At 67.0% G+C, this 57671-nt stretch carries 50 protein-coding genes (2 of these 50 cut by a window edge); 26 read left to right on the forward strand and 24 right to left on the reverse strand.

Features of this window, described 5'->3' with window-relative positions; all coding sequences use genetic code 11:
* The 15 genes from ASE96_RS02160 to ASE96_RS02230 form a co-directional block, all read right to left on the reverse strand.
* Window positions 1-1146 carry the 5' portion of a CpaF family protein gene (locus ASE96_RS02160; RefSeq protein WP_056425287.1) on the reverse strand. It extends 351 nt beyond the left edge of the window, so the window shows 1146 of its 1497 coding nt (coding positions 1-1146); it begins with the start codon at window positions 1144-1146; its stop codon lies off the left edge, out of view.
* Window positions 1147-2337, reverse strand: coding sequence for an AAA family ATPase (locus ASE96_RS02165; RefSeq protein ID WP_056425290.1), 1191 nt, complete (start codon window positions 2335-2337; stop codon window positions 1147-1149).
* A complete protein-coding gene (gene cpaB / locus ASE96_RS02170; protein ID WP_056425294.1) occupies window positions 2334-3101 on the reverse strand; it encodes a Flp pilus assembly protein CpaB in 768 nt (255 codons plus the stop codon). The genes ASE96_RS02165 and cpaB (ASE96_RS02170) overlap by 4 nt, the downstream gene beginning before the upstream one ends.
* A 44-nt stretch (window positions 3102-3145) precedes the next feature.
* Window positions 3146-4156, reverse strand: a complete 1011-nt coding sequence (locus ASE96_RS02175; protein WP_235500072.1) for a Tad domain-containing protein — start codon at window positions 4154-4156, stop codon at window positions 3146-3148.
* A 2-nt stretch (window positions 4157-4158) separates the two neighbouring features.
* Window positions 4159-4533, reverse strand: a complete 375-nt coding sequence (locus ASE96_RS02180; RefSeq protein WP_056425300.1) for a TadE/TadG family type IV pilus assembly protein — start codon at window positions 4531-4533, stop codon at window positions 4159-4161.
* 110 nt (window positions 4534-4643) lie between these two features.
* Window positions 4644-4871, reverse strand: a complete 228-nt coding sequence (locus tag ASE96_RS02185) for a Flp family type IVb pilin (RefSeq protein WP_056425303.1) — start codon at window positions 4869-4871, stop codon at window positions 4644-4646.
* 254 nt (window positions 4872-5125) lie between these two features.
* A complete protein-coding gene (locus ASE96_RS02190; protein WP_056425306.1) occupies window positions 5126-6007 on the reverse strand; it encodes a type II secretion system F family protein in 882 nt (293 codons plus the stop codon).
* Window positions 6008-6021: 14 nt separating this feature from the next.
* Window positions 6022-6951, reverse strand: coding sequence for a type II secretion system F family protein (locus ASE96_RS02195; protein ID WP_235500074.1), 930 nt, complete (start codon window positions 6949-6951; stop codon window positions 6022-6024).
* A 23-nt stretch (window positions 6952-6974) separates the two neighbouring features.
* Window positions 6975-8306 carry a CpaF family protein gene (locus ASE96_RS02200; protein WP_235500110.1) on the reverse strand — a complete coding sequence of 444 codons (1332 nt, stop codon included), beginning with the start codon at window positions 8304-8306 and terminating at the stop codon, window positions 6975-6977.
* A gap of 146 nt (window positions 8307-8452) precedes the next feature.
* Window positions 8453-9658: an AAA family ATPase gene (locus ASE96_RS02205; protein WP_056425316.1), complete on the reverse strand. Its 1206-nt coding sequence runs from the start codon at window positions 9656-9658 to the stop codon at window positions 8453-8455.
* Complete coding sequence (cpaB, locus tag ASE96_RS02210; protein ID WP_056425319.1) at window positions 9655-10437, reverse strand: Flp pilus assembly protein CpaB; 783 nt, start codon at window positions 10435-10437, stop codon at window positions 9655-9657. Before cpaB (ASE96_RS02210) ends, ASE96_RS02205 begins: the two co-directional genes overlap by 4 nt.
* Before the next feature lie 22 nt (window positions 10438-10459).
* Window positions 10460-11479: a pilus assembly protein TadG-related protein gene (locus ASE96_RS02215; RefSeq protein ID WP_056425322.1), complete on the reverse strand. Its 1020-nt coding sequence runs from the start codon at window positions 11477-11479 to the stop codon at window positions 10460-10462.
* Entirely contained in the window at window positions 11467-11871 is a 405-nt protein-coding gene (locus ASE96_RS02220; protein ID WP_056425325.1) for a TadE/TadG family type IV pilus assembly protein, read from the reverse strand. Before ASE96_RS02220 ends, ASE96_RS02215 begins: the two co-directional genes overlap by 13 nt.
* Before the next feature lie 137 nt (window positions 11872-12008).
* A complete protein-coding gene (locus ASE96_RS02225; RefSeq protein WP_056425330.1) occupies window positions 12009-12227 on the reverse strand; it encodes a Flp family type IVb pilin in 219 nt (72 codons plus the stop codon).
* 270 nt (window positions 12228-12497) lie between these two features.
* Window positions 12498-13163, reverse strand: a complete 666-nt coding sequence (locus ASE96_RS02230) for a prepilin peptidase (RefSeq protein ID WP_235500075.1) — start codon at window positions 13161-13163, stop codon at window positions 12498-12500.
* 293 nt (window positions 13164-13456) lie between these two features.
* Here ASE96_RS02230 and rplM point away from each other — a divergent pair, with 293 nt between their 5' ends.
* The 3 genes from rplM to glmM all read left to right on the forward strand — a co-directional run bounded on the left by rplM (window position 13457) and on the right by glmM (window position 15977).
* Entirely contained in the window at window positions 13457-13900 is a 444-nt protein-coding gene (gene rplM, locus ASE96_RS02235) for a 50S ribosomal protein L13 (protein ID WP_056425332.1), read from the forward strand.
* A gap of 36 nt (window positions 13901-13936) precedes the next feature.
* Window positions 13937-14446 (forward strand): 30S ribosomal protein S9, encoded by a 510-nt coding sequence (gene rpsI / locus ASE96_RS02240; RefSeq protein WP_056425334.1) that lies wholly within the window; start codon window positions 13937-13939, stop codon window positions 14444-14446.
* Between the two features lie 169 nt (window positions 14447-14615).
* Window positions 14616-15977: a phosphoglucosamine mutase gene (gene glmM / locus ASE96_RS02245; RefSeq protein ID WP_056425339.1), complete on the forward strand. Its 1362-nt coding sequence runs from the start codon at window positions 14616-14618 to the stop codon at window positions 15975-15977.
* A 76-nt stretch (window positions 15978-16053) separates the two neighbouring features.
* On the opposite strand, the gene ASE96_RS02250 is transcribed toward glmM, so the two are convergent.
* Together ASE96_RS02250 and coaA are read right to left on the reverse strand one after the other, a co-directional pair.
* Window positions 16054-16968: a M15 family metallopeptidase gene (locus ASE96_RS02250; RefSeq protein ID WP_056425340.1), complete on the reverse strand. Its 915-nt coding sequence runs from the start codon at window positions 16966-16968 to the stop codon at window positions 16054-16056.
* A gap of 5 nt (window positions 16969-16973) precedes the next feature.
* The gene (coaA, locus tag ASE96_RS02255; protein WP_082492526.1) at window positions 16974-17939 is read right to left on the reverse strand and encodes a type I pantothenate kinase; all 966 of its coding nucleotides are present in this window, start codon (window positions 17937-17939) and stop codon (window positions 16974-16976) included.
* 134 nt (window positions 17940-18073) lie between these two features.
* Here coaA and glmS point away from each other — a divergent pair, with 134 nt between their 5' ends.
* The 8 genes from glmS to ASE96_RS02295 all read left to right on the forward strand — a co-directional run bounded on the left by glmS (window position 18074) and on the right by ASE96_RS02295 (window position 30709).
* Entirely contained in the window at window positions 18074-19966 is a 1893-nt protein-coding gene (gene glmS / locus ASE96_RS02260; RefSeq protein WP_056425343.1) for a glutamine--fructose-6-phosphate transaminase (isomerizing), read from the forward strand.
* 4 nt (window positions 19967-19970) lie between these two features.
* Window positions 19971-20318, forward strand: coding sequence for a holo-ACP synthase (locus tag ASE96_RS02265; RefSeq protein ID WP_056425346.1), 348 nt, complete (start codon window positions 19971-19973; stop codon window positions 20316-20318).
* A gap of 61 nt (window positions 20319-20379) precedes the next feature.
* Window positions 20380-21894 (forward strand): NAD(P)H-hydrate epimerase, encoded by a 1515-nt coding sequence (locus ASE96_RS02270; protein WP_082492527.1) that lies wholly within the window; start codon window positions 20380-20382, stop codon window positions 21892-21894.
* A 91-nt stretch (window positions 21895-21985) separates the two neighbouring features.
* Window positions 21986-24223: a glycogen debranching protein GlgX gene (glgX, locus tag ASE96_RS02275; protein WP_056425351.1), complete on the forward strand. Its 2238-nt coding sequence runs from the start codon at window positions 21986-21988 to the stop codon at window positions 24221-24223.
* A complete protein-coding gene (treY, locus tag ASE96_RS02280) occupies window positions 24220-26559 on the forward strand; it encodes a malto-oligosyltrehalose synthase (RefSeq protein ID WP_056425354.1) in 2340 nt (779 codons plus the stop codon). The genes glgX and treY overlap by 4 nt, the downstream gene beginning before the upstream one ends.
* A gap of 44 nt (window positions 26560-26603) precedes the next feature.
* Window positions 26604-28400, forward strand: coding sequence for a malto-oligosyltrehalose trehalohydrolase (gene treZ, locus ASE96_RS02285; RefSeq protein WP_056425357.1), 1797 nt, complete (start codon window positions 26604-26606; stop codon window positions 28398-28400).
* A gap of 15 nt (window positions 28401-28415) precedes the next feature.
* A complete protein-coding gene (mgrA, locus tag ASE96_RS02290; protein ID WP_056425360.1) occupies window positions 28416-29453 on the forward strand; it encodes an L-glyceraldehyde 3-phosphate reductase in 1038 nt (345 codons plus the stop codon).
* 170 nt (window positions 29454-29623) lie between these two features.
* On the forward strand, window positions 29624-30709 hold the full coding sequence (locus ASE96_RS02295; protein WP_056425363.1) for an inositol-3-phosphate synthase: 1086 nt from the start codon (window positions 29624-29626) through the stop codon (window positions 30707-30709).
* 170 nt (window positions 30710-30879) lie between these two features.
* On the opposite strand, the gene ASE96_RS02300 is transcribed toward ASE96_RS02295, so the two are convergent.
* The 3 genes from ASE96_RS02300 to mshA all read right to left on the reverse strand — a co-directional run bounded on the left by ASE96_RS02300 (window position 30880) and on the right by mshA (window position 35146).
* The gene (locus tag ASE96_RS02300) at window positions 30880-31839 is read right to left on the reverse strand and encodes a DUF559 domain-containing protein (RefSeq protein ID WP_056425366.1); all 960 of its coding nucleotides are present in this window, start codon (window positions 31837-31839) and stop codon (window positions 30880-30882) included.
* Window positions 31840-32061: 222 nt separating this feature from the next.
* A complete protein-coding gene (locus ASE96_RS02305; RefSeq protein ID WP_056425369.1) occupies window positions 32062-33801 on the reverse strand; it encodes a formate--tetrahydrofolate ligase in 1740 nt (579 codons plus the stop codon).
* A 58-nt stretch (window positions 33802-33859) separates the two neighbouring features.
* Window positions 33860-35146, reverse strand: a complete 1287-nt coding sequence (mshA, locus tag ASE96_RS02310; RefSeq protein WP_056425371.1) for a D-inositol-3-phosphate glycosyltransferase — start codon at window positions 35144-35146, stop codon at window positions 33860-33862.
* 158 nt (window positions 35147-35304) lie between these two features.
* Here mshA and ASE96_RS02315 point away from each other — a divergent pair, with 158 nt between their 5' ends.
* Window positions 35305-35841: a GNAT family N-acetyltransferase gene (locus tag ASE96_RS02315; protein WP_056425376.1), complete on the forward strand. Its 537-nt coding sequence runs from the start codon at window positions 35305-35307 to the stop codon at window positions 35839-35841.
* Window positions 35842-35972: 131 nt separating this feature from the next.
* A complete protein-coding gene (locus ASE96_RS02320; RefSeq protein ID WP_162238809.1) occupies window positions 35973-37739 on the forward strand; it encodes a glycoside hydrolase family 5 protein in 1767 nt (588 codons plus the stop codon).
* Window positions 37740-37753: 14 nt separating this feature from the next.
* On the opposite strand, the gene ASE96_RS02325 is transcribed toward ASE96_RS02320, so the two are convergent.
* The gene (locus ASE96_RS02325) at window positions 37754-39187 is read right to left on the reverse strand and encodes a family 4 glycosyl hydrolase (RefSeq protein WP_056425380.1); all 1434 of its coding nucleotides are present in this window, start codon (window positions 39185-39187) and stop codon (window positions 37754-37756) included.
* Between the two features lie 81 nt (window positions 39188-39268).
* On the opposite strand from ASE96_RS02325, the gene ASE96_RS02330 reads away from it, so the two are divergent.
* From ASE96_RS02330 to tsaD, 6 genes are all read left to right on the forward strand, one after another.
* On the forward strand, window positions 39269-40360 hold the full coding sequence (locus ASE96_RS02330) for a carbohydrate kinase family protein (RefSeq protein ID WP_056425383.1): 1092 nt from the start codon (window positions 39269-39271) through the stop codon (window positions 40358-40360).
* Window positions 40361-40843: 483 nt separating this feature from the next.
* Window positions 40844-42064 (forward strand): alanine racemase, encoded by a 1221-nt coding sequence (alr, locus tag ASE96_RS02335; protein ID WP_056425386.1) that lies wholly within the window; start codon window positions 40844-40846, stop codon window positions 42062-42064.
* Window positions 42061-42738, forward strand: coding sequence for a tRNA (adenosine(37)-N6)-threonylcarbamoyltransferase complex ATPase subunit type 1 TsaE (gene tsaE / locus ASE96_RS02340; RefSeq protein ID WP_056425389.1), 678 nt, complete (start codon window positions 42061-42063; stop codon window positions 42736-42738). Before alr ends, tsaE begins: the two co-directional genes overlap by 4 nt.
* Window positions 42738-43409, forward strand: coding sequence for a tRNA (adenosine(37)-N6)-threonylcarbamoyltransferase complex dimerization subunit type 1 TsaB (gene tsaB, locus ASE96_RS02345; protein WP_056425391.1), 672 nt, complete (start codon window positions 42738-42740; stop codon window positions 43407-43409). The genes tsaE and tsaB overlap by 1 nt, the downstream gene beginning before the upstream one ends.
* A 125-nt stretch (window positions 43410-43534) precedes the next feature.
* Window positions 43535-44002: a ribosomal protein S18-alanine N-acetyltransferase gene (gene rimI / locus ASE96_RS02350; RefSeq protein WP_056426591.1), complete on the forward strand. Its 468-nt coding sequence runs from the start codon at window positions 43535-43537 to the stop codon at window positions 44000-44002.
* Window positions 43999-45120, forward strand: a complete 1122-nt coding sequence (tsaD, locus tag ASE96_RS02355) for a tRNA (adenosine(37)-N6)-threonylcarbamoyltransferase complex transferase subunit TsaD (protein ID WP_056425395.1) — start codon at window positions 43999-44001, stop codon at window positions 45118-45120. The genes rimI and tsaD overlap by 4 nt, the downstream gene beginning before the upstream one ends.
* A gap of 24 nt (window positions 45121-45144) precedes the next feature.
* Here tsaD and ASE96_RS02360 read toward each other — a convergent pair whose 3' ends face one another.
* A complete protein-coding gene (locus ASE96_RS02360; protein ID WP_056425398.1) occupies window positions 45145-46296 on the reverse strand; it encodes a glutamate--cysteine ligase in 1152 nt (383 codons plus the stop codon).
* A gap of 193 nt (window positions 46297-46489) precedes the next feature.
* Between ASE96_RS02360 and ASE96_RS02365 the strand changes: the two genes are divergently transcribed.
* Window positions 46490-48166: a glycoside hydrolase family 3 protein gene (locus ASE96_RS02365; RefSeq protein WP_326951827.1), complete on the forward strand. Its 1677-nt coding sequence runs from the start codon at window positions 46490-46492 to the stop codon at window positions 48164-48166.
* A gap of 64 nt (window positions 48167-48230) precedes the next feature.
* The gene (locus tag ASE96_RS02370; RefSeq protein WP_268753733.1) at window positions 48231-49052 is read left to right on the forward strand and encodes a shikimate 5-dehydrogenase; all 822 of its coding nucleotides are present in this window, start codon (window positions 48231-48233) and stop codon (window positions 49050-49052) included.
* Between the two features lie 48 nt (window positions 49053-49100).
* On the opposite strand, the gene ASE96_RS02375 is transcribed toward ASE96_RS02370, so the two are convergent.
* A complete protein-coding gene (locus ASE96_RS02375; RefSeq protein WP_056425409.1) occupies window positions 49101-50318 on the reverse strand; it encodes a class I SAM-dependent methyltransferase in 1218 nt (405 codons plus the stop codon).
* 57 nt (window positions 50319-50375) lie between these two features.
* Here ASE96_RS02375 and ASE96_RS02380 point away from each other — a divergent pair, with 57 nt between their 5' ends.
* The 4 genes from ASE96_RS02380 (at window position 50376) to ASE96_RS02395 (ending at window position 55417) form a co-directional block, all read left to right on the forward strand.
* Window positions 50376-50807 carry a hypothetical protein gene (locus tag ASE96_RS02380; protein WP_235500076.1) on the forward strand — a complete coding sequence of 144 codons (432 nt, stop codon included), beginning with the start codon at window positions 50376-50378 and terminating at the stop codon, window positions 50805-50807.
* Window positions 50808-51192: 385 nt separating this feature from the next.
* Entirely contained in the window at window positions 51193-51489 is a 297-nt protein-coding gene (gene groES, locus ASE96_RS02385) for a co-chaperone GroES (RefSeq protein ID WP_024367421.1), read from the forward strand.
* Window positions 51490-51565: 76 nt separating this feature from the next.
* On the forward strand, window positions 51566-53176 hold the full coding sequence (groL, locus tag ASE96_RS02390) for a chaperonin GroEL (protein WP_056425412.1): 1611 nt from the start codon (window positions 51566-51568) through the stop codon (window positions 53174-53176).
* Between the two features lie 177 nt (window positions 53177-53353).
* Window positions 53354-55417 (forward strand): acyltransferase family protein, encoded by a 2064-nt coding sequence (locus ASE96_RS02395; RefSeq protein ID WP_056425416.1) that lies wholly within the window; start codon window positions 53354-53356, stop codon window positions 55415-55417.
* 9 nt (window positions 55418-55426) lie between these two features.
* On the opposite strand, the gene ASE96_RS02400 is transcribed toward ASE96_RS02395, so the two are convergent.
* Window positions 55427-56395 carry a DUF389 domain-containing protein gene (locus tag ASE96_RS02400; protein ID WP_235500077.1) on the reverse strand — a complete coding sequence of 323 codons (969 nt, stop codon included), beginning with the start codon at window positions 56393-56395 and terminating at the stop codon, window positions 55427-55429.
* Window positions 56396-56551: 156 nt separating this feature from the next.
* Here ASE96_RS02400 and ASE96_RS02405 point away from each other — a divergent pair, with 156 nt between their 5' ends.
* Window positions 56552-57671, forward strand: the 5' portion of a protein-coding gene (locus ASE96_RS02405) for an acyltransferase family protein (protein ID WP_442853882.1). It continues 953 nt past the right edge of the window; 1120 of the gene's 2073 nt are visible here — the first part of the coding sequence; its start codon is at window positions 56552-56554; its stop codon lies off the right edge, out of view.

Consider the following 57671-nt stretch of genomic DNA (forward strand, 5'->3'; position numbering starts at 1 on the left):
GACGGCGTCCCGGGGGGAGTTCGAGTGGACCGTCGAGAGGGACCCGTCGTGGCCGGTGTTCATGGCCTGGAGCATGTCCAGGGACTCGCCGCCGCGGACCTCGCCCACCACGATCCGGTCGGGGCGCATACGCAGGGAGTTGCGGAGCAGTTCACGGATGGTCACTTCGCCCTTGCCCTCGGTGTTGGGCGGGCGGCTTTCGAGCCGGACCACGTGGCGCTGCTGGATCTGCAGTTCGACTGCGTCCTCGATGGTGACGATCCTCTCGTCGTCGGGCAGGAAGGAGGAAAGCACGTTGAGCAGGGTGGTCTTGCCGGTGCCGGTGCCGCCGGAGACGATGATGTTCAGCTTCGCCTTCACACAAGCGTTCAGCAGTTCGGCCATCTCCGGTGTCAGGGTGCCAAACTCGATGAGGTTCCGCACAGTCAGCGGCACCTTGCTGAACTTCCTGATGGTCAGCGAGGACCCGCCCACGGCGAGCGGGGGGATCACGGCGTTGACGCGGGAACCGTCCTCGAGCCGTGCGTCCACCAGCGGGGAGGACTCGTCGATCCGGCGGCCCACCTTGGAAACAATCCGCTCAATCACCTTGCGCAGGTGGTCTTCGGAGCTGAAACGCGATTCGGTCAGCGTCAGCTTGCCGTGCCGCTCGACGTAGATCTGGTCCATGCAGTTGACCATGATTTCCGTGACGGCGGGATCGTCCAGGAGGCGCTGCAGGGGGCCGTAGCCCAGCACGTCGTCGGCGACGTCCTGGACGAGGCGGGAGCGTTCGTCGGCGGAGAGCGGTACCTGCTCGGCGTCGATGATCCGGATCAGTTCCTCCCGCGCGGAGGTGCGCAGTTCGTCCTCCTTGACGGCGGAATCGTTGAACCGGGTGCCCATTCGCTCGAACAGCGCGGTCGCGGCGCGCTCCTTGAGCGCTGCGAACACGTCCACCGGCTGCTGGGCCCTGGCCCGGTACCCCTCGGCCGGTTCTGTCGCCGCTGCGGCAACTGCGGAGGGCTTCCGGAGTTCGACGACGGCGGCGAGCGGCGCCGTCGGCTCCGCCCGGGAGGGTGGTTGGGTGCGCTCGGGCTTCGGCGCCGGCGCGGCGGCCGGGGGCGGGGTGCCCTCGGCCGTGCGGAGCCGTTCGGAGAGCTTCACTCAGACCACCACCCGGCGGTGCAGCTTCTTTTGCGCCGTGGCGCGCCACGCAGGATCGAACCGGGACACCAGTTGCTTGAGTCCCTTGACGGCCGGGTCTTTGCGGCCGTCCTGCAGGACCGGGATGCCGCGGTTGGTGGAGAACGCGACGGCTTTGGAGCGGGGGATGCTGACATCCACGGGTGCGCCGATGGTGGCTTCGACGTCCTGGACGCTGAGCCCGGACTTGGCATCGGCCATGTTCAGGACCACATGCCGGGTCTCCGGGAGCAGGTCCAGCCGGCGGAGGATGCCGAGCCCGGAGCGCAGCCCGCGGATGCTCGGGACGTCCATGGCGGTGACCCAGACGACGTCGGTGCACTGTTCCATGGCGGCCAGCCCCACCTCGGGGAGGCCGGGGGCGGTGTCCACCACGACGTACTGGAACTGTTCCGCGAGTTGTTCCAGGAGCCGGGAGACCTGCTGCGGGGTGATGTCGTCGGCCTCCTCCGGGCTCCGCGGCGCGCAGAGGGCGTAAATGTTTCCGGGGTGCACAGTCAGGAACGCCTTGAGGACCAGCGAGTCGTTGCTGGCGGCGGCCGAGACCGCGTCCGTCACGGTGTGCTCGGGATTGAGGTACAGACCCGACGCCACATCCCCGAACTGCAGATCCAGGTCGACGATAACGACGCCCATCGGCGCGACCTTGCCCAGGCCGATGGCGATGTTGGTGGCGATGGTGGTTTTGCCGACCCCGCCCTTGGGGGAGAAGACCCCCACGACCAGTCCTTTGGGGCCCTCGGCCTGGTGGACGGCGGCCGTCCGGTTCCGGCTCGCATACGACTGGCAGGCCCGCTCCAGCAGCATCCGGATCTGGGCCGGATCCGACTCCGGGCTGAGGATGTCCCGGATGCCCGCGCGCATGGCGAGCAGGACAAAGGCGGGGTCCGGGTCGCCCACCAGGACCACACTGAGCTCCGGCAGCTGCACATCAAAGACCGTGGCGAGCCGCAGGGCGTCCTCCACCGGGATGTCCGGCCCCAGGATCAGCACCTCGGGGCGCTCCTGGTTGAGGTTCGCGAACAGTTCGCCGGGGTCCGCCGGGTTGACGAACGCGAAGGTCTGCAGCCCGCCCGGAAGCCCGCCGGCCAGGGCCTGCCGGACGCGGGAGTCGAAGTCGGTGTTCGGGGTGATCAGCACAAAGCGGCTCACTTGTAGACCTCCGGTTTCGTCATGATTCCTGGTCGGCCGCTGTCCGTCGCGTTGAGCGGTTCCTTGCTCAGCCAGAGGGTTGCGAATTCCGCGGCATAGATGATCTTTGTGGCATTCACGTCGTTCACGGCAACGGTCAACATGAGGGACCCGGTGGGGAGGGACATGTCCTCGGCCGGGGGTGCCGAGCCGTCCGCTGTCGGCTGCGGTGACGGAGTGGGAACGGGAGCCCGCTGCACGGCGGTCACGAGGACTTTGTGGATGGTCAGCTGCGTCGTTTCCTTCTCCGGCTTGGCTTCGAGGCCGCCGGTCTTCAAGTTAATGAAAATGCCGACGTGGTCGCCCGGAGCGATCCGGCCGCCGACCACGCGCTGGGGTTCAAGCTGGAAGGAAACCTCCTGCAGCCCCTTGGGGACTTCCACCGATCCGCTGGCTTTGAGCTCTTCCGGTGCGATCAGCCGCTCGGCTACGAGCTGCTCGCCCGGGAGCAGCTCGACGGCGGTGACCTTTCCGGCGAGGCCATCGAGGTTCTTCAGCGCCGACTCGGTGACAGCCTTGCCGGGAAGTTCCTCGCTGGACACAAAGGTCTTCAGCGCTTCCACCGGGGTCCCCGCAGGCACAGCCTTCTTCACCACGAGGACGGCGACCGGGTCCAGTCCCTGCACGGCCCTGGTGTCGGCACCCTGCGCGTAGCTGACCACGAGGAGGGCACCGACGATCGCCAAGACTAGGGCGGCGACTCCGGCCAACAAGCGTGACTTCAAAGACTGCTCCTGAATTTAGGGTTCGGGTGTGGCGACGGTGGGTGCTATTGCGTGAGCTTGACGACGCCGACGCCGAAGTCCTCCGGCGTTCCCAAAGTGAAGGCGTTGTCTAGGGAGACGTAACGGATGAAGCTCCCGATGACGCCGGTGCAGCTGCCGTCGCAGGCCAGTGCGGGAGGAACGTAAGGAGGCTTGTTGTGAAACGTCCGGGGGAAAGTATTGCCGTTGAAGCTCCAACCTTTGACTTTGAAGGCCGCAAAGGAAGTGAGTTTGTATTTGGTGCTGGAACCGGTTCCATCTACCAGATCAAAGATCGGGAGTAGGACAGTGACGTCCTTTCCTGCTGTGATGTCTGCTGCCCAGGCCCGCAATTGGTCGTCGCAGACGTCGGGATAGCTGTTACCGGGATCGCTGGGGGCCCAAGCCGAGGCATTGACGATTCCTGCGCACGTTCCCGATGTGCGCGTCAGCCACCCGAAGCCACCCGGGACAGCAGCTCCAGACGGCCCGTAGTTGCAAGACGTCTCGGTCTTGCTGCCGTGGCTCACTAGCAATTGCATGCCGCCGTCGACGTGAAACTTCACTTGGCAAACAGAGAAGGCGATGGGGAACGCCGTCGGGCCCGCCACCGGCCGGCCCCACTGCACCGTGGCGCCGGCCGTTACGGCGGCGTCGTTGAAACCCATTGCCCGGGCGAAGAAGAGGGAAACGTGGTTGGGCTCCTTCCCGGCCTCCTGCGCTCCGGCTGTCACTTTCACCGTGCCTGACGCTTTGTCCAGTGCGAGGTCCGCAATATTGCTCGCGCCGTCGCCGGCGTTGCTGTTCGCGAGGCCGCGGGCCAGAGCGGACGTCGTGGAGCAGTCGGCGTCGTCGATGTTCCGGGCACATTTTTGCGCAATGGCCAGGGCCGCGGAGTCGGCGCCATTGCGCAGTTGGGTCCTTTCGGCGTACAGCATCCCGGCATCGACCGCCAGAGCGGTGAAGCCGAGCAAGGTCACCATGAGGATTGCGACCATGACGCTGATGGCGCCGCGTTCGCCGTCGGCGGGTGTCATTCCTAGCCTCCGCACAGCATGACTCCTCTGCCCTCCATGGTGAATGGGCCTGCAATGCCGGTCATCGTGGCGAGCGAATACGTGATCCTGAACGTAACTTGAGCCCCGGTGGTGCACGTGGCGGGGGTGATTGTGATGTTGGTGTCGGATAGCACCGGTTTCAGTGCCGGGGCTGAGTTCTTCGCCGCCGTTCGGGCCGCGGTGGCATTGTTGCTGATTGCCATGACCCGGACTCCTTCGCGGGCTGCGCTGGAGAGGGTGACTTGCGTGTTGTAAGCCCGGCCGAACTCCGTGATGCCGAGCAGCAGCATCACCAGGACCGGTGCCAGAAGGGCGAACTCTACCGCAACGGCGCCCCGTTCCGTTGTTTTGGACATGGGGGACCGCCTTCCTGTTTGGAGTCGGGTTCAGAGTGAACTGTGTGGTGGCGGCTCGATGTCGCCACCACACAGTCATTGACCGAAGCGCAGTGCCTGGGCTGCGGTGCTTACGGGGCGCAAGTTCCCCCGCCGGCGTCTGCACCGGCCGTGTAGGTGCCGCCGCTAACGGAGCACTGGACCTGGGTGAAGGTGTCGGTCAATGTTCCGCCCAAAAGGGTCACGGCGATGATGATCACGACGGCGATGAGCGAGACCATGATGCCGTATTCGACGGCGGTGGCGCCGCGCTGGTCGCGGCGAAGGCGGGTTGCGAGGTTGGAGAAAAAGGAACGCATGGGTGACTCCTGAGCGAGTTGGGAGGCTGGCCCTGCACCAGCACTGAGAGGAACTTAGCAACGGGCGACACGCCGAGGAATCGACCTTGACGCATCCTGTGCCAAGGCTTCCCGAACTGCACGTTTCCTGTACATTCCCTGCGCAGATTCTGCGCTGGTCCACAGCGAACTGCTGGACACGCAGGAGGACCCCCTTGGCTCTGGGGTCCAAGGGGGTCCGGTCTGTGGGGCAGTCCCAAAGCAGGGACTGCCAATTATTGGTTGGCGAAGACTTCGATGATGCTGAGCACAGTGGGTCCAAGCACCACGATGAAGAGCGTGGGAAGGATGAAGAAGATGAGCGGAAACAACATCTTCACGGGCATTTTCATGGCGTGTTCTTCGGCCCGCTGGCGGCGCTTGACGCGCATATCCTTCGCTTGCGACTCGAGCACCTTGGCGATGGCGATGCCGTAGGTGTCTGCCTGGACTACGGCCCGGACGAAGGACCTCAGATCCGGGACGTCAACGCGCTGTGCCATCGCCAAGTAGGCTTCTTTGCGGGAGCGGCCCACCTGGATGTCCTGCAGGGTTCTGATCAGCTCGTCGGCCAGCGGCCCCTGGCCGTTCTGCCCGGCTCGAGCCATCGCGGACTCAAAGCCGAGGCCGGCCTGGACAGAGATCAGCATTTGGTCCAAGACGTTGGGAAGCTCAAGCTTGATGGCCTGGCGGCGCTTTTGTGCGTAGTTCCGGATCAGTATGTCGGGCAGGAAGTAGGCCAACGCCGTGATCCCCACCATCAGCAGCACTTTCGGGGGTGTGGGCCCGGAAGCAACAACGAAGATGCCCATCATGGCTCCGGCCAACGCAAGCATAGGTTTCACCATAACCACCCGGGCCAGCGGCCAGTCCTTGGGACGGCCGGCACCAGCGAGCTGCTTGTCCAGCCAGGCGGCATAGCCCTGAGGCATCGCCTTCTTGGTCAGTGCTGCGAGCTGTTCATTGGCCGTGAGGGTGGATCCACCGGCGTTGGGACTCCGCCCCAGATTGGACTGGATATTCCTCAGTCCCGCTCGATCTCCCGTGAACGCGAGCCACGTCATGACGGAGATTGGGAGGACGACCGCCAGGATGGCGGCATAGGCAATAGTTTGCACGGCTCTCTCCTTTCTCAGAACTTCGGCTTGATAATTCGACTGAGCCAGAAGCCGCCCCCGGTGAGGAACACCAAGGCAGCCGCGATCATCAGATAGCCCGGGAGCGTGGCGAGGAAGACCTGCTGGTAGAGGGAGTTGAAGAGGGTCAGCATCGTGAACATCACGATGGGAAGGGCCATCAGCACGACCGCAGACATCTTGCCCTCCGCACTGAGCGCCCGGATCTGACCTCGGATCTGGTTTCGATCCCTAATGGTCTCGCCCACATTGTCTAGCACCTGGGCCAGGTCTCCGCCGACTTCCCGGTGAATATCAATGGCCCTGGCAATGGCGCCGAAATCCTCGTTGGCAGTCCGGCGAGCGACATCGTTCAGTGAATCACCGAGGTCCCGCCCGATCCTGGTCTCATTCACGACCCGGTTCAGTTCCTCCGTCATCGGCGCTTCGTTCTCCTGGGCGGCAGCGTCAACAGAACGCAGCAAGCTGTGCCCGGCCCGCAGCCCTCCTGCGAACATCTGCAGGGTATCGGGTACCTGTTCATCGAACTTCTTGCGCCGCCTGGCGACCAACAGATTAAGGAAAACGATGAGGCCAAGGGGAGTGAGGACCAGCGTGACGACGGCCAAGCCCGGGCCACCCAGGAGGAAGCCCAAGACGACGGCGACGAAGGTCACGGCACCGGCCATTAGCAGATAGTCACCCGGCTGTTTCTTGAGGCCTGCCTCTTCCAGCTTGTCCCGGCTGAGGGGCCCGGAGCCATTGCGACGGACCCCCTTGTTCAGGGTCTGCACGGCCTGGTCCGTGAGCTTAGTCAGGTTCGAAGAATGGATCTCTGCGAAGTCGGGACGGCGGCGGGAGAGCTCCACTTGCCGGGACCTGAAAACGATGGCGACAGTGATGGCCAATGCTGCATAGACCAACAACAGGCCGGCAACGAAGGACATGGGTGAAAGTTCGGGAAGCATCGCTACCGCCCCCTGACGGGCTGGGCGGCGCCGAACACAGCCGGGGAAATGGCGATCCCGAGTTCTGCAAAACGATCCGTGAACCGCGGGCGGACGCCGGTGGGTACAGGTTTGCCGAGAAAGCGTCCGTTCTCGTCGACTCCTGCTGAATAGTCGAAGACGAAGGCGTCCTGCAGCGTGACGATGTCGCCTTCCATGCCCTGGACTTCGGTGATGTGGGTTACGCGTCGAGTGCCGTCACGGAGCCTGGAAATGTGGACAATGACGTTCACCGCCGAGGCGACCTGCTCGCGGACCGCCCGGAGCGGAAGGTCCATTCCTGCCATGAGCACGAGCGTTTCGAGCCGGGCAATGGCATCGCGGGGCGAATTAGCATGCACAGTGGAGATGGATCCGTCGTGGCCCGTATTCATGGCCTGCAACATGTCCAGGCACTCGCCGCCGCGGACCTCGCCGACAACGATCCGATCCGGCCGCATACGCAACGAGTTGCGCACCAGGTCACGGATAGAGACTTCGCCCTTGCCCTCTATGTTCTGTGGCCGGCTCTCCAGCCGGACCACGTGGTCCTGCTGGAGCTGGAGCTCCACGGCATCCTCGATGGTGACAATCCGGTCCGTGGCGGGGATGAAGGAGGAGAGCACGTTCAAGAGGGTCGTCTTGCCCGTGCCGGTACCACCGGAAACAATGATGTTCATCCTTGCCAGTACGCAGGCCTGAAGCAGTTCGGCCATCTCGGGGGAGAGGCTGCCCATGCTGATCAGGTTTTGTGCTGTCAGGGGATCCCGGCCGAATTTTCGGATCGTCAACGCCGGGCCATTCACCGCGAGGGGCGGAATGATGGCGTTGACGCGTGAACCGTCGGCCAGCCGGGCATCCACGAGGGGCGAAGATTCATCGATGCGACGTCCTATGCGCGACACAATCCGTTCGATGACTCGGCGCAACGCTTCATCAGAGGTGAATTTCGTGTCCGTCAGGTGGAGCTGCCCTGCGCGTTCAACATAGATCTGGTCGAAACGGTTGACCATGACCTCTGTGACGGCCGGGTCATCCAGGAACCGCTGAATCGGTCCGTGCCCCAGGACGTCGTCCGTGATTTCGCGGATCAGGCGTTGCCTCTCCAGCGCCGTGAGCGGAATTTGTTCCTCCTCAAGGACCGCCTTGAGCTCGTCCTTGACCGACTGATGGAGTTCTGCCTCCTCGATCGAGGAGTCAGTGATCCGGCCGCCAAGCCGTTCGAAGAGTGCTTGGCTGGCGCGTTCCTTGAGGGCGTTGAGTGCTTCGCTGGCGACGGACGCTGTCTGCTGGACTTCGACGGGGTCGGTCTGCAGTTCGGCTGCTTCCTTGGCCTCCAGGATCCGGCCAAGGGTTGCCGGTGCTGCCTGGAACCGGGACGCGTCTGGCTGCGCCGGTGCTTTGTCCAGGGATGGGGCGGGCTCGGCTCCTCCGCGCAATTGCTGGAGTCGGTCTGTGAGGCTCACTGGAATACCGCCCTTCTGTGCAGTTGCTTGTGCGGTCTGGCTTCCCAATCGGGCTTGAACCGGTCGACCAACCGCCGAAGACCCTTGGACGCGGGATCCCGGTTGCCCTCCTGGAGAACGGGAACGCCTTTGTTCGTGGAGAACGGGAGGCTTTTGGAGCGTGGCAACACCACGTCAACGGGCGCCCCGATGGTGGCTTCCACGTCCTGCAAGCTCAGACCGGCGCGGCGGTCGGCCATGTTCAGGACGATGTGGCGTTGTTCCGGAACCAGCGCGAGCTCCTCGAGGATCTGGAAGCCGGTCCGCAGGCCCCTGATGCTCGGGACGTCCATTCCGCAAATCCACACCGCGTCCGTGGCCTGTTCGAGCGTGGCCAGGACGTGCTCGCCCAGACCGGGTGCCGTGTCCACCACGATGTACCGGAACTCCTGCCGGAGCTGTTCCAAAAGGTGCGAAACGTGAGCGGCCGTGATCCGGTCCATCTCTACGGGGGAGCGTGGGGCGCACAAGGCGTAGATGCCGGCCGGGTGGACCGTCAAATAGGTCTTAAGGACCATGGAATCCTGGCTGGCGGCACCAAGTACTGCGTCGGTGAGGGTGAACTCCGGCTCCAGCAGCAGACCGCTGGCGACGTCCCCGAACTGGAGATCGAGGTCGACAATGACGACGCTCATCGGTGCTGTCTTGCCGAGCCCGACTGCAAGGTTGGTGGCTACCGTCGTCTTGCCGACGCCGCCCTTGGGCGACATCACGGCGATGATCCGGCCGCCCCCGCCGTTGTCCACATGCTCCGAGGCCTGGGGTGCCAGCCCTCTCCTGCGGCCCGCTGCCGCGAGGCTTGCCCGTTCCAGCATGACGCGGATCGTGTCCGGGTCGGCGCCCGGGTCCAAGAGGTCGCGGACGCCGACGCGCATCGCCTGCAGTACGGTCTCCGGGGTGGAAGGAGCCGCTAGGATGACGCTGATCTCGGGATACTGAAGGTCCACGACTGACGCGAGTTTCAGCGAGCCGTCGACCGAGATGCCTGGACCCAGGATCAGGACCTCGGGAGGCTCTCCCACCATTTGGCGGAGAACGTCCCCGGGGCCGTCAGGAAGGTGGTCGCTCTGGAACACCTGGAGCGAGCCGTGCATGCCGGCTGTAGCAAGCCGGACCAGCCGTTCAAAGTCACCGTTGGGCGTGATGAGTACGTAGCGGCTCATCGGAACAACCTTGTGGTGTCAACGTAGGATGCCCCGGCTTCAGTTGCATCGCTGGGCTCCTTGGAAAGGTATACCTTGCCGAACTCCGCGGCGAAGACAATCCGTTCGGCGTCTGCCGAGTTCCTGGCGATGGTGATGAGGTAGGTTTCGTCGGTTTGTGCCTTGGAAGCCGTCGTGGACGATACTTGGCTGGTTCCCGACGCGGTGGCGGATTCGCCGGTCTGCGCTGCAGTACCGTTGCTGAACTGTGCTGCTGTCACCAGTACCTTGTGGAAACTTAGCTGCGTCTTGCTCGACTTGGTACCAGTCTTTCCGTCGGTGGCTTCTTCCAGCGAAAGGAAGACGCCCACTGTGTCGCCGGCGGTGACTTTACCTCCGGCCACGCGTTCAATGGGCAACTTCAGGGTGAGTTCCTGAAGCCCGGTGGGAACCTGGATCCTTGACGGACCGAGGAAGGACTTCTCTTCGACCATCCGGGTGGACAGCAGTTGTTCACCCGGAACCAGCGCTACCGCCGCAACCTTGGACCCCAGCGTTGCCAGATCAGTGACGTTGTGTTCAGCCAACGCGACCTTCGGAACGGACTTCTTTGTGACCGAGGACGCGATCTCCTCAGCGGCAGCTCCGGCCGGAATTGCCTTCTGCACCACGTAGATGGTTTCTGTTTCCGTGCCGGCCAATGCGCGCTTATCCGCGTTTTGAACGTATGAGACGAGTAGCACGGTTCCGATAATTGCCACAAGTAATGCGGCGATGCCTCCCAGCAGGCGTGTTTTCATTTTCTTACCCCTTTGAAATTACCTATTTGATGAGTCGAATATCAACGGATCCGAGGTCCGATCCGGTCCCCCCGGATCCACCGGCGGAATCAATGGATTCGAATTTCACAAACTGTCCGATAATGCCCCTGCAACTTCCGGTGCATGCGTTGGCGGGAACTCCCACCCAGGGCATCGTTGCCCGAAAGACCTCCGGCGATCCGCCGCCCGAAAATGCCCAGCCGATGAGCCGGAAGGTGGCGTACCCCCGGATGTGGAACCAGCCGCCATGACCCGTTCCCCCGGCGTCGTCGTAGACGGGGAACGTGGCTTCTACGGTTCCGCCGGATGCAATCGTGTTTTTCCACGCAGTGACGGTTGCATCGCAAGCGCCGGGGTAGTTCGCACCGGTGTCCGTCGGAACAGTGTCATCAGCATCGGTCGCGGCCAGGCAAGGACCACCGGTGTGGTCAAGCCAGCCGAAGCCGCCGGGGATGACGTGGCCCGAGGTGGACGTGCAGGTTCCGCTGCCGGGCTTGTACTTGATCAACTGGATGTCGCCGGTGTCCTCAGCTCCGGAGAGGTCGTATTGGCAGTCGGAAATGGCCAGAGGGAAGGCGGTTGCGCCGCCAAGCGGCTCGATCACCGCGGTGGCACGTGCGCCCACCGTCACCGGCGGGGCGTTCAGAGCGCTGGCGAACATCTTGGTAAGGAAACCGGCGCCGCTGGTCCCATTGAGGGTGGACGTCACCACGGTCACCTGGTTCGGAACGGAGAGATCCACCGAGTCAACTGTCGTGGCGCCGTCGTTGGAATTTCCGCCGGTCATGTCCTGGGCCCAGACGAGGGCCTTTGCCGAGCACTCGGTCGGTGTGCTGTGGCACTGCTGTGCGGCTGCCATCGCTCCGGCATCGGCTGCGTTCTGCAACTGCGCGCGTTCGGCGTAGATCTGGCCCACGTCCACGGCCATCGCCCCGGCACCGATCAGGACCAACATCATCACCGCGACCAGGACGCCCGTGGCACCCCGCTCCTTGTCCGCAACGCGACTCAGCCGCCGCATCGCATTGACCCTTCGCCCTCAAGGGTGAGGCTCGCGCCGAGCAGCCCGGTCAGGGCGCCGGCGGTGTACGTGACGGTAACGGCCGCGTTGCCAGGTGTCCCCGAACATACGCCGGTGAAATTGAAGCCGAAAGAACCGGGATCGAGTCCCGGCGCGCCGGCAATGCCGGCGGCTATCGCCGCGGTGTCGTCTTGCTCTACTGCCATAGTCCGGGCAGCCTCCCGGGCGGCCTGTGTGACCGAAATCTGAAGATTGTACAGGTGCGAGAATTCGACGATCCCGCCCACGAGGAGCAGCAGGATGGGAGCCACGAGACCAAATTCGACGGCGGCGGCACCCCGCTCGCGCCCTTCGACGCCCTTGCCGGGTGCCTTTGACTTGCTGCGCTTCATTGGATCCCCCCAGGGATATTTGCAGCTAAGGATGGAAAGAAATGTGCCGCGTCCGCGGTGCACGGACGCGGCACATCTGATGTTGCTGAGACCAGCGGTCGGGAGGCTTATCCGACCGAAACCGAAGCCTTGTCCGATTAGCCCCCCGCCGGGACCGTCCAGCCGGTGACAGTGCCGCCGAGGTTGGTGAACCAAGCGCTGAGCGAGTTGCCGAAGAAGGTGGCGCCGCCGATGACCAGGAAAGCGATGAAAGCGACCAGCAGCGAGTATTCCGTCGCGGTGGCGCCCTTTTCCGATGCGAGCTTGTCCTTGACGCCGGCTACAAATGCGAGCATTGAGACCATGAGACCAGTCATTTGAATTTGTCCTTTTCCAGAGTTGTGAATGTGAAACGAAATTCCAGCAAATCCCCTTTTGCTAACCCCTGGAGTTCCGTTGGCACAACAGTGGCACGGCGATTAACGGCACAGCAATGCATCGGGTTACTCGAGTTTTTCGGCACGAATCAAGGGCATTACCTAGGCCCATTTGAATGTGTACTCAGTTCGATGCGGCGACTAAGCGGCGACTACCTGTTTTGATACGCACGCTTACTAATGCGGTCAGAGGTGCGGCAGTGGCAGGAGTTACGGAAGTAACAGGATGACCGCGAGTCCTGCTGCCAGCATCGAGGGGCCGTAGGCCACCTCTTGGGGCTTGTTTCCGCGGTTTTTCGCTATCAGGACGGCGGACGCGAGGCCCCCCGCGACGAACGCCAGGGCTCCGCCATAGAACAGTTGCGTCCAGCCTAGGTAGCCCAAGTACAGCCCAAGTGGTGCCGCGAGCTTCACGTCACCCATTCCGAGGCCGTTTCTGCTGGTCATGGCCAAAACCAGGTAAAAAAAGAACAAGATTACGGACCCGGCGGCTCCGCGAATCAGGTCGCCGGCAGCTCCCGCGGCCAGTGCGGCGGACCCCAAGAGGGCAAAGCCCGCGCCGAGCAGGGGTCCAACAAGCCGGTTCGGCAATAAATGGTGCACTATGTCGATGCGCGCCAAGGGAACGGCGAATATGCCAAGTAATACGTAGGCGGGAAGTTCGGCGGTGGCACCGAAGCGCCACGCCAGCAGGGCCGAGAGGATAAAGGTGGCCGCCGCCGTCGTGATCCCCGCGCGCCACGAGGCGTCGCCGGCCAGCCGGGGGAGCCCCCGCCGGACGAGGGCGTCGGCGATGAGCCCCAGGCACATGCCGGCCAGCCCGATCCCGACAATAGACAACGCGGATGCGGAGCCTGCGGCGGCAGTGTCGAACACGTTTCCTCCAAGGATGCGGCGGGCCGGGGCGGGCTAGATGCATCCGGACACCCCATTTTGACCCAGCGACACGTCTTCCGCTATTCTTGGTAGTCGTTGTGCGTGTCCTTCTCGATGATGCGTGCCCGCTTGGGAATCCGGTTGCAGGATGACTACCCAACGTGCACATTCGAGACTTCAGGACGACTGGTTACATAGAGCCCTCACCTCTGTTCCGGTAGCGCATAGATAGTAGGTGCACCTTCGTGTGACGCCTAAAACAAGAACGCCAGAACAAGAACGAGGCAAACACCGTGCGTACGTACACCCCGAAGCCCGGCGATATCAACCGCCAGTGGCACGTCATTGACGCCACCGACGTTGTCCTTGGTCGTCTTGCCAGCCAGACCGCAATCCTGCTGCGCGGCAAGCACAAGGCCACCTTTGCGTCCCACATGGACATGGGCGACTTCGTCATCATCATCAACGCTGAGAAGGTTGCCCTCACCGGCGCCAAGCTGGAGCAGAAGCGCGCATACCGCCACTCCGGCTACCCGGGCGGCCTGACCTCCGTCAACTACGCGGAACTGCTGGAATCCAACCCGGTCCGCGCCGTGGAGAAGGCCATCAAGGGCATGCTCCCGAAGAACTCCCTCGCTGCACAGCAGCTGGGCAAGCTCAAGGTTTACAAGGGTGCCGAGCACCCCCACGCCGCCCAGCAGCCCAAGACTTTCGAAATCACCCAGGTCGCCCAGTAGTCCTGGCCACCAACCAACTTTTAATCAAGGAGAATCGTGGCTCAGAACGAAGAACTGACCACCGAAGCCGTTGAGGCTGAGGAAAACCTGACCAGCTACACCTCGGAAAGCGGTGCTGCAGAAGCAGCAGCGCCGAAGAAGGAACGCCCGGCACTGACCGTCGCCGGCGCTGCAGTTGGCCGTCGCAAGGAAGCTGTTGCACGCGTTCGCGTTGTACCGGGCTCCGGCAAGTGGACCATCAATGGCCGCGAACTGGCGAACTACTTCCCGAACAAGCTGCACCAGCAGGACGTCAACGAGCCCTTCAAGATCCTTGATCTCGAAGGCGCCTACGACGTTATCGCCCGCATCCACGGTGGCGGCATCTCCGGCCAGGCCGGCGCGCTGCGCCTCGGCATCGCCCGTTCTTTGAACGAGATCGACGTCGACAACAACCGCGCCACCCTGAAGAAGGCCGGTTACCTGCGCCGCGACGCACGCGTCATCGAGCGCAAGAAGGCTGGTCTCAAGAAGGCCCGTAAGGCTCAGCAGTACTCCAAGCGCTAAACCCGCTTGCGGGCGCCAAAAACGCCTCTACGGAAGCCCGTTCCGCCCTTTGTGGCGGGGCGGGCTTTCGCCGTTTAAACAGCGGCAACACAGGCATACGGGCGGCGCCGCGAGGCGGTCCGGCGGCTCGGCACAGGATCCGCCCGCTTGATCGTCTAAACTTGGTCCGATGTCTAGATTATTTGGAACAGATGGTGTCCGGGGCCTGGCGAACGGCCTGTTGACGGCCGAGCTGGCGTTGCAGTTGGCTCAGGCCGCCGCCGTCGTGCTTGGCCATGAGCGCAATACCAACGGAACGCGGCCCCGTGCCGTTGTTGCGCGGGACCCGCGCGCCAGCGGTGAGTTCATCGCGGCAGCCGTGGAGGCGGGGCTCTCGAGCTCCGGGATCGACGTTTACGACGCCGGCGTGCTCCCGACTCCGGCAGCGGCCTACCTGGTGGCAGACTTGGATGCCGACTTCGGCGTGATGATCTCCGCGTCGCACAACCCCGCCCCGGATAACGGCATCAAGTTCTTTGCCCGCGGCGGCCAGAAACTCCCGGACGCTGTGGAAGACGCCATCGAGGAACAGCTCGGCAAGGAGCCTTTCCGCCCGGTCGGGGGAGAGGTGGGCCGGATCCAGCGCTTCTCCGACGCCGAGGACCGCTACATCGTCCATCTGCTCGGCTCCCTCCCGCACCGCCTGGACGGTCTCAAGGTGGTGCTGGACTGCGCCCACGGCGCGGCGAGCGGCTGTTCGCCCCGGGTCTTCAAGGACGCCGGCGCTGAAGTCATCCTCATTGGGGCGGAACCCGACGGCCTGAACATCAACGACGGCGTGGGCTCCACCCATTTGGGACCGCTGAAGCAGGCAGTGCTGGAGCACGGGGCCGATCTGGGGATTGCGCACGACGGCGACGCGGACCGCTGCCTGGCAGTGGACCACGAGGGCGGCGAAGTGGACGGCGACGAGATCATGGCCATCCTTGCCGTGGCACTCAAGGCGTCCGGCAAGCTCAACGACGACGTCCTCGTCGCTACCGTCATGAGCAACCTTGGACTCAAGATCGCGCTCCGCGAGGCCGGCATCAGCCTGCGCGAAACCGGCGTCGGCGACCGCTACGTCTTGGAGGGGATGCGCGAAGGCGGCTACAACCTCGGCGGCGAGCAGTCCGGACACGTGATCTTTGCGGACCACGCTACTACGGGCGACGGCGTCCTCACCGGCCTGCAGATTGCCGCTCAAGTGGCACTCACCGGCCGTCCGCTGAAGGACCTGGCCACGGTGATGACCAAGCTCCCGCAGGTCCTGATCAACGTCAAGGGCGTGGACCGCACCCGGGTCAAGGGCGACGAAGCCGTTGCAGCGGCCGTAGTCGCCGCCGAAGCCGAACTCGGCGACACAGGCCGTGTGCTGCTGCGCCCCTCCGGCACGGAGCCGGTGGTTCGCGTCATGGTGGAGGCCGCGTCGCAGGAGACAGCCCAGGCCGTAGCCGAACGCCTGGCGCAGGTGGTCCGGACCGAGCTGGCACTGGAGCTCGTGGCCGACTGAATCGACTTTTAGCTGAAAACAACAATGGCGCGCCCCGACGGGGCGCGCCATTGCTGTTGCTCCTGGTTCAGTGCCGCTACCGGTACGCCGGCGCCGCCTCAAGACCGAAGTATTGCTCGAGCGTCGTGATTCCCCGCGCCTTCATCTCACCCGCCGCTTCCACGCCGACATAGCGCAGGTGCCAGGGCTCGTAGTAGTACCCCGTGATGTCGTGAAGCATCCACGGGTAGCGCACCACGAAGCCGAACCGGTGGCCGTTGGCCTTGGCCCAGGCCGCCGCGGGCTGATCGGCGAAGCAGGGCTGGAAGCTGCAGGCCCCTCCGCCGTCGCCGATGTCGAAGGACCAGCCGGTCTGGTGCTCGGAGTGGCCAGGCCGGGCTGACGCCGTATCGGCTGCAGCCTGTCCCCGGGAGTTCACATAGCCGTTGTACGTCGAGGTCTGGGTCGCGAAGGACCGGTAGCCGCTGGCCAGCGTCATGGTGACGCCGGCCCCGGCTGCGGCCGCGAACATCTTCTCTGCCGCGGCCGCCGTCGTGCTGTTGAGCAGGGCGGCTTCACCGGACGTGGCCAGGCGCACGCGTGGCTGGACGAGGGCGGCCGGCACGTAGGCGGCAGGGGTCAGCGGACGGTGTTTGTTCACCACCACCCAGGGACTCGCCGGGTCGGTAAGCGAGTGCCGGGGTTTGACGGTGGAGCGTGCGGGCGGTGCGGTCTCCGGCGCCGTTGCCGCGGGACTGGCCGGCACGGACGCAGCTGGCGGTGCGGTGGTGGTGGCCGTGGCGGACGGCGTCGCGGTGACGGGCGCCGACGTCGCGGCCGCTGACGCAGCTGCGGCCGCGGACGGGGTCGGCCGGGCGGCTTCGGGGGCGCAGGCGCTCAGGGCTGCGAGGCCCGTGCCTGCCAGCAGCAGGCGGCTGAAGGCCCGCCGGCTGGCGGTGGGATTGGCTGGTTCCGGTGCCTCCGGATGCTCACCTGACCCGTCGTGGCACACGTGTGCTAGACCTTGCGCAGCAGCATGCGGCGGATGGAATGGTCGGCGTCCTTGGTGAGGACCAGCTGCGCCCGGCCGCGGGTGGGAAGCACGTTCTCCTCAAGGTTGGGTTCGTTGATGCGCTTCCAGATCTCACGGGCCGTCTCTTCCGCCTCGGCGTCCGAGAGCGTGGCGTAACGGTGGAAGTAGGACTCCGGCTGGGCGAACGCCGTGGTGCGGAGTTTGCGGAAGCGGTCCACGTACCACTCCTCGATGTAGGACGTTTTGGCATCAACATAGATGGAAAAATCGAAGAAGTCACTCAACGCCAGGCCCTGCCGGCCGTCATGCCGCGGGCGGGCCGGTGCCAGGACGTTCAGCCCCTCGACGATCAGCACGTCGGGGCGGCGCACCACCACTTCCTTCCCCGGGACGATGTCATAGGTCACGTGGGAGTACCACGGCGCCCGGACTTCCTCGGCGCCGCCTTTGATTTCGCTCACAAAACGGAGCAGCGAGCGGCGGTCATAGGATTCGGGGAACCCCTTGCGCTCCAGCAGTTGCCGCCGCTTGAGTTCCGCCAGCGGGTACAGGAAGCCGTCCGTGGTGATGAGCTCAACATTGGGCGTCCCGGGCCACCGGCGGAGCATCTCGCGCAGCACACGGGCGATGGTCGACTTGCCCACGGCCACCGAGCCGGCGACGCCGATCACGAACGGCGTCCTCTGGGTCTGCTCGCCCAGGAAGGTGGTGGTTGCTGCATGGAGCTGGCCTGCCGCCTCGACATACAGGTGCAACAACCGGGACAGGGGCAGGTAAACCTCGCGGATTTCCTTCATATCAAGGGGATCGCCGAGGCCGCGGAGACGGAGTACGTCCTCCTGGTTGAGGGGCTGCTCCATCTGGGCAGCGAGCCGGGACCAGGTCTGCCGGTCCAGCTCCACGAACGGGGAGACGCCGTCGCCGTTCGCTTCATTGCGTTGCAAAGTCACCCTAGAGATTCTGCCCTCCGCCGGGCCGAGAGCGAAATGGGGCCGCCCCGTACTGCCCCCGCGGGGCGGCGGACGGCGTGTTACTAACGCGGATTCGACGTCGGCTGCCGGGGAAACCCGCTAGGCTTGAGTCCATGTGTGGAATCGTTGGATATGTGGGCCACTCCGCTGGCCGGGTAAATACTGGACACAATGCCTTGGACGTTGTCCTTGAAGGACTGCGGCGACTGGAGTACCGGGGGTACGACTCTGCGGGCATCGCAGTGGTAGCCGACGGAACCATTTCGTCCCGCAAGAAGTCGGGCAAACTGAGCAACCTCATTGCCGAACTCGACGCCAACCCCCTCCCGGAATCGCTGACCGGCATCGGCCACACCCGCTGGGCCACCCACGGCGGACCGACGGACCAGAACGCCCACCCGCATCTCGCCGATGACGGCAAGCTGGCCGTGATCCACAACGGCATCATCGAAAACTTCGCCGAACTCAAGCTGGAACTCACCCGCAAGGGCGTGACGTTCCTGTCCGAAACCGACACCGAGGTCGCGGCCGCGCTGCTGGCCGACATCTACCGCAACCAGCTCGGGGGCGACTCCGCCAACGGCGGCCTCACCAAGGCCATGCAGCTCGCCTGCCAGCGACTCGAAGGCGCCTTCACCCTCCTCGCCGTGCACGCGGACCAGCCCGACGTCGTCGTGGCGGCCCGCCGCAACTCCCCGCTCGTCGTCGGGCTCGGTGACGGCGAGAACTTCCTCGGCTCCGACGTCTCCGGCTTCATCGACTACACACGCCGCGCCGTCGAACTCGGCCAGGACCAGATCGTGACGATCACCGCCGACACCGTGGAAATCACGGACTTCTACGGCGCCCCGGCCGAAGGCAAGGAATACCACGTCAACTGGGACCCGGCCTCCGCGGAAAAGGGCGGCTTCCCGTCCTTCATGGAAAAGGAAATCCACGACCAGCCGGACGCCGTCCTGCAGACCCTTCTGGGCCGCTCGGACATCAACGGCCGCCTGACCCTCGACGAACTCCGGATTGACCCGGAACTGCTCAAGAGCGTCAGCAAGATCATCGTCCTCGCCTGCGGAACCTCCGCCTATGCCGGGCAGGTCGCCAAGTACGCGATCGAACGCTGGTGCCGGATTCCCACAGAGGTGGAGCTCTCCCACGAATTCCGCTACCGCGACCCGATCGTGGACGAGAACACCCTGATCGTCTCGATCTCCCAGTCCGGCGAGACCATGGACACCCTGATGGCCGTCCGTTACGCCAAGGAACAGGGCGCTAAGACGGTTTCCATCTGCAACACCAACGGCTCCACGATCCCGCGCGAATCCGATGCGGTGCTCTACACCCACGCCGGCCCGGAAATCGCCGTCGCCTCCACCAAGGCCTTCCTGGCGCAGATCACCGCCGCCTACCTCCTGGGCCTCTACCTTGCCCAGCTGCGCGGCAACAAGTTCCAGGGCGAGATCAAGGACATCCTGGCGGACCTCAACAAGATCCCCGCCAAGATCCAGCAGGTCCTCGACAACGAAGACCAGATCAAGGAACTCGGCCGGTCCATGGCGGACGCCAAGTCCGTGCTGTTCCTGGGCCGCCACGTCGGCTTCCCGGTGGCCATGGAGGGCGCGCTCAAGCTCAAGGAGCTCGCCTACATCCACGCCGAGGGCTTCGCCGCCGGTGAACTCAAGCACGGTCCGATTGCGCTGATCGAGGAGGGCCAGCCCGTCTTCGTGGTGGTTCCCTCACCCCGCGGCCGCGACTCGCTGCACGCCAAGGTTGTCTCCAACATCCAGGAAGTCCGGGCCCGCGGCGCCCGGACGATCGTGATCGCGGAGGAGGGGGACGAAGCCGTCAAGGCCTACGCCGAGCACGTCTTCTACATCCCCGAAACCCCGACGCTGCTGGCCCCGCTGCTCAGCACGGTCCCGCTGCAGATCTTTGCCCTCGCCCTGGCATCCGCCAAAGGCTACGACGTGGACCAGCCTCGCAACCTGGCCAAGAGCGTGACCGTAGAATAACGCCATGATCGTTGGCATTGGCGTAGACGTCGTAGACATTGACCGGTTCGGCCGGCAGCTGGAGCGCACCCCCGGGCTGCGCGACCGGCTGTTCGTCCCCGCGGAACGCGAACTGAACACGCGGTCCCTGGCTGCCCGGTTCGCCGCCAAGGAAGCCGTGGCGAAGGTCCTCGGCGCTCCGGCAGGCATGAACTGGCAGGACTGCTGGATCGGTCTTGACGAAAACGGGCCCACCGTCCAGGTCAAAGGCACGGTGCTGGCCGTGGCGGAGTCAAAGGGCGTCAAGCGCTGGCACCTCTCGATGAGCCACGACGGCGGCATTGCCACCGCAACGGTCATCGCCGAGGGCTGAACTCCACCTGCCTGACCAGACCCGGACATCCCGCAGACTGCACCGCGAATGGACTGAAACCATGATCAGCGCCTACACCGGAACCCAGATACGAGAGGCTGAGAAGCCTTTCCTGGATAAAGGTGTGGGCGCTGTTCTTATGCAAAGGGCAGCCCACGGGCTGGCCAACGCCGTGGTCCGCGAACTGCGGTCCCGCGGCCAGCGCCTCTACGGCGCCAGCGTCACGGTCCTCGCCGGCAAGGGCAACAACGGCGGGGACGGGCTGTTCGCGGCCGCCATGCTGGCCCGCCGCGGCATGCGGACGACGGCGGTCCTCGCCGCGGGGGAGGCCCACCCGCAAGGACTCGCGGCCCTGGCAAAAGCCGGCGGCCGGGTGATCCGCCTGACGCCGGACACCATCGCCGGCGCAGCGGCGGCCGCCGCACAGTCCGGCGTCGTCATTGACGCGGTGCTGGGAACTGGCGCGCAGGGCGGACTCCGGGGCCCTGCGGCGGAGCTGATCGAGGCGCTGGGACGCTCCCGGCCCGGACTCGTGGTGGCCTGCGACATTCCCAGCGGTGTGGACGCCGACACCGGAGAAGCCCATACCCCTGTTCTCCGCGCGGACCTGACCGTGACGTTCGGGGCGGCCAAGGCGGGCCTGCTGGCCGACCCGGGCGCGGACTTCGCCGGCCGCGTCCAGGTGATTCCGATCGGCATCGAGGCCGCCCTCCCGGAGCCGGCCCTGCGCCGCTTCGAGGCGGCGGATCTGCAATTGCTGCTCCCGCATCCCGGACGGCGCTCCCACAAATACTCCCGCGGCGTCCTGGGCGTGGTGGCCGGCTCGCAGCGGTACCCCGGCGCGGCGGTTCTCGCCTGCCACGGCGCGCTGGCCGCCGGCGTGGGCATGGTGCGCTACCTTGGACCCCCGGACGTCGCCGACCTGGTCCGCCGCTCCTGCCCCGAAGTCGTCTGCGGCACCGGCAGTCCCGCGGATGCCCACGTCCAGGCCTGGCTCCTGGGCCCGGGGCTTGACGAGGAAGCCCACGAGCAGCTGGAGCGCGTCCGCGACGCCGCAGCCACCGGGCTGCCGGTGGTGGCCGATGCCGGCGCTCTGCCGGCCCTGCCCCGCGCGCTCGCCCCGCGGTTCGTGCTGACACCGCATGCCGGCGAACTGGCCGCGTTGCTGGCGCGGTACGGCACGGACCCCGGCCGCGACGGCGTGGAGAACGCCACGCTCGCGGCCGTCCGGCAGGCCAGTGAACTGACCGGGGCCACCGTCCTCCTCAAGGGCGCCACCACGCTCGTCGCCGCCCCCTCGGGTACCGTCTTCAGCCAGGCCGAAGCCACTCCCTGGCTGGCCGCGGCCGGCAGCGGGGACGTCCTGGCCGGGATCCTGGGAGCCCTGCTCGCGCAGCTGGCCGGCAGCCCCGAAACCCAAGCGTCCTTCGGCATCCGCGGCGATGACCGCTGGGCGGGCATCGCAGCGCTGGCCGCCAGCGTCCATGGCCGGGCCGGAACCCTCGCCTCGGGCGGCGGGCCGGTGGCGGCGTCGGACGTGGCGACATCCGTGCGGGAGGTCATGACGACGGTGTAACAAATCCGGGCGTTCAGTGCGCCGAGTCAATTAGTAACCCTGCTTACAAGTAGTCTGTCTAGAGAAATTTCGCCACGCACGAGGAGTACACATGGAAGTCTGGCCCGGAACGGCTTACCCGCTGGGAGCCACTTTTGACGGCACCGGCACCAATTTTGCCCTGTTCAGCGAGCGTGCCGAACGCGTAGAGCTGTGCCTCCTCGCGGATGACCTGAGCGAGACGCGGATCGAGCTGACCGAAGTGGACGGCTACGTGTGGCACTGCTACCTGCCGCAGGTCCAGCCCGGCCAGAAGTACGGGTACCGGGTCCACGGGCCGTACGAGCCGGAGCACGGCAACCGCTTCAACCCCAACAAGCTGCTGATGGATCCCTACGCCAAGGCCGTCCAGGGCCAGATCGACTGGGACCCGGCGCTGTTCACCTATGAATTCGGCGACCCTGACTCCCGGAACGACGCCGACTCGGCGCCCCACACCATGCACGGCGTGGTGATCAACCCCTTCTTCGAATGGGACGGCGACCGCCAACTGCGGATCCCCTACCACCAGTCGGTCATCTACGAGGCCCACGTCAAGGGCCTGACGGAACTGCACCCGGAGGTCCCGGACGAGCAGCGCGGCACCTATGCCGGCGTCGCGCACCCGGCCGTGATCGAGCACCTGAAGAAGCTCGGCGTCACCGCGATCGAACTTATGCCCGTCCACCAGTTCGTCAACGACGGCACGCTCCAGGAGAAGGGCCTCAACAACTACTGGGGCTACAACACCATCGGCTTCTTCGCCCCGCAGAACACCTACAGCTCCTCCGGCGATGTGGGGCACCAGGTCCAGGAGTTCAAGGCCATGGTCCGCGACCTGCACCGGGCCGGCATCGAAGTGATCCTGGATGTGGTCTACAACCACACCGCCGAAGGCAACCACCTCGGGCCCACACTTTCCTTCAAGGGCATCGACAACCAGGCCTACTACCGGCTGGTCGACGACGACATGAAGCACTACATGGACTACACGGGCACCGGAAATTCCCTGAACGTCCGGCACCCGCACTCGCTCCAGCTGCTGATGGATTCCCTGCGGTACTGGGTGACGGAGATGCACGTCGACGGCTTCCGCTTCGACCTTGCCTCCACGCTGGCCCGCGAGTTCTACGACGTGGACAAGCTCTCCACCTTCTTCGAACTCATCCAGCAGGACCCGATCGTCTCCCAGGTCAAACTGATCGCCGAGCCCTGGGACATCGGCCCGGGCGGATACCAGGTGGGCAACTTCCCGCCGCAGTGGACCGAATGGAACGGCAAGTACCGCGACACGGTCCGCGACTTCTGGCGCGGAGAGCCCTCCACCCTGGGCGAATTCGCCTCCCGCCTGACCGGCTCCGCGGACCTGTACGAAAGCTCTGCGCGGCGCCCCGTGGCGTCGATCAACTTCGTCACGGCCCACGACGGCTTCACCATGCGCGACCTGGTCTCCTACAACGAGAAGCACAACGACGCCAACGGCGAGGGCAACAACGACGGCGAATCCCACAACCGGTCCTGGAACTGCGGCGAGGAGGGGGACACGGACAACGACGAGGTCCTGACCCTCCGCGCCCGCCAGCAGCGCAACTTCATCGCCACCCTGTTGCTCTCGCAGGGTGTCCCCATGCTGCTGCACGGTGACGAGCTGGGCCGCACCCAGCAGGGCAACAACAACACCTATTGCCAGGACTCCGAGCTGAGCTGGATCCACTGGGACGCAATGGACCAGCCGCTGGTGGAGTTCACCGCGTTCGTCAACAAGATCCGCCACGACCACCCGACGTTCCGCCGCAGCCGCTTCTTCGACGGCCGGCCGGTGGTCCGCGGTGAGGGCGAGAAACTGCCGGACATCGTCTGGCTGAAGACCGACGGCACCGGAATGCTGCCCGAGGACTGGGGCAGCGGCTTCGGCCGGACGATCGGCGTGTTCCTCAACGGCCACGGCATCCAGGAGCAGGACTCCCGCGGCCGCCGGATCACCGACGACAGCTTCCTGCTGGCCTTCAACGCCCATGACGACAGCGTGGACTTCTGCCTGCCGGCCGAGGAGTACTCGCCCTTCTGGGATGTACTGGTGGACACCGCGGACCAGGCCGACACCGAGAAGCCGATCAAGGCGGGCTCGGTGCTGAAACTGGCAGCCAAGTCCATGGTGGTGCTCCGGGCTCACTCCGGCCCCGAGGTGGAGGTGGACTACTCCGCGGCCGCATCACTGGCCTCGATGGCCGAGCACGAGGACGCACTAGAGGAAATGGTGGAGGCCCAGGACGAGGCCGCCGAAGCCGTCTCGAAGGCTGCCGCCAAATGAGGACTCCGGTCTCCACTTACCGGCTGCAGATCCGGCCCGGCTTCACCCTCCAGGATGCCGCCGAGACCGTGCCCTACCTGAAGTCGCTCGGCGTGGACTGGATCTACCTCTCGCCGATCCTCACCGCGGAGAAGGGCTCGGACCACGGCTATGACGTGACCGACCCCTCCGCGATCGACCCGGACCGCGGCGGCCCCGAGGGTCTGGCCGCCGCGGCGCGGGCGGCCCGTGAGGCCGGCATGGGCGTGCTCGTCGACATCGTGCCCAACCATGTCGGCGTTGCCACCCCCATCCAGAACCCGTGGTGGTGGTCGCTGCTCAAGGAAGGACAGCAGTCCCGCTACGCCCAGGCGTTCGACGTCGACTGGGACTTCGGCGGCGGCCGGATCCGGATCCCCGTGCTGGGATCCGACTCCGACGTCGACGCGCTGGAAATCCGGGACGGGGAGCTGCGGTACTACGACCACCGCTTCCCGCTGGCCGAGGGAAGCTATACCGCAGGTGACCCCACTGCGGACGACCCGCGCGCGGTCCACGACCGGCAGCACTACGAGCTGGTCGGCTGGCGCCGGGCCGACAACGAGCTGAACTACCGCCGGTTCTTCGCCGTCAACAGCCTGGCCGGCATCCGGGTGGAGCTCCCCGAGGTCTTCGACGAAGCCCACGCCGAGATTGTCCGCTGGTTCCGCGAAGGCCTGGTGGACGGACTCCGGATCGACCACCCGGACGGCCTGGCCGATCCGGAGGGGTACCTGCGCCTGCTCCGCGAGGTCACGGGCGGCAGCTACCTGCTGATCGAAAAGATCCTCGAACCCGGTGAGGTCCTTCCGGAGAGTTTCGACTGCGAGGGCACCACCGGCTACGACGCCCTCGCAGACGTGGACCGGCTCTTCGTCGATCCCGCCGGGCAGGAAGCCCTGGACGCCCTCGACGCCGAGCTGCGTGGCGGCCAGGCGGCGGACTACGAGGACATGATCCGGGGCACCAAGCGCCGGATCACGGACGGGATCCTCCACTCCGAGATGCTCCGGCTGGCGCGGCTGGTGCCGTCCGGCACGGGACTCACGGTGGAAGCGGCCGCCGATGCCCTCTCCGAGATCATCGCCGCCTTCCCGGTGTACCGCAGCTACCTTCCCGAAGGCGCCGACGTGCTGAAGGAAGCGTGCGAACTTGCCGTCCGGCGCCGTCCGGAGCTGGCGGACGCCGTCGGACTGCTGCTGCCGCTGCTCCTCGACGCCGGCCCGGAACCGGGCGCCGAACTGGGACGCCGCTTCCAGCAGACCTCCGGCATGGTCATGGCCAAGGGCGTGGAGGACACCGCGTTCTTCCGCTACACCCGGCTCGGCACCCTGACGGAGGTCGGGGCCGATCCCACCGAGTTCTCGGTCGCGCCGGAGGAGTTCCATCACCGGATGGCGCGCCGCCAGGCCGAGATCCCGCTGTCCATGACCACACTGAGCACCCACGACACCAAACGCAGCGAGGACACCCGTGCGCGGATTTCCGTGCTCGCTGAGGTGGCGGGGGACTGGAAGGCCGCCCTGGCCCGGCTGCAGGAACTGGCGCCGCTGCCCGACGGGCCGCTCGCCAACCTGCTGTGGCAGGCGATCGCCGGTGCCTGGCCCGCGGACCGTGACCGGCTCCAGTCGTATGCGCAGAAGGCCGCCCGGGAGGCCGGCAACTCCACCGACTGGCTGGACCCGGACGCCGCCTTCGAGGAGAAGCTGGCCGCCGCCGTCGACGCGGCCTTCGACAACCCTGCCGTCCGGGCGGAACTGGAGTCTCTCGTGGAGCTCCTGGCGACGTATGGCGCCATCAATTCGCTCGGCGCCAAGCTCGTACAGCTGACCATGCCGGGCGTCCCGGACGTCTACCAGGGCACCGAGTTCTGGGACCGCTCGCTGACCGATCCGGACAACCGGCGGCCGTTCGACTACGGTGCGCGGCGCGCGGCCCTGGCCGCGCTCGACGCCGGCGACCGCCCGGCGTCGTACACCGACGACGCCGCGAAGCTCCTGGTGACCTCGCGAGCCCTGCGCCTGCGCCGCGACCGTCCGGAGCTGTTCACGGGCTACCGGCCCGTTGCCGCAACCGGGGCGGCCGCCGGGCACCTCATCGGCTTTGACCGCGGCAGTGCCGCCGGCGCAGGCGCCGTCACGCTCGCCACCCGGCTGCCCCGCGGACTGGAGCAGCAGGGCGGCTGGCAGGACACCGCCGTCGAACTGTCCGTGGACATGACGGACGAACTGACGGGAACCACGTTCGACGCCGGCCCCGTCCGGCTTGCCGACATCCTGCGTGACTACCCGGTGGCGCTGCTGGTGCCCACCTCCTGACCGCACCGACTGACCCACCGACCCCCGGGGAACGGAAGAATGCCATGACCTTGCCTGCACACGGAACCGAACGCTTCAACGTCTGGGCGCCGGACGCCCAGGCCGTCACCCTGCTCGCCGGCGGCCGGGAGTACCCGATGCGCCGGACCGACAGCCCTGCAAGTCCGGACGGCACAGCAAGTCCGGACGGCACAGGTGGCTGGTGGACCGCCCCGGACGCCCCCGCCGCCGGGGACGTTGACTACGGCTACCTGATCGACGGGGACACCACACCGCTGCCGGACCCCCGGTCCCGGCGGCAGCCTGCCGGTGTCCACGCCCTGTCGCGGACCTTCGACGCCGGCAACCACGAGTGGTCGGACGGGCAGTGGCAGGGGCGCGGGCTGCAGGGAGCGGTGATCTACGAACTGCACGTGGGGACGTTCACCCCCGAGGGAACGCTGGACGCGGCCGCCGGGAAGCTCGACTACTTGGTGGACCTCGGCGTCGATTTCGTGGAGCTGCTGCCGGTGAACGGCTTCAACGGCACCCACAACTGGGGTTACGACGGTGTCCTCTGGTACGCCGTGCACGAAGGCTACGGCGGACCCGCCGCCTACCAGCGCTTCGTGGACGCGGCCCATGCCGCCGGGCTGGGCGTCATTCAGGACGTGGTCTACAACCACCTCGGCCCCAGCGGGAACTACCTTCCGCGCTTCGGGCCATACCTGAAATCGGGGGAGGGCAACACCTGGGGCGACTCGGTGAACCTCGACGGCCCCGGTTCCGACGTCGTGCGCGCCTACATCCTCGAGAACGCCGCCATGTGGCTGCGGGATTACCACGTGGACGGGCTCCGGCTCGACGCGGTGCACGCCTTCAAGGACGAGCGGGCCGTGCACCTGCTGGAGGAGTTCGGTGCGCTCGCGGACGGAATCTCTGCCGAAACCGGCCGCCCCGCCACCATGATCGCCGAGTCGGACCTCAACGACCCGCGCCTGCTCTACCCGCGGGACGTCAACGGCTACGGACTGGCGGGGCAGTGGAGCGACGACTTCCACCATGCCGTGCACGTCAACGTCAGCGGCGAGGCCACGGGCTACTACGCTGACTTCGAATCCCTCGAGGCCCTGGCGAAGGTCCTGGTTGACGGGTTCTTCCATGACGGCAGCTACTCCAGCTTCCGCGGTCGCCACCACGGCCGGCCCATCAACACGGCCGCGGTCCACCCGGCGGCGCTGGTGGTCTGCAGCCAGAACCATGACCAGATCGGCAACCGGGCCACCGGCGACCGGCTGTCCCAGACGCTGGGGTACGGGCAGCTGGCGCTGGCCGCCGTCGCAACCCTGACCTCACCGTTCACGCCGATGCTGTTCATGGGCGAGGAATACGGTGCCACCACGCCGTGGCAGTTCTTCACCTCGCATCCGGAGCCGGAACTCGGCCGGGCCACTGCGGAGGGCCGGATCAAGGAGTTCGAACGGATGGGCTGGGACCCCGCCGTCGTGCCGGACCCGCAGGACCCGGAAACCTTCACCCGTTCCCGGCTCAATTGGGCAGAAGCCGCGGACGGCGACCACGCCCGCCTGCTTGACCTGTACCGCCGGCTCATCGCGTTGCGCCGTGCGACGCCGGAGCTGTCCGGTCTGGGCTTCGAGGACACTGCGGTGGCCTTCAGCGAGGCCGACCGCTGGCTCCGGCTGCGTCGCGGCAGCGTGGAGGTCGCGATGAACTTCTCCGCCGAACCGCGCCGGCTCGCTGTGGCCGGCGCCTCGATCGCACTGGCCACTGACGACGCCGTGCGCCTCGACAGCGGCCAGCTGGACCTGCCCGGCCACAGTGCCGCCATCATCTCGAAGTAAGACAGGATGTTACGTATGACTTATGTTGCAGCAGATACCCGTTATGACTCCATGCCCTACCGCCGCGTCGGCCGCAGCGGGCTGAAGCTCCCCGCCATTTCGCTCGGCCTGTGGCACAACTTCGGCGACGACAAGCCCTTCGAAACCCAGCGCGCCATCCTGCGCCGCGCCTTCGACCTCGGCGTCAACCACTTCGACCTGGCCAACAACTACGGTCCTCTCGCCGGTTCCGCCGAGACCAACTTCGGCCGGCACCTCCGCGATGACTTCGCCCCCTACCGCGACGAACTCATCATCTCCACCAAGGCCGGCTACAACATGTGGCCGGGCCCGTTCGGCGAATGGGGCTCCCGGAAGTACCTGCTGGCCAGCCTGGACCAGTCGCTGAACCGGATGGGCCTGGACTACGTGGACATCTTCTACAGCCACCGCCCCGACCCGGAAACGCCGATGGAAGAGACCATGGGTGCCCTGGACCAGGCCGTCCGCTCCGGGAAGGCCCTCTACGCAGGCATCTCCTCCTACACCCCGGAGCAGACCCTCGAGGCCGCCCGGATCCTCAAGGAGCTCGGCACCCCGCTGCTGATCCACCAGCCCAGCTACTCCATGCTGAACCGCTGGACCGAAAACGGCAGCCCCAACCTCTACGAGGCGCTGGAACAGGTGGGAGCGGGCTCGATCGCGTTCTCGCCGCTGGCACAGGGCATGCTGACCGACCGCTACCTGGACGGGATCCCGGCCGATTCCCGCGCCGCACAGGAGAAGTCCCTGGACGAGAACAGCATCACCGAGGACAAGCTGGACCGCGTGCGGGGACTGCACCGGATCGCGGAAAGCCGCGGGCAGTCCCTGGCGCAGATGGCCATCGCGTGGATCCTGCGGGAGCAGGGCAAGGGCGCCCCGGTGACATCCGCACTGGTCGGCGCGTCCAGTGTCCGCCAGCTCGAGGACACCCTGTCCGCGATCAACAACCTCGACTTCACCGCGGAGGAGCTGACAGCGATCGACGAGTTCGCTGTCGAGTCCGATATCAACCTGTGGGCCCAGAAGTAGCTGGCCCCGCCTCCCGGTAATACCGGCGGCGCGGCGGCCCGGGAACAACTCAGGCCGCCGCGCCGTTGACTAGAATGCTAATGGCGCCGTACGGTGCCGTGCCCGCTGCCGCCGTCGTGCATCAGAGTACTTCCGCACCGGGCATAAGAAGTTGTCCCCAAAGGAGTTCCGTGTCTTCACATCCGATTCGTGTTGCAATCGTCGGCGTAGGTAACTGTGCCACTTCGCTGGTCCAGGGCGTTGAGTACTACCGGGACGCCGATCCCCAGGCCACGATCCCGGGCCTGATGCACGTGGAGTTCGGCAAGTACCACGTCAACGACGTCCAGTTCGTCGCCGCGTTCGACGTCGACGCCAAGAAGGTGGGCCAGGACCTGTCCGCCGCCATCCTGGCCAGCGAAAACAACACCATCAAGATCGCCGACGTCCCGCCGACCGGTGTGACCGTCCAGCGCGGCCCGACCCTCGACGGGCTCGGCAAGTACTACCTTGAGACCATCGAGCAGTCCCCGGAGGAGCCGGTCGACGTCGTCCAGGCGCTCAAGGACGCCAACGTTGACGTGATGGTCTGCTACCTGCCGGTCGGCTCGCAGGAAGCTGCGGAGTACTACGCCCAGTGCGCGATCGACGCCGGCGTGGGCTTCGTCAACGCCCTCCCGGTCTTCATCGCCGGCACCAAGGCCTGGGCGGACAAGTTCACCGCCGCCGGCGTCCCGATTGTGGGCGATGACATCAAGAGCCAGATCGGCGCCACCATCACGCACCGCGTCATGGCGAAACTGTTCGAGGACCGCGGCGTGACCCTGGACCGCACGTACCAGCTGAACGTCGGCGGCAACATGGACTTCAAGAACATGCTGGAGCGGGACCGCCTCGAGTCCAAGAAGATCTCCAAGACCCAGGCCGTGACATCCAACGTGGAGGCCGAGCTGGCCGCCAAGGATGTCCACATCGGCCCGTCGGACTACGTCCAGTGGCTTGACGACCGCAAGTGGGCCTTTGTCCGCCTCGAGGGCCGCAACTTCGGCGACGCCCCGGTGTCGCTGGAATACAAGCTGGAAGTCTGGGACTCACCCAACTCCGCCGGTGTGATCATCGACGCCATCCGCGCCGCCAAGATCGGCCTGGACCGCGGCATCGGCGGCCCGCTGCTCTCCGCCTCGAGCTACTTCATGAAGTCCCCGCCGGAGCAGTTCAACGACGACCTCGCCCGCGAAAAGGTCGAGGCCTTCATCCGCGGCGACCTGGAGCGCTAAACCCGCCCTCCGACGCTCCCGCACTTTTGGCGCGTTCCACCCCGACGCTCCCGCACCTTTGGTGTGGGAGCGTCGTGCGTCCGGAGCGTGCCAGGTTGGCGCTCCCTCACGTCTGGTCGCTACTAGCCCGATCCTCCCTCACGTCGTGCAGGTATCGCAGGATCGCTCCCTCAGACGGGGCTGGAAAAGCCTGCAGCAGACGACGGGCTGAGGTACGCGGTGCGGAGGATTCGTTTAATCTTGGCGGTGGCGCCCTCGAAGCCGTCGGCCAGGTCGTCTTTTGTCAGGACGAGTACGTTCCATCCCGCGGACTCGAAGGCCTTGTCACGTCGGCGGTCGCTGAAGATCTGGGCTGGCAGCAGGTGGTGGCCGCCGTCGTACTGGACGGCCAGCCGACGGCGGCGATACCCAAGATCCGCAGTCGGGGACCCCGGGCTATCCGGGCGGAGCGGGAGCTGCAGCTCCGGCTCCGGGAGACCGGCGTCGCACATCGCCAGGCGTAGCAGTGTTTCTGGAGCCGAGTCGGATCCCACTCGCATCAAGTCCAGGGCCGCCCGGGCGCGGACGATTCCCTGTAGATTCGGGTGGCGGCTCACCATCGACCGCAGCCCATCGATGGTCGCGAAGGGCTCGTTCCGTCCCTCCAACCCGAACCGCGGAACCCGAACGAGCTCGTCGCCCATGCAGACCAATTCGGACAGGCTCAATCGCCGGCCGAGGTCGAGCCACGTGCGGGGACGCGTGCTGATCCGGATGCCGTCCGCTGTTTCAACCTCGTCGTCCAGCGCCAGAACCGTGTGTCCGACGATCCCCTTGCGCCGGACTTCGGGCAGCGCCCGCGGCTTGCTCAGGTGCAGCTCCTCAGAGTCCGAGAGCCACGGAGGCAAGAGCTGGCATCGAAGTCTGGCGGCCGTGACGTGCGAGATCCAGGCCCCCGGGGAGGCGGCGGACAGCGCGCGAGCCGCATCCTCCAACTCGAAGTTCCATTCAGCGGGCCTGTAGAGACCCCGGCTGACATGACTGATGTCGGACTGCTTGAGCCTGGATCTTGGTACTCCCAACGACCGGGCATCGGCGATGGTGAAGGGTGCTGCGCCGAGTGGACCGGGAAGCTCCATTCGCTTTCTCATGCTGGCATTGTGAACCCATTTTGGTAACCGCGCAGGAGTTATCCACAGGTGTCCAGGATCAGCCAGTAGCGGCCAGTGCGGGCTCCGACGGTTGCGCCCTGACCAGTGCAGGACGTGAGGGAGGATCAGGTGCGCGGACGCCGGACGTGGGGGAGCGTCGACTGACGTGGCGCCGGATGTGAGGGAGCGTCGGCTGACGTGGCGCCGGATGTGAGGGAGGGTCTAGAAGAGGCCGACGGGGCTGCCTTCGGCGTCGACGTCCATGCGCATCGCGGCCGGGACCTTCGGGAGCCCCGGCATGGTCATGACCGCGCCGGTGAGGGCCACGATGAAGCCGGCGCCGGTCTTGGGGATGAGGTCGCGGACGTGCACGGTGAAACCCTTGGGGGCGCCGAGTTTGCTGGCGTCGTCGCTGAAGGAGTACTGGGTTTTCGCCATGCAGACCGGGAAGCCGGACCAGCCGTTCTTCTCGATTTCCGCGAGCCGTTTGAGCGCCGGGACGGAGAAATCAACGCCGTCGGCGCCGTAGATCTCCTGCACAATCGTCCGGATCTTGTCCTCCACCGACATCTCCAGCGGGTACAGGTGGCGGAAGGTGTGCGGCGCATCAATGGCCGCGGCGACCTTGGCCGCGAGTTCGTCGCCGCCGTCCCCGCCGCCGCCCCGGCCCCAGACGTCGGCCACGGCGGCCTGGACGCCCTCGGCAACGCACCACTCCAGCAGCCAGTCGAGCTCCGCCTGGGTGTCTGTGGCGAACTTGTTGATTGCCACCACCGGCGTGATGCCGAACTTCTCCACGTTGCGCACATGACGCTGAAGATTCACGACGCCGGCAGCCAGCGCGTCCAGGTTGGGTTCCTTGAGCTGGTCCTTGGGGATACCGCCGTGCATCTTCAGTGCCCGGATGGTCGCCACGACGACGACGGCGGACGGAGCCACGTCGGCGACGCGGGACTTGATGTCCATGTACTTTTCCGCACCCAGGTCGGCGCCGAAACCGGCCTCCGTGACGACGATGTCCGCCAGGCTGCGGGCGGTCTGGGTGGCGATCAGGGAATTGCAGCCGTGGGCGATGTTGGCGAACGGTCCGCCGTGGACCAAAGCAGGGGTCCCGGCAATGGTCTGCACCAGGTTCGGTTTGATGGCGTCCTTGAGCAGCATGGTCAGGGCGCCCTGGACCCCCAGCTGGGCGACCGTGACAGGCTGCCGGTCGTAGGTGTAGCCGAACGTGATCCGGCCCAGCCGGTCCCGGAGATCGGCGAGGTCCGTGGCGAGGCAGAACACCGCCATGATCTCCGAGGCCACAGTGATGTCGAAGCCGTCCTGCCGCGGGATGCCCTGGGTCGGCCCGCCCAGGCCGATCACCACCTCGCGCAGGGCCCGGTCGTTCATGTCCAGGACCCGTTTGAAGGTCATCCGCCGCGGGTCGATGTTCAGCTCGTTGCCCTGGTAGATGTGGTTGTCCACGAGGGCCATCAGGGCGTTGTTCGCCGAGGTGACGGCGTGGAAGTCCCCGGTGAAATGCAGGTTGATCTCGTCCATCGGCAACACCTGGGAGTAGCCGCCGCCCGTGGCGCCGCCCTTCATGCCTAGGATCGGTCCCAGCGACGGTTCACGCAGCGCGATCATGACCTTATGGCCGGCGCGGGCCAGGGAGTCCGCCAGCCCCACTGTCGTGGTGGACTTGCCTTCGCCGGCGGGCGTGGGCGACATCGCGGAGACCAGCACCACCTTGCCGGGGGCACGCGCCGGGCCGCCCGCCGTCGAACCTGTCAGCTTTGCCGGATCGATTTTCGCCTTGTACCGGCCGTGGAAGTCCAGGGCCTCGGCATTGATCCCGGCTGCGGCGGCGATGTCCTCGATCGGCCGCATGGTGGCCCGCTGCGCGATCTCCAGGTCGCTCAGCGGAGCTGTCCCCGGGCCGGGCGTGGCGGGGGTTCCGGGAATCGTGGGTTCAGACATCGTTGTCCTTTGGCTCGTGGCGTCGGTGGGTGTTCCGGCCGGTGGGTGCAGGCGGTGGTTACCGGCCTGTGGTTCCGGGCGAGGGCGTGTGGCCCACCGGAATGGTCAGGTTTCCAAAATACTGGCTCAACGCGGTGTGGTAGCTCTCCAGTGTGATGGCGGCGGTGCGTTGCCAGCCGAACTCCTGCGCGTGCAGGGAGGCGGCGCGGCCCATGTCCTCGCGGGTCGCCGGGTCGTCGTACAGGGCCTCGAGGGCGTCGGCCCAGTCGGCGGCCTTGTGGCCCTCCACGAGCAGGCCGGTCCGGCCGTCGTAGATGGCACGGGACAGCCCGCCCACCTTGGTGGCCACCACCGGCGTTCCGCAGGCCTGGGCTTCCAGCGCCACGAGGCCGAAGGATTCGCTGAAGGACGGCATCACCACGACGTCGGCCGAACGGTACCAGCCGGCAAGTTCCGGTGCGCTGACCGGAGGATGGTGCGTGACGACGTCGTCCAGTCCGGCGGCGCTGATCAGCGACTTCAGGTCAAAGTCCTTGGATCCGCTGATCGCGCCGACGATGGTCAGCTGCAGGTCGATGTCCGGGCGCCGGGCCCGCAGCAGGGCGGCGGCCTTGACCAGGATCTGCGGTCCCTTCAAGCGCTGGATCCGGCCGGCGAACAGCAGATGGAAGCGGCCCGGCGGGACGCCGTGGGCAGCCCGGGCCCGGCTGCGGAACGCCGGCGTGAAGATATCCAGGTCCACGCCGGGCGGGGCCACGTCAATTTTGTCGTTGTCCGCGTTGTAGTGCGAGACCAGTTCCGCCGCCTCGGTGCCCGTGTTGGCGATCAACCGGGTGGCGCCGTCGACAATCCGGTGTTCGCCGTCCTCGCGCCGCCGCGGTTCCGGTTGCTCCCCGGAGACGAGCAGCAGGTTCTTCACCTTGGCCATGGTGTGCATCGTGTGGACGAGCGGCAGGCCCCACAATTCGGCGAGCTCAAGCCCCGCCACGCCGGAAACCCAGTAGTGCGAATGGATCACGTCGTAGCGGCCGTGCGGCTGAAGCTGCCGGATCCGGTCGATTTCGGCCACCATGCTGTGCAGCAGTTCCGGCAGTTCCTCCTTCGGCAGCTTCCGGGGCGGTCCGGCCAGGACGTTATGCACGCAGACTCCGGGGGAGGGATGTTCGACGGCGGCCTGCGAAGCGGACGTGGATCGGGTGAAGATCTCCACTTCGACGCCGGTCTCGGCGAGGGCCGCGGCCAGGGCGCGGATGTAGACGTTCATGCCGCCGGCATCCCCGGACCCCGGCTGTTCCATGGGCGAGGTGTGCAGGGAGAGGAAGGCGACGCGGCGGATCAGCGACATTCTTCTTCCCCTTTCTGGAACGGGCCCTGCCGGGCACGTCCGGACGTCCACTGCCGGAACTGCATTTCGGTAAAACATTACTCCTGAAGTTCCCGCGGGTTCACCGGCCGGCGGGCGGCGCCGGTCACAGGGCCGGACGTGCTGCTAACGTGGCGGCTGTGAGCACCAGCAACGAGACAGAGTCCACGGCCCCGGGCTGGGTCATCCGGCCGGCCGCCGGCACGGATTGGCCGGCGATCTGGGAGATCCTGGAGCCCGTCGTCCGGGCGGGGGAGACCTTCACCTGGGACCGGGACACCACAGAGGAGCAGGCCCGCGAACGATGGTTCAAGCAGCCCCCGGGCCAGACGTTCGTGGCGGCGGGACAGGGGGAACTCGACGGAGTCATCCTGGGCACCGGCGAGCTGCACGCCAATCAGGGCGGCGGCGGAAGCCACGTTGCCAATGCCGGGTACATGGTCCACCCGGCGCACGGGGGCAAGGGTGTGGCCCGCGCGCTCTGCGCCTATTCACTGGAAACTGCCCGGGCGGCCGGATTCCGCGCGATGCAGTTCAACGCCGTGGTGGAGAGCAACGTCCGGGCAGTCGGGGCCTGGCAATCCCTGGGCTTCGAGGTGCTCGCCACGATCCCTGAGGCGTTCCGGCACCCGCGCCTGGGCTACGTGGGCCTGCACCTGATGTACCGCAGGCTGTAGAGGCGCCCGCCGGTCGAGCAGGATGAAGAACCTGTCACGTGACCCAAGACATTTTCTTCCGGGGCGAATAGGCTGAGCCTCTGAGGGCCGAGCGAGGGGAGACTTGGATGCCCGGGAGCAGCCATCCGCCCGTGCAGCACCAAAAACTGCGCCGACCATGGCAGGCTGCAATCCGGCGCCGGGTGCCCGGGTGGGTCGTGGCCGTGCTGCTGCTGGCGGTTCCGTTGCTGGTCATTGGCGGGTGCACCCTGACCAGGGGCAGCGGCAACTCTTCCTCAGCGGAGGATCCGGCTCCGGAGTTCGTCACCGCTGCCGGTCGCGGCCTCGTCCTCAAGGGCGAGCCCACGAGGCTGAAAGCGGTGAACTTCTCTAACTTCTACCACCGGGATCAGGACGGGGCTGAGCTCCTTAAATCCCAGCACCATTCGGAAACCGACTTCCAGCGCGCGAAGGATATCGGGTTCAACAGCATTCGGTTTGCCTTTGACGGGAACTGGTACGTCGACTCCCCGGAGGTCTTCTTCGAGTGGATGGACCAAAACGTGGCGTGGGCCCGGCAGCACGACATGCGCCTGATCCTGGATTTACATACCCCGATCGGCGGATTCTGGCTGGACCCCACCAGCGACGAGGTCAGTTTCGACATCTGGTCCGATCCCCGGCTGCAGCAGCAGAACGCAGACCTGTGGCGCGTGATCGCCGCCCGGTACAAAGATGAACCGGCCATCGCGGCCTACGACCTGCTCAACGAGCCGGTGACCACCGATGCCACGGGGGAACAGTGGAAAGCGCTGTCGCGGCAGCTGGTGGCCGCGGTGCGGTCGGAGGACCGCAACCACCTCCTGGTAGTGGGCGGGATCTACGGGGTCAACGGGCGCTACGGAACGGCCGGAATCGATCAGCACTTTCTTGTTGACGACACCAACGTGGTCTACGACTTCCATTTTTACGAGCCGATCAAGTACACCCACCAATACGCGTCCTGGATTGAAGGCCCCGTCCAGGACGGCGGCCGCTATCCCGATCCGAACGTGATCCTTTCGACCGGCGAGCGGGTCCTGCTGCCGCAAAGCCGCATCGCAACTACCCTCCTGCCGGCCGGCACGTCAGGCTGGGCAGCGTACGACAGCGGCATCGTGGCGATCGAGGACAGCAACGCGGTAGCGGCGGTGCCCCTGCTCACCGCCCAGGGCGGGATGCGCGGAACGGCCGGGTTCGATGCGATCACGGTGACCGAGTACGGCCCGGACGGGACCGAAATCCGGCAAATCATCAACGACCAGCTGGACAGCGACGCGACCCTGGACTGGCATCAATGGCAGTCCGGCGGGGACGCCGCGGCACCGCCGGAGTTCGCGCGGGAGACTGGCGGGTATCAGGACAACGGCAGTCTCTCCATTAGCAATTCCGCCGACGCCGAGGCGATCGCGGGGTGGAGCAACGACGCACATCTGTTCAAGGTGGTGCCCGGCAACAAATACCGGATCCAGGGCCACATGCGGGGTGAGAACATTGCCTCCTCAACCGGCGCGGCCCCGCGGATCGGTCTCCAGCTCGACGTTTACGCCACGTCGCCCGGAGCAGCCGGGAACGGTTTCCTCGAACGCGGCAAAGACTATCTGGCCCACCAGCTGGCGGAACGTCTGCAGTTCGGCATCGACAACAACGTGCCGATGTCGGTCATGGAGTTTGGCGTGGTCCGGCAAACATTTGAGATGGAGGGCAAAGGCGGAGACCAGTGGGTCACCGACATGCTGGAACTCCTGGACGAGCACGGACTCAGCTTCGCCTACTGGGAATACCACGGCACCCAGATGGGGCTTTACTTCAGCGGCACAGGCTTGCCGGGCGAACCCCATACAGCGCTCCAGGACACCCTCACCCGCGGCCTGCGCTGAGCCGCCCGGCACGGCTAGGTGCCGTCTCCGTTGCTGTCGCTGTCGTTGCGCCAGAGTTGCAGGAGTTCAGGGAAAGCGGCCTCGTAGCCGGCGAGGAGTTCCGCCGCGAGCACGTCCGAATCGACGAGGGGATGACGGGCGAAAGCGGCGAGGGCAGCCCCGCGCCGCCGGGTCCCGTCCGCAGGCCCGGTGGTGGCCTGGACGACCAGGCGTTCAACATCCTTGACCCGCTGCATCAGGGCCAGCTGTGCGGAGGCAGGGCGTTCCTGCGGAAGCGGCACCACGCCGTCGAGCGTCACCCGGCAGGGGACCTCGACGACGGCGTCCGCCGACAGTCCCGGAATGGCCGGGGCGCCGGCGGCTGTGTTAGCGCCGTCGCTGGCGGTGTTGGGGGTGTTCAGAATCAGCTCCGCCGGACCCCCGCCGGAGAGGGCGCGCATGACCGCGAGGGCGACGCGCTCGTAGCCGCCCCCGGCCAGGTCCGCCTCATCCCGGCGCTCGCCGGCGAGGCGTGCCTCCGCGAGGTAGCCCTCTTCACGCGAGCGGCGTGCCGCGTCCCACAGCGGATAGGCCTGCTGCCCCGCCGCGGCGAGCAGCGGATAGAGCTCGGTCTGCTGCCGGTCGATGGATTCACCGCGGGTGGTGGGGGAGGACCGGATGCCGGCCAGGGCGTGCTCGGTCTCGTAGTAGTAATAGAGGTATTCGTTGGGCAGGCACCCCAGGCCCGCCACGAAGGGCTGCGGAAACAGCCGGCCCTCCTCGAAACCGGCCAATGCGTCCGCGTCGGCCAGCAACCCGGGGAGCATGTCCCGGCCGCCGGACTCCAGGCGGTACAGCCAGCCGAGATGGTTCAGCCCGTAGTAGCCCACGCCGTCGAGCCGGCCCTCGGGCAGCACGACGCCGGCAGCGTGCGCCGCCCGGTACACCAGCCCGCCGGCCGAATCGCAAATGCCCACCACCTTGCGGCCGAGCACCGGGACCAGGGCTTCGGTGACCATCCCGGCCGGGTTCGTGAAATTCAGCAGCCACGCGTCCGGGCAGTGCCGCCGCATCTGGGCGGCCAGGTCCAGCATGCGGGGAATGGACCGCAGCGCGTAGGAGATGCCGCCGGCCCCCGTGGTTTCCTGGCCCAGGAGCCCCAGGTCCAGGGCCACCCGCTCATCGGCGGTGCGGCCCGCCGTCCCGCCGGGGCGGATCGCGGCAAATACGACGTCCGTCCCGGTCAGCGCCTCGGCCAAGGACGTGGTGGCCCGGACCGTTGGAGGGGCGACGCCGGGCGGCGGCAGCGCCCCGAACGAGCCGAGGACGGCCTCGATGGCGGCGAGGCGGCCGGGATCGACGTCGTACAGCACCAGCTCCCGGACAAGGCCGGCGTAGGGACCTGCACAGAGCGCCCGGTAGACCAGCGGTACCCGGAATCCGCCGCCTCCGGCAATCATCAGCCGCATGCCGACAGTCTATTCACAGTGCTCCGTCATGGCCCGTTGAACTCCTTTCCTGCGGTACCGGGACGGCGTAGTGTGCCATACATGGACGCGATACCGACGCGGCGTTTTGACCCGCTTTCCTCCGTCCGGACCCCGGCGGCCGGGGGCTTCGATTTGTTGCTGACCGGCACCGTTTTCCAGGACATCATCTTCACCGGCCTGCCGCACGCCCCGGTCGCCGGCACCGAGATCTGGAGCGACGGGATGGGCAGCTGCCCGGGAGGGGTGGCCAACCAGGCCATCGCCGCGGCGCGGCTCGGGCTGCGCACGGGGCTGGCGGCTGCGTTCGGCGATGACGGCTACGGGGACTACAACTGGAAGATTCTGTCCGCGCAGGAACACGTGGACCTGTCCCTGTCCCGGCGGGTGCCGGGCTGGCACTCACCGGTCACCGTGTCCCTCAGCGTGGAGCACGACCGGTCCATGGTGACGCACGGCCACCCGGCCCCGGTGAGCTCCAGTGAACTGATCGGCTGCCCTCCTCCGGCGCTCGCCGCCGTCGCCGAGCTCGGCGAGCAACTGGAACCGTGGGCGCTCGACGCGCATAAGGCCGGGGTGCGGCTCTTCGGCGACGTCGGGTGGGATCCCACCGGTGTCTGGTCCTCCACCCGGCTGGACAACCTGCAGTACTTTCACGCCTTTATGCCGAACCAGCACGAAGCCATGGCCTTCACCGGGAACGACAACCCGTGGGCTGCCCTCTACGCCCTGGCGGACAGGGTGCCGGTCGCGGTCGTGACCCTCGGGTCCCAGGGCGCCATGGCCGTGGACTCTGAATCGGGCGAAGAGGAATGGGTGCCGTCGCTGCCGGTGTCCGCCTTCGACCCGACCGGGGCGGGGGACTGCTTCGGCGCCGCCTTCATCGTGGGCTGCCTGGCGGGCTGGCCGCTGGGCGACCGGCTGCGGTTCGCCAATCTCTGCGCGGCGCTGGCTGTGCAGGAAGTCGGCGGCTCGCTGGCCGCACCCGGCTGGGGGGACATCGCGGACTGGTGGCAGCGGGCCAACGCCCGCAAGGAACGCCAAAGCAGCCAGTGGCTCCGGCGCTACAGTTTCCTGGAGGACATCATCCGTGATGTGCCGCAGGAGGCGCAGCGGCGGGCGACAGCGACCATCGCGCACCTGTCGGATGCGTAGGTAGGCGGGCTCCCACGCTGGACATGCCCTCCGTGCGGCCCGGGCAATGGGCATGGTGTCGTTGTGCCCAGTCGTGGGCGCGAACACTGAGCATGTCCCTTTGGCGGGCGCGGGCTGGCGGGGACGTGGGTCTTGCCCCGGACCAGGTTGAAGCTGGACATGCCCTCCGTGCGGCCCGGGGAATGGGCATAGCGCCGTTGTGCCCGGTCGTTGGCGCGAACACTGAGCATGTCCCCCGGTGGAGCGGGCGCGGGCTGGCGGGGACGTGGGTCTTGCCCCGGACCAGGTTGAAGCTGGACATGCCCTCCGTGCGGGCCGGGAAATGGGCATAGTGCCCTTGTGCCCAGTCGCGGGCGCGAACACTGAGCATGTCCCCCGTGGAGGGGGCGCGAACACTGAGCATGTCCCCCTCGGGAGCGGGCGGGGATGCTCCCGCGGCGGCCCGAATTAAGCCGCATGCGCCGCCACCCCTAGAATCGTTAAGTGACTTACCCAGCAGCAACAGGTGACTTCAGGCCCGTCCCGGACGCGCCGTCAGCGTACGCCGAGGAACGCTCGGCCGTTATCGACCTCGAAGCCATCCGGCACAATGTCCGACGGCTGGCGGCCGTGGCATCACCTGCCCAGGTGATGGCGGTGGTCAAGGCCGACGCGTACGGCCACGGCGCCGTTCCCGTGGCGCGCGCGGCACTCAGCGCCGGCGCCAACTGGCTGGGCACCGCCCACATTTCCGAGGCCTTGGCCCTGCGCGCCGCAGGCATTGAGGCGCCCCTTCTGGCCTGGCTGCACACGCCTGAGAGCAACTTCGCCGCCGCCGTGGCTGCCGGGATCGACATCGGCTGCTCGGGCTGGGAACTGGAACGCATCGTAGCGGCCGCCCGTGAGCAGGAACGCCCGGCCCGCGTGCACCTCAAGGTGGACACCGGACTGGGCCGCAACGGCGCCACCCTGGATGCCTGGGACGGCCTGGTCGGCGAAGCCATGGAATACCAGGACCAGGGCCTGCTGCGGGTGGTCGGCGTCTTCTCCCACCTGGCCGTCGCCGACGAACCCGAGCGCCCGGAAACCGACGAACAGCTGGAAGCCTTCCGCGAAGCCCTCGCCATCGCCCAGGACGCCGGCGTGGATCCCGAGGTGCGGCACCTCGCCAACACGCCGGCCACCCTGTCCCGGCCCGACACGCACTTCGACCTGGTCCGCGTGGGACTGGGCCTCTACGGCCTGTCACCGTTCGAGGGGCAGGGCTCGGAAGAGCTGGGCCTGCGGCCCGCCATGACCGTCCGCACTGTCGTTTCGCACTGCAAGGATGTCCCTGCCGGCCAGGGCGTCTCCTACGGGCTGAACTACCGCACCGGCAGCACCAGCACGCTGGGGCTGATCCCGCTGGGCTACGCCGACGGCGTCCCGCGGATCGCCACCGGTGGGCCGGTCCGGGTGGCGGGCGTGAACTACCCCGTCGTCGGACGCATCGCCATGGACCAGATGGTGATCGACCTCGGCCCGCTCAACGTTTCAGCCGGCGGCCCCAGCGCCCTCGGCGCCGAAGCCGTTCTGTTTGGCAACGGCGACGACGGCGGGCCCACTGCAGAGGACTGGGCCCGGGCCGCCGGCACCAACAACTATGAGATCGTGACGCGGATCAGCCCCCGGGTGCCGCGCCGGTACATCAACGAAGAGCCCGCCAGCGACGAGTCACGGCCATGAGCCGGGCGGCCTGGGAACGGACCCTGGATGTCCGGACCGCGGACGAGACCCACGCCCTCGCCGCCGGGCTCGGCGCCCAGCTGCAGGCCGGCGACCTGCTGGTCCTCACCGGTGAGCTGGGAGCGGGGAAGACCACCTTCACCCAGGGCCTGGGGGAGGGCCTGGGGGTCCGCGCCGGGATCATTTCGCCCACGTTCGTGCTGGTGCGGATCCACCCGAACCTGCCCGACGGTCCCCGGCCGGGCGGCCCGGACCTGGTGCATGTGGACGCGTACCGGCTGGGTTCGGCCTCGGAAATCGACGACATCGACCTGGAAAACACCATGGACAGCGCCGTGACAGTGGTGGAGTGGGGCCGCGGACGGGTGGAGCACCTGAGCGAGAGCCGGCTGGAGGTGGACCTGCTCCGCAGCCTGGGTGGCAGCACCCGCGCTCCGGAAGCCGCCGCTCCCGAAGCGGCCCGCCCGGAAAACAGCCAGGACACGTCAGCGGCACCGTTTCCCGCGGTGCTGGACTTCGACACCGACGACGACGACGAGCCTCGCAGGATCGTGATCCGCGGCTTCGGTCCCCGCTGGGTGGACCCGCCCGTCCTCTCTTCGCCCGCGTCGTTCGCCGCGCCCGCTGGGTCCGCTGAAACCGCGACACCGCCCCACTCCCTGGAAGGGAACTGATGCTGATCCTTGCCATCGACACCTCGGCCGTGGCCAGCGCCGCACTCGTCTCCGATGACACCCTGGAATCCCTTGTGGGCAGCTTTTCCACCGAGGACACCCGGAGCCACGCGGAGGTCCTGGCGCCGGGAATCGAGGCGCTCCTCGCGGAGGCCGGCCTGACCGGAGCCGACGTCGACGCGGTGGTCACCGGGGTGGGGCCCGGCCCGTTCACCGGGCTGCGCTCGGGCATCGTCACCGCGCGCACCCTCTCCTTCGTCTGGGGCAAACCGCTCTACGGCCTCATGAGCTTGGACGCCATCGCCCTGGAGGTGGCGGAGTCCACCGACGCGGCGCCGGAGTTCATCGTCGCCACGGACGCGCGGCGCAAAGAGGTCTACTGGGCCCGGTATGCCCTCAGCGACGGCCAGCTGCCGCGGCTGCTGGACGGCCCGCACGTCGGCTTCGCCGCGGACCTTCCCGAGCTTCCGGTCTACGGCGCCGGCGCCGGTCTCTATTCCGACGTCGTCAAAGCCGTCCCGGGTTTCAGTTCCCGCCAGCCGGAAGCCCTCTCGCTGGGCCAGTTCGCTCTCGCGCGGCTCGCGGCGGGGGAGCGGCTGCTCGACTCCACGCCGCTGTACCTGCGCGAGTCCGACGCCCAGGTGCCTGGCCCGCGGAAGAGGGCGCTGTGAACGCCGGGTCCGCAGGACAGAATGCGGGACGGACCGCAGGACAGAATGCGGCACAGAATGGAGGACACGGCGCCGGGCAGGACACCGGCCCGGCACAGCTGCCCGGCGGGGTGACCCTGCGCGACATGACTGCCGCGGACATCCCTGCCGTCCATGACCTGGAGCGCAGGCTGTTCCCGGTGGACGCCTGGCCGCTGCAGATGTTCTCGGCCGAGCTGGCGCAGGCCGCGACCCGGCGCTACGTCGTGGCCGAACTGGCCGGGCGGATTGTGGGCTACGCGGGGCTGATGTGCATCCGGCCCATCGCGGACGTCCAGACCATCGCCGTCGTGCCGGAACAGGAAGGCAAAGGAATCGGCTCGGCGCTGCTCACCGAACTCATCCGGGAAAGCCTGCTCCGCCGCGCCGACGACGTGCTCCTGGAAGTCCGCGCCGACAACCCCAGGGCCCAGCAGCTCTACCGCCGCTACGGGTTCGAACAGATCCACGTCCGGCCCCGGTACTATCGCGACGGCGTTGACGCGCTGATCATGCGGCTCCGGCTCGGCGCTCCGGAACCAGACACGACGCCCACGGAAGCAGGCCGCCCATGAACAGCCCACAGCACGACAGGCCGCTGGTCCTCGGCATCGAATCCTCGTGCGACGAAACCGGCGTCGGCATTGTCCGCGGAACACAGCTGCTGACCAACACCGTGTCCTCCTCCATGGATGAACACGTCCGGTTCGGCGGCGTGATTCCCGAGATCGCCTCCCGGGCACACCTGGACGCCTTCGTCCCCACTCTCCGCGAAGCCCTGGCCGAGGCCGGAGTGACGCTCGAGGACATCGACGCGATCGCCGTCACGTCCGGACCGGGACTCGCCGGAGCCCTGATGGTCGGGGTTTGCGCGGCCAAGGCCCTTGCCGTCGCCACGGGCAAACCGCTCTACGCCATCAACCACCTCGTCGCTCACGTCGGCGTCGGGCTGCTCCAGACGGACGGCGGCGGCCCGCAGGCCTTCGCGGCCAACGCTCTACCCGCGAACGCTTTGCCGGAAAACTTGGGCGCCCTGCTGGTCTCCGGCGGGCACACCGAAATCCTGCGGATCCGGAACATCACCGCGGACGTGGAGCTGCTCGGATCCACGATCGACGACGCCGCCGGCGAAGCCTACGATAAGGTGGCGCGGCTCCTGGGCCTGGGCTACCCGGGCGGGCCGGCCATCGACAAGCTGGCACGCACCGGAAACGCCAAGGCCATCCGCTTCCCGCGCGGCCTCAGCCAGCCCAAGTACATGGGGACCGCGGACCAGCCCGGCCCGCACCGCTACGACTGGTCGTTCAGCGGACTCAAAACCGCCGTCGCCCGCTGCGTGGAGCAATTCGAGGCCCGCGGCGAGACGGTGCCTGTAGCGGACATCGCCGCGGCATTCCAGGAAGCCGTGGTGGACATCATTACATCCAAAGCGGTGCTGGCCTGCCGGGAGAACGGCATCACCGAACTGCTGCTGGGCGGCGGCGTGGCGGCGAATTCACGGCTGCGCCAGCTCACGGAACAGCGCTGCAACGCCGCCGGAATCCGGCTGACCGTCCCGCCGCTGGCCCTCTGCACCGACAACGGCGCCATGGTGGCGGCCCTCGGCGCCCAGCTGGTGATGGCAGGGATCGCGCCGAGCGGCATCGGCTTCGCGCCGGACTCCTCGATGCCGGTCACCACGGTCTCGGCCTGAGGCCGTGCGACGTGACGGCCGGGTCTAGGCTTCGGGGCGCTTGCGCATCTGCTTGACCAGGTCCAGTACGACGGCGCGCAGGTCGCCGCCGTGCTCCGCCGCCACGCGCCGCTGCCGCTGGTATCCGGCGCCACGCTCGACGATCTTCAGGACGTCGGCCAGCTCCGGGGCGCAGCCAAGTTTCACCGCGACGGGTTCAAGGCGGGCCACCGTCTCACGGATGTGGTCGGTAACCAGCTGTTCGTTGCCCGCGGCGTCGAGGATGATGATGGCGTCCAGGCCGTAGCGGGCCGCACGCCATTTATTCTCCTGGACATGCCAGGGCGGCATGGTGGGGATGGTGCCGCCGTTGTCCAGCGTCGTGGAAAACTCGTCGACGAGGCACTGCGTCAGGGCCGCGATGGCGCCAACTTCCTCGAGGGTGGCCAGGCCGTCACAGATGCGCATCTCGATGGTGCCGAAGTGCGGGACGGGCCGGATGTCCCAGCGGATCTCGGAGAGCGAGTCGATCACACCAGTGGTGAACATGTCCTGGGCGTACGCCTCGAAGTCTTCCCAGCTGGCGAACTGGAAGGGCAGCCCGGCGGTCGGCAGCTGCTGGAACATCAGCGCCCGCTGGGAGGCGTATCCGGTGTCCTCGCCGCCCCAGAACGGGCTGGAAGCGGACAGCGCCTGGAACTGCGGGAAATAGTTCACCAGCCCGTCCAGAACGGGGAGGACCTTGTCGCGGCTGTCCAAGCCCACGTGCACGTGGACGCCGTAGATGACCATCTGGCGGCCCCACCACTGCGTGCGGTCAATGAGCTTGGCGTAGCGCTCCTTGTCGGTCACGGGCTGCAGCTGCGGGGGGCTGAACGGGTGGCTGCCGGCGCAGAAGATTTCGACGCCCATGGGATCGGTGACGTCCCGGACGGCGGCGAGGGAACTGCTCAGGTCCGCTTTGGCCTCGGCCACGGTGTTGCAGATTCCGGTGACCAACTCCACCGTGTTCAGGAGCAGCTCCTGCTTGATGTGCGGGTGCTCGTCGTCCTCGTTCAGCTCGGGATGCTTCGCGGCGACACCGCGGAGGACCTCTTTGGCCACAGAGGCCAGCTCGCCGGTTTCGGCGTCCACCAGGGCGAGTTCCCATTCCACACCAAGAGTTGATTGCCTGGATGAAGCGAAATCAATCTTCATGTGGTCCCTTCATTTGTTTAGCTGTCCTTTTGCCTGCCCCGACCTGCAACGTCACGGGCGGAGTCGCCGGACAGTTGGCGAGGCAACAGTGGTCCAAGTCTAGTGCAGGGGTAACATCGAGCCGGTGGCCAGATTGCAGAGAACACGTGAAAGTGTTCACAAAAGTATTCGGACCGCAGCGGTACTGACGCTCATGCTGGGGCTTTTCCCCGGAATCGCTTCCTGCTCCGGGCCTCCGACGCCGGACCCCTCGCGAGGTTCCTCGGCCCCCGCCCAGACCGGATCCGCCCGGCAGCCATCGGACCCGCCGGCGCCGTCCACGCCCGGGACCGGCACGCCGGCCGCTTCATCCTCCGCTGCGGCCCGGCCGCTCGGCTGGGGACCCCAGCAGCGGGACGCGGACGCCGCGGCAAAGGCTGTTGCCGCGATGAGCCCCGAGGAGCGCGCGGGGCAGGTTCTGATGCCGTTCTACACCGGGCTCAACCACAACGCCCACGCCGCGGTCATCGAACGACTGCACCTGGCCGGTTCCATCATCATGGGTGACAACGTCCCCGGTACGCCGGATGGCAAGGTGGACACCGCGGCCATGCACAGCGTGACCGGCCGGCTCCAGGCCGCGGCCCGTGCCGGCGGCCGCAGCTGGCCGGGCCTGATCGGCGTCGACCAGGAAGGCGGGGTGGTGGCCCGGCTGCGGGCGCCGCTGACCGAATGGCCCGCGCCGATGAGCTACGGCGCGGCAGGCAGCGGACCGCTGGCCGCCGACGCGGGCCGGGCCATGGCTTCTGAACTGGCCGCACTCGGCTTCAACACCAACTTCGCGCCGACCACCGACGTCACCATGGGTCCGGCCGATCCGACCATCGGCGCCCGGTCCATGTCCGGGAACGCCAAACAGGCGTCCGGCTTCGGCGTTGCGTTCTCGCAGGGGATGCTGGCCTCCGGGCTGCTGCCGGCCGCGAAGCACTTTCCGGGCCACGGCTCGGTCAGCGTGGATTCCCACGCCGGGCTGCCCGTCCAGGGCGCAAGCCTCGCCCAGCTCCGCGCGAAGGACCTGCTGCCCTTCCAGGCCGCCATCGACGCCGGACTGCCGATGGTCATGGTCGGCCACATCGCCGTGCCGGCACTCGAGCCCGGGGTCCCGGCATCGGTGTCCAAGCCGGCGTACGCGGAATTGCGCAGGATGGGGTTCGACGGCGTGGCCGTCACCGACGCGCTCAACATGGGCGCCATCCGGAAACAGTTTCCGCACGACTCCGCCGCGCCGCTGGCACTCGCCGCGGGCGCCGACTTGCTGCTGATGCCCTCGAATGTGGAGTCGGCCCATGCCGCCATCATGCGCGCCCTGAACAGCGGCACACTGCCGCCCGAACGGCTCGCCGAGGCGGCACAGCGCGTCGTCACCATGATGATCTGGCGGGGCCGCGCCGGCGCGAAACCGGGAACGGATCCCGGCAGCGGCGCCGAAATGTCACACAAGGTCTCCCAAGCGGCCATCACAGTGCTGTCCGGGCCCTGCGATGGACGGATCGTGCCGGCCAGCGTCCGCGTGACCGGCGGCTCCGCCCAGGACCGGTCACGCTTCGCCGCCTCCGCCCGGAACGCCGGGATCGGCATCGGCGAAGGCCCGCTCGTGTCGCTGATCGGCTCCGGCGGCGCACCGGCCAAGCCGGGGACGGCGGACGTAGCGGTGGCCCTCGACGCCCCGTGGCTGCTGGCAGGCTCCCGGGCCCCCGCCAAAATCGCCGTCTACGGCCGCAGCCAAGGCGCGTTCGACGCGCTGGCCGCCGTCCTTGCCGGGCATGCCAAGGCCCCGGGAAAGCTTCCGGTCGCCGTCGGGTCACAGCCGCCGGGGACCGGCTGCGGCTGACCGCAGCGGGCGGGACCGGCACTAACGGCGCTGGTATTTAGCAGCTCTGGCGTTTAATGGAGTGGTGCCCATCCTGAATAAAGACATGACCCTTTGCATCTCGCTCTCGGCCCGGCCGAGCAACAACGGGACGCGCTTCCACAACCACCTGTATGAACAGCTGGGCCTGAACTGGATCTACAAGGCCTTCGCCCCCACGGACCTCGCCCAGGCGATCGCCGGCGTGCGCGGCCTCGGAATCCGCGGCTGCGCCGTGTCGATGCCGTACAAGGAAGACGTCATAGCGCTGGTGGATGTGATGGACCCGTCCGCGAAAGCCATCGACTCGGTCAACACGATCGTCAACGACGGCGGCACGCTCACCGCGTACAACACCGACTACACGGCGATCGAGCAGCTGCTGCAGCGCAACGCCGTGCCCTCCACCCACTCGGTGCTGCTGAGAGGCGCCGGCGGCATGGCGAAAGCCACTGCTGCTGCCCTGCGCGACGCCGGTTTCCGGGACGTCACGGTCATCGCCCGCAACGAGGAAGCGGGACGGGCGCAGGCCGGGCTCTACGGTTTCGCCTGGCGCGCCGACGTCGATCCGTCCAGCGCCGCGGACATGATCATCAACGTGACCCCTATTGGTATGGCAGGGGGAGCGGAGGCCGACGCGCTGTCCTTTCCGCAGGGGGTCATCGACGCCGCAAAGGTGGTGTTCGACGTCGTGGCGCTGCCGGCCGAGACGCCGCTCATCAAAGCCGCCCGCGCGGCAGGCAAGACGGTGATCACCGGTGCGGAGGTGGCGACCATCCAGGCCTTGGAGCAGTTCGTCCTGTACACCGGGATCCGGCCCAGCGACGAGCAGGTCCAGGCGGCCGAGGACTTCATGCGGGCCCAGTAGCCTTCCGGGAATCCCCGGCTCCGGCAGCCCGGTATGCGAAGGGCGCGCCTAGACCGGCTCCACCGAAATGGCCACCCGCTCCTCGCCGATCCTGGTGAGGACCAGGGTGGCCGTTTTCTTGCCCTTGCCCTTTCCACCGGGGAGCAGCTGCTTGCGGAGCTCCTCCGGGGTCACGGACGTGCCGCGCTTCTTGATGTCCAGCACCCCGATGCCCTGGTCCTTGACCCAGGCCTTAAGCGCCTTGACGTTGTAAGGCATCACGTCCAGCACCTTGTACGCCCGGGCAAAGGGGGTGTCCCGCAGCTCCGGGGCGCAGATGTAGGCGATGTGCTCGTCTACGAGGTGCCCGCCCAGCTGGAGTGCGACGTCGGCCACCAGTCCGGCGCGGATGATGGCGCCGTCGGGCTCGTAGAGGTACCCCTCGACCGGCCCCACCGGGGCGGACGGGCCGCCGTCGAAGTCTTCGGCGCTGGTGAGCTCCGCAGCGCCGCCGGGGCCGAGCAGCAGGGCAGCCCGCCGGATCCCTGGACGCCGCACCGCGTTGAACCACAACGCCACTTCGGTGACGTCCCCGCCCACCGACACCCACTGGGCTTCGCAGTCCTTGGGCACCGAATCGTGGGGCATGCCCGGGCCCATCTTCACACCAACGGCCAGGCCGGCGGCGGCCAGGGACTCGACGAAGGACAGCGGCGGGGAAAAGTCCTCCGGATCCCAGAGCCGCTTTGTGCCCGAGGTGGAGGTGGTCCGGCGTGCCGGGTCCAGCCAGACGCCGTCCACCCCGTCGAGGGCAACGGTCATCGCATCGGAATGCACCACGGTGGCGTTCCGGAACGGGATGAGGTTCATCATGGCGCAGGCCGCGGTCGTTTCGTCCATTTCCACGGCCGTGACCGTGATGTCCAGGGAAGCGAGCGCCATGGCATCGGCGCCGAGGCCGCAGCCGAGATCCGCTACATGCTGCACGCCGGCTTCCGCGAAGCGCTGGGCGTGCCGGGCCGCCACGGTGAGCCGGGTGGCCTGCTCCAAGCCCGCCTGGGTGAAGATCATCTGCCGGGCGAACTCGCCGAACTTGGCCTCGGCCTTGGTCCGCAGCCGCGACTGGGTGAGGACGGCGGAGACCAGCTCGGGGGAGTGTCCGGCCTTCCGGAGTGACGCATTGAGCCTGAACGCCTCGTCCTCGCGGTAAGGGCCAAGCGACGCCAGCAGCTCCCAGCCTTCGGGGTTCAGAAGCGGGGCGATCTGGTCCTGCGGTGCGTCAGCCATGGGAACAAGCCTAGTTCAGCGCACGGCTGCAGCTGCGCGCCCGATAGGGTTGACGGCATGGAATACAGCAGCACGGCAAACAGCGGCCCGGACGAAAACTACCCGGAGGACGGCGCCGCGCAGCAGGACACCGACGGGGAACGTCCCGCCCGGCAGGGACTGGCCCGCTACGCCCGGCCGGCGCTGATCGCGGGCGCCGTCATCGCCGTCGTCTGCGCCGCACTCCTGGTCATCATCTTCTTCCTGGACTCCTTCAACGCCACCGTTTATTCCGTCGGCGGCAAGGACGTCACCGACGCCACCGACGAGGCGAAGGCCATCCGCGACAGCTACGCGGCCGCCCGCATCGGCGGCATCGTCTTCCTGGTCACGGGGATCGTGCTGGCCGCTGCCGGAGGCCTCATGCTGTACCGGCACCGGAACGAGCCCGGCCCCGACGATGAGGACAACGGCGAGGACGTGGACTTCGCGGACCTCGGCGGGCGGTAACAACCCGCCGCTGCAGTCCCGCCCCGGTGGACATGTCCCGTGCGCGGGGCCACGAGTGAGCACAATGCCGAAGTGTTCACTGGCCGCCGCTAGGACTGGGCATGTCCCCCCCGCCGCAGCCCCGCCCCGGTGGGCATGTCCGGTGCCCGGGGCCCCGGGAGACCACAATGCCCGGGCGCCCCGAGTCCACCGGGAGCGAATTTCTGGCACTCGCCTTGACCGAGTGCTAACTACTTACATAGAGTCGTCATTAGCACTCTCCCTAGGAGGGTGCTAACACCTGAAGCTTTACAGCCAGGCGGCTGCCGGCACCGCGACGACGGTCTGTACGCCTTGGCACCACAGCTTTAAAGTCCACGAATTTGCTGACGAAAAGGAGAGGTCCTTGTCGGTCTCTATTAAGCCTCTTGAGGATCGTATTGTTGTCCGCCCGCTCGAAGCCGAGCAGACCACGGCTTCCGGCCTGGTTATCCCGGACTCCGCGCAGGAAAAGCCGCAGGAAGGCGAAGTTGTCGCAGTAGGCCCCGGCCGCTTTGACGACAACGGCAACCGCGTCCCGATCGACGTCACCGTTGGCGACGTCGTCATCTACTCCAAGTACGGCGGAACTGAAGTCAAGACCGGCGGCACCGAGTACCTCGTGCTGTCCGCCCGCGACGTGCTGGCGATCGTCGTAAAGTAACTCTCTTGGACCCCGCGCCGCCGATCCTTCTTTGACGGGTCAGTTGCGCGGGGTTCTGTCTTGAAAGGACAAAACCATGGCAAAGCAGCTTGCGTTTAACGACGCTGCCCGCCGGTCGCTTGAAGCCGGCATCGATAAGCTCGCCAACACGGTCAAGGTGACGCTTGGCCCGCGCGGCCGCAACGTCGTGCTGGACAAGAAGTGGGGCGCCCCCACAATCACCAACGACGGCGTCACCATCGCCCGTGAAGTCGAACTGGACGACCCGTACGAGAACCTTGGCGCGCAGCTTGCCAAGGAGGTCGCCACCAAGACCAACGATGTTGCCGGTGACGGCACCACCACCGCCACCGTGCTGGCACAGGCCCTGGTCAAGGAGGGCCTCCGCAACGTTGCGGCCGGCGCCGCTCCGGGACAGATCAAGCGCGGCATCGAGGTCTCTGTTGAGGCTGTCGCCGCCCGCCTGCTCGAGAACGCCCGCCCGGTCGAAGGCACCCAGGTCGCCAACGTCGCCTCCATCTCCGCCCAGAGCGACGAGGTAGGCGAGCTCCTGGCCGAGGCATTCGGCAAGGTCGGCAAGGATGGTGTGATCACCATCGAGGAGTCCTCCACCACGCAGACCGAACTGGTCCTCACCGAGGGCATGCAGTTCGACAAGGGCTACCTGTCCCCGTACTTCGTCACCGACGCGGAACGCCAGGAAGCAGTCCTCGAGGACGCCCTGATCCTGATCAACCAGGGCAAGATCTCGTCCGTCCAGGACTTCCTGCCGCTGCTGGAAAAGGCGCTGCAGAGCTCCAAGCCGCTCTTCATCATCGCCGAGGACGTCGACGGCGAGGCACTCTCCACGCTGATCGTCAACCGTATCCGCGGCACCCTGAACGTCGTTGCCGTCAAGGCCCCGGGCTTCGGTGACCGCCGCAAGGCCATGCTGCAGGACATCGCGACCCTCACGGGTGCACAGGTTGTCTCCCCGGAACTGGGCCTCAGCCTGGACACGGTGGGCCTCGAGGTACTGGGTACCGCCCGGCGCATCACGGTCACCAAGGACAACACCACGATCGTTGACGGCGCCGGATCGGCAGAGGACGTGGCAGCCCGGGTTTCCCAGCTGCGCGCCGAGCTGACCCGCACCGACTCCGACTGGGACAAGGAAAAGCTGCAGGAACGCCTGGCCAAGCTGGCCGGCGGCATCGGCGTGATCAAGGTTGGCGCAGCCACCGAGGTCGAGCTGAAGGAAAAGAAGCACCGCATCGAAGATGCCGTGTCCTCCACCCGCGCCGCCCTTGAAGAAGGCATTGTGGCCGGCGGCGGCTCCGCCCTCATCCACGCCCTCAAGGCACTCGACGAGGACCCCGCCGTCCAGGCACTCGAAGGTGACGCGGCCGCGGCTGTCGGTATCGTCCGCCGGGCACTGACCCAGCCGCTGCGCTGGATCGCGCAGAACGCCGGGTTCGACGGCTACGTTGTCGTGGCCAAGGTTGCCGAATCGGCGCTCAACCAGGGCTTCAACGCCAAGACCGGCGAATACGAAGACCTGATCGCCGCCGGCGTCATTGACCCGGTGAAGGTGACGCGTGCGGCCCTCCGCAACGCGGCATCCATCGCCGCACTGGTGCTCACCACGGAAACCCTCGTGGTCGAGAAGCCGGCCGACGAAGACGAGCACGCAGGACACCAGCACTAAGGACTCCGCGCCCTAAAAGGACCGGATCAGCGTCTGCTGGTCCGGTCCTTTTTGTTACCCGGGGCGGCCAGACGTTGTCTTGGCGGCGATGGCACCGGTCCCGCCGTCGGCTGCATGGACAAAATTCCCGGGTTGTATAGTGGCTTTCGCTGTCTTGTGTTGTTTTAAGGGGTTTGTATGTCTGGAGCGGGAACGCTGGTCTTGCCGCGCGAAACGGGCACCCGGCACCGGTCCGGACGGGCGACCAAGTTCAGGCCGGAAATCCAGGGCTTGCGATCCCTCGCCGTGCTGATGGTGGTCACGTACCATATCTGGTTTGGCCGGGTCTCGGGCGGGGTCGATGTTTTCCTCCTGATCTCGGCGTTCCTGATGACTCTGCAGTTCGTGGGCCGCTACGATCGCGGCTCGCAGATGGCACTGATCAAGCACTGGCTCCACCTCTTCCGGCGGCTCCTGCCGGCGGCGGCCCTCGTCATTCTCAGCGCACTGGCCGCCAGCTACCTGCTGCTGCCACGGACCCGTTTTCCGGACGTGGTCTCCCAAAGCTGGGCATCGCTGTTCTACGTGGAAAACCGTCTGCTGCAGGCTGACGCCGTCGACTACTACGCCGCAGACCACGCAACGGCCAGTCCGCTGCAGCATTTCTGGTCCCTGTCCATCCAGGGGCAGGTCTTCATCCTGTGGCCGCTCATCTTCGCCGGCGCCGCCTTCCTGGCCCGCAGGTACAGGCTCCGCTACCGGGCACTTCTCAGCTACATTTTCGCCGGCATCTTCCTGGCCTCGCTGGCGTTTTCTGTCTTCTACACGGCCACGAGCCAGACCCAGGCCTACTTTGACACCGGCGCACGCCTCTGGGAGTTTGCCCTGGGCACGCTCCTGGCGCTGTTCCTGCCGCGGCTGGCCTTTCTGTCCCAGCCGGTGCGCGTGTTCCTCGGCTGGGCCGGCGTGCTGGCCATGGTCAGCTGCGGCTTCATCCTGGATGTGGAGGGGGCCTTCCCGGGCTTCGCGGCGCTTTGGCCGACGCTGGCCGCCGGCTGTGTCATCCTGGCCGGTCAGACGCAGAGCCGCTGGGGAGTGGACCGTCTTCTGAGCGCCGGCCCGCTCGTGAAACTGGGGGACAACTCGTATGCCCTGTACCTGTGGCACTGGCCGGTGCTGGTGCTGGCCCTGGCCTGGAGCGGCAAAGAGCAAGCCGGTTGGCTTTCGGGCAGCGTCATCATTGCCGTGTCATTGGGGCTTGCCTTCCTCACCACCCGTTTCGTGGAGAAACCGTGGCGGTCATGGGCTTGGCCGGAAGCCCGACGGCGGCGCGCCGCCCTCGCCGTCGCCCTCTGCGTCGCCGTGGTTGCCGCGCCCCTGACAGCGATCCAGCTGGTGCAGCACTTCCAGGCCCAGGCCGTCCTGGCGCAGGCGCAACGGAACAACCCCGGCGCCTTGGCGCTCCTGCCCGGTTTCGTCAGCCGGGCCGACAGCGACACCGCGCTGTTGCCCATCCCCGCGCTGCTGCCCAACGACTGGGCCACCCTGGGCGGGCCATGCAACGGCGACTTGGAGCCGGTGAATGCGACGCTGCGCAGGAGCTGCGGCCAAAACGAGGCGCCAGCGGACGCCGCCAAAACGGTCCTTGTGCTGGGTGATTCCCATGCCCAGCAATGGCTCGCGGCCATTGATGCGGTCGGCTACCAGCACGGCTGGCGGGTGTATTCGCTCCTCAAGGGCGGCTGCCGGTTCAGTGTCCTGGCGGAAGACACCGGTTCCGGCTGCGACAAGTTCAACGCGGCCGTCCGGGATGAGGTGACTGCCAATCCGCCGGACGCCATCATCACGGTGGGCACCATGGCGGCGCCCTCGTCTCCTGCCGAACGGCTCATTCCGGGCCTTGAGGACACCGCAGCGTACTGGAATGAGAGGAATGTTGACGTCGTGGCCATCCGGGACAACCCGCGATTCAACTTCAACATTGCCGAATGCGTCGTGGAAAAAGGTCCCGGGAATCCGGACTGTCTTCGCCCCCAGCGCGACCTGCTTGCCGCGAAGAGCCCGCTCGCCGCGCTGCAGGGCCGCGTGCCGGGCCTGGCGGTGGTGGACATGACGGACCTGATCTGCGACGGGAAAACCTGCCCCGGGGTGGTGGGCAACACCTACGTCTACAAGGACAACAACCACCTGAGCCGGAGCTACGTCGCCTCGATGTCCTCGGTATTTGGCCAGCGGCTCTTTGAGTCCGCTGCCTGGGAATAGCGGGCCGGCCTAGCGTTGCGCCCGCAGCGCCATCCGCTTCAAGCGCGACGCCGCGGCGTCCGGCAGCCGTTTGGTGATGAGGCGGTAGAAGAGCAGGACTGAAACCGCTGCGGCCACGATGCCCAGCAGGTTCAGGGCCAGTTGGAGGGCGGAACCGGCCGCTTTCTCAAACTCTCCCAGCACCAGCGCCACGGCCACGAAACCGGCTGCGGGCACCGTGGTCACGGAAATAAAGACGCCGGTCAGGGCGGCGGAACGCCGGCTGATGACGGACAGCATTCCGGCGACGCCGGCGAGCACCGCGACAATCAGCGAGTACGGGCCCGGGTGGTAGATGAAATCCGCGGCTGAGCCTCGGTCCAGGACATCGGCAGGGAACAGGCCCAGCGGCACGGAGAGCCACGCCGTAAAAGCCGCCGCCAGCATCGCCACCGGGAAGCCGACGCCGAGGGCCAGCGCCGCGCGGCGGCCCAGCGTCCATTGCTGCTGCACCAGAGCCACGGCCAACGCCGCCAGCGGGCCGAACTCCGGGCCGACAGCCATCGCGCCGACAATCAGGATCGTCGAGTCCGTGACGATGCCGATCGCCACCAGCTGAGTAGCCAGGACCAAGAAGGCCAGGAAGCTCCAGGTCAGCCGGGAGTCTTCGCCGGTCTGCCGGGACACTTCATCCCAGATCACGGCGTCGGCACCTTCGCCCGGCGCCTCCGCAGTGGCCTTGTCCGCCCGGTCGGAGAGCACCAGATCGGGCATGGTGACGGAAATCGAGCCCTGTTCCTGGACATTGAGGGCGTGGAGTTTTTCCACCAGGCGCTCCACCGATTCCCGCGCCAGCAGGACGTGGATGACGTCCCCCGGCGGAAGGACGGACGCACCCCGCTGGCGGGAAACTTCCGCAATGCCAAGCTCGCCGGTGGCGCAGTCCATCACGGCATCGGACAACGTTTCCGGAACACAAATGCGCAGCTGTGCGATCACGATGCGGCCTCCTCAGACTCGTTTAAGGGTAGCCTCCGGGGTCCTTGGAACCGGGCGGCGCAGCTGCCCCGGCGTCGCCGTGATTGGCCAGACAAGTCACAGATCGGTAACATTAATGCTTTGGAAACCGGCCTGAAGGGGCTATTTGTGTCGAACGTGCGAACCATAGCCAGCCCGCAGCCAGCGGACGCGGGTTCTCAGCCGCGCGCAAAATTAAGCTACCGTCCCGAAGTCCAGGGCCTGCGCGCCCTCGCGGTCCTCATGGTGGTGACCTACCATGTGTGGCTCGGGCGGGTCTCCGGAGGCGTGGACGTCTTCCTGCTCATCTCCGCGTTCCTCATGACACTCAGCTTCGCCCGCAAAGTGGAGGGCGGCAAACCCCTGCGCCTGGCGAGCCACTGGCTCCACCTGCTCAAGCGGCTGCTTCCCGCCGTCGTTGTGGTCATCCTCGGTGTCCTGGCCGGCACCCGGCTGATCCTGCCCCAGAGTCGCTGGCCGGACGTGCTGGACCAGGCCTGGGCCTCGCTGTTGTACCGACAGAACTGGCTCCTGGCGGACACCGCCGTCGACTATTACGCGCAGGACCACTCGGGCGCCAGCCCGCTGCAGCACTTCTGGTCACTGTCCATCCAGGGCCAGGTCTTCCTGCTCTGGCCGCTGGTCTTTGCCGGCGCGGCGCTGCTGAAGCGCATGCTGCGCCGCTGGACCGCGTTGGATCACCGCGTGAGCTACGCCGCCCTTCTGGCCGCGGCCTTCGGCGCCATCTTCGTTGCCTCGCTGGTCTTTTCGATCGAGCAGACCGCCACCAACCAGGCGTACGCCTACTTCGACACCCGAACCCGGCTCTGGGAATTCGCCCTGGGCTCGCTGCTGGCGCTCGCGCTGCCGCACCTCAACCCCGGCAAAACCCTGCGGGTCATCCTCGGCTGGACCGGCCTTGCCGCGATGCTCTCCTGCGGCATCCTGCTCACCGTGGACCGGTCCTTCCCCGGCTTCATCGCGCTCTGGCCGACGCTGGCCGCGGCTGCCATCATCGTGGCCGGGCAAAGCGGCAGCCGCTTCGGAGTGGACCGCTTCCTGACGTGGAAGCCGCTCGTGGCGCTCGGGGACAACTCCTACGCCCTGTACCTCTGGCACTGGCCGCTGCTGGTGCTGGCCCTCGCCGCGACGGGCATCACCGCCCCGAACCTGGTCCAGGGTCTGGCGATCGTCGCCGCCTCGATCGTGCTGGCCGTGCTGACCACCCGGTTCGTGGAGAAGCCGTTGCGCGAGTGGC

Origin of the sequence: Arthrobacter sp. Leaf69 (genome assembly GCF_001422645.1) — a bacterium.
Classification (GTDB): domain Bacteria; phylum Actinomycetota; class Actinomycetes; order Actinomycetales; family Micrococcaceae; genus Arthrobacter.

Bases quoted from the DNA above. Each gene is read 5' to 3' on its own strand.
- ASE96_RS02305 (WP_056425369.1), bottom strand. From the start codon at position 33,801: ATGTCTGAACCCACGATTCCCGGAACCCCCGCCACGCCCGGCCCGGGG.
- mgrA (WP_056425360.1), top strand. From the start codon at position 28,416: ATGACTTATGTTGCAGCAGATACCCGTTATGACTCCATGCCCTACCGC.
- ASE96_RS02265 (WP_056425346.1), top strand. From the start codon at position 19,971: ATGATCGTTGGCATTGGCGTAGACGTCGTAGACATTGACCGGTTCGGC.
- groL (WP_056425412.1), top strand. From the start codon at position 51,566: ATGGCAAAGCAGCTTGCGTTTAACGACGCTGCCCGCCGGTCGCTTGAA.
- rimI (WP_056426591.1), top strand. From the start codon at position 43,535: ATGACTGCCGCGGACATCCCTGCCGTCCATGACCTGGAGCGCAGGCTG.
- ASE96_RS02180 (WP_056425300.1), bottom strand. From the start codon at position 4,533: ATGTCCAAAACAACGGAACGGGGCGCCGTTGCGGTAGAGTTCGCCCTT.
- ASE96_RS02375 (WP_056425409.1), bottom strand. From the start codon at position 50,318: ATGGCTGACGCACCGCAGGACCAGATCGCCCCGCTTCTGAACCCCGAA.
- ASE96_RS02185 (WP_056425303.1), bottom strand. From the start codon at position 4,871: ATGCGTTCCTTTTTCTCCAACCTCGCAACCCGCCTTCGCCGCGACCAG.
- glgX (WP_056425351.1), top strand. From the start codon at position 21,986: ATGGAAGTCTGGCCCGGAACGGCTTACCCGCTGGGAGCCACTTTTGAC.
- ASE96_RS02330 (WP_056425383.1), top strand. From the start codon at position 39,269: ATGGACGCGATACCGACGCGGCGTTTTGACCCGCTTTCCTCCGTCCGG.
- ASE96_RS02380 (WP_235500076.1), top strand. From the start codon at position 50,376: ATGGAATACAGCAGCACGGCAAACAGCGGCCCGGACGAAAACTACCCG.
- ASE96_RS02175 (WP_235500072.1), bottom strand. From the start codon at position 4,156: ATGACACCCGCCGACGGCGAACGCGGCGCCATCAGCGTCATGGTCGCA.
- ASE96_RS02300 (WP_056425366.1), bottom strand. From the start codon at position 31,839: ATGAGAAAGCGAATGGAGCTTCCCGGTCCACTCGGCGCAGCACCCTTC.
- glmS (WP_056425343.1), top strand. From the start codon at position 18,074: ATGTGTGGAATCGTTGGATATGTGGGCCACTCCGCTGGCCGGGTAAAT.
- tsaB (WP_056425391.1), top strand. From the start codon at position 42,738: ATGCTGATCCTTGCCATCGACACCTCGGCCGTGGCCAGCGCCGCACTC.
- ASE96_RS02360 (WP_056425398.1), bottom strand. From the start codon at position 46,296: ATGAAGATTGATTTCGCTTCATCCAGGCAATCAACTCTTGGTGTGGAA.
- ASE96_RS02220 (WP_056425325.1), bottom strand. From the start codon at position 11,871: ATGAAGCGCAGCAAGTCAAAGGCACCCGGCAAGGGCGTCGAAGGGCGC.
- ASE96_RS02225 (WP_056425330.1), bottom strand. From the start codon at position 12,227: ATGACTGGTCTCATGGTCTCAATGCTCGCATTTGTAGCCGGCGTCAAG.
- ASE96_RS02270 (WP_082492527.1), top strand. From the start codon at position 20,380: ATGATCAGCGCCTACACCGGAACCCAGATACGAGAGGCTGAGAAGCCT.
- mshA (WP_056425371.1), bottom strand. From the start codon at position 35,146: ATGTCGCTGATCCGCCGCGTCGCCTTCCTCTCCCTGCACACCTCGCCC.
- cpaB (WP_056425319.1), bottom strand. From the start codon at position 10,437: ATGAAAACACGCCTGCTGGGAGGCATCGCCGCATTACTTGTGGCAATT.
- glmM (WP_056425339.1), top strand. From the start codon at position 14,616: ATGTCTAGATTATTTGGAACAGATGGTGTCCGGGGCCTGGCGAACGGC.
- ASE96_RS02395 (WP_056425416.1), top strand. From the start codon at position 53,354: ATGTCTGGAGCGGGAACGCTGGTCTTGCCGCGCGAAACGGGCACCCGG.
- tsaE (WP_056425389.1), top strand. From the start codon at position 42,061: ATGAGCCGGGCGGCCTGGGAACGGACCCTGGATGTCCGGACCGCGGAC.
- ASE96_RS02205 (WP_056425316.1), bottom strand. From the start codon at position 9,658: ATGAGCCGCTACGTACTCATCACGCCCAACGGTGACTTTGAACGGCTG.
- ASE96_RS02215 (WP_056425322.1), bottom strand. From the start codon at position 11,479: ATGCGGCGGCTGAGTCGCGTTGCGGACAAGGAGCGGGGTGCCACGGGC.
- treZ (WP_056425357.1), top strand. From the start codon at position 26,604: ATGACCTTGCCTGCACACGGAACCGAACGCTTCAACGTCTGGGCGCCG.
- ASE96_RS02365 (WP_326951827.1), top strand. From the start codon at position 46,490: ATGCTGGGGCTTTTCCCCGGAATCGCTTCCTGCTCCGGGCCTCCGACG.
- ASE96_RS02325 (WP_056425380.1), bottom strand. From the start codon at position 39,187: ATGCGGCTGATGATTGCCGGAGGCGGCGGATTCCGGGTACCGCTGGTC.
- tsaD (WP_056425395.1), top strand. From the start codon at position 43,999: ATGAACAGCCCACAGCACGACAGGCCGCTGGTCCTCGGCATCGAATCC.
- treY (WP_056425354.1), top strand. From the start codon at position 24,220: ATGAGGACTCCGGTCTCCACTTACCGGCTGCAGATCCGGCCCGGCTTC.
- ASE96_RS02195 (WP_235500074.1), bottom strand. From the start codon at position 6,951: ATGTCCTTCGTTGCCGGCCTGTTGTTGGTCTATGCAGCATTGGCCATC.